The sequence below is a fragment of the Enterococcus sp. 7E2_DIV0204 genome (assembly GCF_002140855.1).
Classification (GTDB): domain Bacteria; phylum Bacillota; class Bacilli; order Lactobacillales; family Enterococcaceae; genus Enterococcus_L; species Enterococcus_L lemimoniae.
On record NZ_NGKY01000002.1, the window covers coordinates 173,014 to 222,001 of the forward strand.

The 48,988-nt window shown below is 36.9% G+C and carries 47 protein-coding genes and 1 tRNA gene (1 of these 48 cut by a window edge); 39 read left to right on the forward strand and 9 right to left on the reverse strand.

Going from position 1 to position 48,988, the window contains the following annotated elements; all coding sequences use genetic code 11:
- From hemW to dnaJ, 5 genes are all read left to right on the forward strand, one after another.
- A protein-coding gene (gene hemW / locus A5819_RS16265; RefSeq protein WP_086281534.1) for a radical SAM family heme chaperone HemW crosses the window boundary here: on the forward strand, positions 1-263 show its 3' portion. Its footprint begins 898 nt before the window's first position; 263 of the gene's 1,161 nt are visible here — the last part of the coding sequence; its start codon lies off the left edge, out of view; its stop codon occupies positions 261-263.
- Positions 264-446: 183 nt separating this feature from the next.
- On the forward strand, positions 447-1,490 hold the full coding sequence (gene hrcA / locus A5819_RS16270) for a heat-inducible transcriptional repressor HrcA (RefSeq protein WP_086281519.1): 1,044 nt from the start codon (positions 447-449) through the stop codon (positions 1,488-1,490).
- Positions 1,491-1,530: 40 nt separating this feature from the next.
- Positions 1,531-2,094, forward strand: a complete 564-nt coding sequence (gene grpE / locus A5819_RS16275) for a nucleotide exchange factor GrpE (RefSeq protein WP_176271480.1) — start codon at positions 1,531-1,533, stop codon at positions 2,092-2,094.
- A 66-nt stretch (positions 2,095-2,160) separates the two neighbouring features.
- Positions 2,161-3,990 carry a molecular chaperone DnaK gene (gene dnaK, locus A5819_RS16280; protein WP_086281515.1) on the forward strand — a complete coding sequence of 610 codons (1,830 nt, stop codon included), beginning with the start codon at positions 2,161-2,163 and terminating at the stop codon, positions 3,988-3,990.
- A gap of 198 nt (positions 3,991-4,188) precedes the next feature.
- A complete protein-coding gene (gene dnaJ, locus A5819_RS16285) occupies positions 4,189-5,355 on the forward strand; it encodes a molecular chaperone DnaJ (RefSeq protein ID WP_086281512.1) in 1,167 nt (388 codons plus the stop codon).
- Positions 5,356-5,407: 52 nt separating this feature from the next.
- Here the strand turns inward: dnaJ and A5819_RS16290 are convergent, their stop codons facing one another.
- On the reverse strand, positions 5,408-6,340 hold the full coding sequence (locus A5819_RS16290; RefSeq protein ID WP_086281510.1) for a YafY family protein: 933 nt from the start codon (positions 6,338-6,340) through the stop codon (positions 5,408-5,410).
- 164 nt (positions 6,341-6,504) lie between these two features.
- On the opposite strand from A5819_RS16290, the gene A5819_RS19345 reads away from it, so the two are divergent.
- The 13 genes from A5819_RS19345 to A5819_RS16350 all read left to right on the forward strand — a co-directional run bounded on the left by A5819_RS19345 (position 6,505) and on the right by A5819_RS16350 (position 17,139).
- Positions 6,505-6,678: a hypothetical protein gene (locus A5819_RS19345; RefSeq protein ID WP_176271481.1), complete on the forward strand. Its 174-nt coding sequence runs from the start codon at positions 6,505-6,507 to the stop codon at positions 6,676-6,678.
- 139 nt (positions 6,679-6,817) lie between these two features.
- Positions 6,818-7,705 carry an energy-coupling factor transporter transmembrane component T gene (locus A5819_RS16295; RefSeq protein ID WP_086281507.1) on the forward strand — a complete coding sequence of 296 codons (888 nt, stop codon included), beginning with the start codon at positions 6,818-6,820 and terminating at the stop codon, positions 7,703-7,705.
- Complete coding sequence (locus tag A5819_RS16300) at positions 7,678-9,360, forward strand: ABC transporter ATP-binding protein (protein WP_086281504.1); 1,683 nt, start codon at positions 7,678-7,680, stop codon at positions 9,358-9,360. The genes A5819_RS16295 and A5819_RS16300 overlap by 28 nt, the downstream gene beginning before the upstream one ends.
- Positions 9,357-10,046, forward strand: a complete 690-nt coding sequence (locus A5819_RS16305; protein ID WP_086281503.1) for an ECF transporter S component — start codon at positions 9,357-9,359, stop codon at positions 10,044-10,046. Before A5819_RS16300 ends, A5819_RS16305 begins: the two co-directional genes overlap by 4 nt.
- Before the next feature lie 21 nt (positions 10,047-10,067).
- Positions 10,068-10,451 (forward strand): DUF4430 domain-containing protein, encoded by a 384-nt coding sequence (locus A5819_RS16310; protein ID WP_086281500.1) that lies wholly within the window; start codon positions 10,068-10,070, stop codon positions 10,449-10,451.
- Between the two features lie 126 nt (positions 10,452-10,577).
- Positions 10,578-10,997, forward strand: coding sequence for a pyridoxamine 5'-phosphate oxidase family protein (locus A5819_RS16315; RefSeq protein ID WP_086281498.1), 420 nt, complete (start codon positions 10,578-10,580; stop codon positions 10,995-10,997).
- Between the two features lie 19 nt (positions 10,998-11,016).
- Positions 11,017-11,427 (forward strand): EVE domain-containing protein, encoded by a 411-nt coding sequence (locus tag A5819_RS16320; RefSeq protein WP_086281496.1) that lies wholly within the window; start codon positions 11,017-11,019, stop codon positions 11,425-11,427.
- 232 nt (positions 11,428-11,659) lie between these two features.
- Positions 11,660-12,394, forward strand: a complete 735-nt coding sequence (locus A5819_RS16325; protein ID WP_086281494.1) for a metallophosphoesterase — start codon at positions 11,660-11,662, stop codon at positions 12,392-12,394.
- Between the two features lie 123 nt (positions 12,395-12,517).
- Positions 12,518-14,710 carry a Tex family protein gene (locus A5819_RS16330; RefSeq protein ID WP_086281492.1) on the forward strand — a complete coding sequence of 731 codons (2,193 nt, stop codon included), beginning with the start codon at positions 12,518-12,520 and terminating at the stop codon, positions 14,708-14,710.
- 2 nt (positions 14,711-14,712) lie between these two features.
- Complete coding sequence (locus A5819_RS16335; protein ID WP_086281490.1) at positions 14,713-15,207, forward strand: SprT family protein; 495 nt, start codon at positions 14,713-14,715, stop codon at positions 15,205-15,207.
- Positions 15,208-15,333: 126 nt separating this feature from the next.
- The gene (locus tag A5819_RS16340; RefSeq protein ID WP_086281487.1) at positions 15,334-16,059 is read left to right on the forward strand and encodes an ElyC/SanA/YdcF family protein; all 726 of its coding nucleotides are present in this window, start codon (positions 15,334-15,336) and stop codon (positions 16,057-16,059) included.
- Positions 16,060-16,156: 97 nt separating this feature from the next.
- A tRNA-Leu gene (locus A5819_RS16345) sits at positions 16,157-16,239 on the forward strand.
- Between the two features lie 144 nt (positions 16,240-16,383).
- Positions 16,384-17,139 carry an SDR family oxidoreductase gene (locus tag A5819_RS16350; protein ID WP_086281726.1) on the forward strand — a complete coding sequence of 252 codons (756 nt, stop codon included), beginning with the start codon at positions 16,384-16,386 and terminating at the stop codon, positions 17,137-17,139.
- Between the two features lie 72 nt (positions 17,140-17,211).
- Here the strand turns inward: A5819_RS16350 and A5819_RS16355 are convergent, their stop codons facing one another.
- On the reverse strand, positions 17,212-17,619 hold the full coding sequence (locus A5819_RS16355; RefSeq protein ID WP_086281485.1) for a DUF2871 domain-containing protein: 408 nt from the start codon (positions 17,617-17,619) through the stop codon (positions 17,212-17,214).
- Positions 17,620-17,788: 169 nt separating this feature from the next.
- On the opposite strand from A5819_RS16355, the gene A5819_RS16360 reads away from it, so the two are divergent.
- Positions 17,789-19,438 (forward strand): alpha-glucosidase, encoded by a 1,650-nt coding sequence (locus tag A5819_RS16360; protein ID WP_086281483.1) that lies wholly within the window; start codon positions 17,789-17,791, stop codon positions 19,436-19,438.
- A gap of 46 nt (positions 19,439-19,484) precedes the next feature.
- On the opposite strand, the gene A5819_RS16365 is transcribed toward A5819_RS16360, so the two are convergent.
- Positions 19,485-20,024: an STM3941 family protein gene (locus tag A5819_RS16365; protein ID WP_086281481.1), complete on the reverse strand. Its 540-nt coding sequence runs from the start codon at positions 20,022-20,024 to the stop codon at positions 19,485-19,487.
- 182 nt (positions 20,025-20,206) lie between these two features.
- Here A5819_RS16365 and A5819_RS16370 point away from each other — a divergent pair, with 182 nt between their 5' ends.
- Positions 20,207-21,424, forward strand: a complete 1,218-nt coding sequence (locus tag A5819_RS16370; RefSeq protein ID WP_086281479.1) for a pyridoxal phosphate-dependent aminotransferase — start codon at positions 20,207-20,209, stop codon at positions 21,422-21,424.
- Positions 21,425-21,505: 81 nt separating this feature from the next.
- Here the strand turns inward: A5819_RS16370 and A5819_RS19350 are convergent, their stop codons facing one another.
- A complete protein-coding gene (locus A5819_RS19350) occupies positions 21,506-21,682 on the reverse strand; it encodes a hypothetical protein (protein WP_086281477.1) in 177 nt (58 codons plus the stop codon).
- Positions 21,683-21,873: 191 nt separating this feature from the next.
- Between A5819_RS19350 and A5819_RS16380 the strand changes: the two genes are divergently transcribed.
- Positions 21,874-22,701, forward strand: coding sequence for a helix-turn-helix domain-containing protein (locus A5819_RS16380; RefSeq protein WP_086281475.1), 828 nt, complete (start codon positions 21,874-21,876; stop codon positions 22,699-22,701).
- 102 nt (positions 22,702-22,803) lie between these two features.
- Positions 22,804-23,952 (forward strand): N-acetylglucosamine-6-phosphate deacetylase, encoded by a 1,149-nt coding sequence (nagA, locus tag A5819_RS16385; protein WP_086281473.1) that lies wholly within the window; start codon positions 22,804-22,806, stop codon positions 23,950-23,952.
- Between the two features lie 50 nt (positions 23,953-24,002).
- On the opposite strand, the gene A5819_RS16390 is transcribed toward nagA, so the two are convergent.
- Together A5819_RS16390 and A5819_RS16395 are read right to left on the reverse strand one after the other, a co-directional pair.
- Positions 24,003-24,389, reverse strand: coding sequence for a hypothetical protein (locus A5819_RS16390; protein ID WP_086281471.1), 387 nt, complete (start codon positions 24,387-24,389; stop codon positions 24,003-24,005).
- Positions 24,390-24,493: 104 nt separating this feature from the next.
- Complete coding sequence (locus tag A5819_RS16395) at positions 24,494-25,171, reverse strand: DNA/RNA non-specific endonuclease (protein ID WP_086281469.1); 678 nt, start codon at positions 25,169-25,171, stop codon at positions 24,494-24,496.
- Between the two features lie 163 nt (positions 25,172-25,334).
- Here A5819_RS16395 and A5819_RS16400 point away from each other — a divergent pair, with 163 nt between their 5' ends.
- The 4 genes from A5819_RS16400 to A5819_RS16415 all read left to right on the forward strand — a co-directional run bounded on the left by A5819_RS16400 (position 25,335) and on the right by A5819_RS16415 (position 31,747).
- Positions 25,335-26,036 (forward strand): ABC transporter ATP-binding protein, encoded by a 702-nt coding sequence (locus A5819_RS16400; RefSeq protein ID WP_086281467.1) that lies wholly within the window; start codon positions 25,335-25,337, stop codon positions 26,034-26,036.
- A gap of 6 nt (positions 26,037-26,042) precedes the next feature.
- Positions 26,043-29,471 (forward strand): ABC transporter permease, encoded by a 3,429-nt coding sequence (locus A5819_RS16405; RefSeq protein ID WP_086281465.1) that lies wholly within the window; start codon positions 26,043-26,045, stop codon positions 29,469-29,471.
- Between the two features lie 252 nt (positions 29,472-29,723).
- A complete protein-coding gene (locus A5819_RS16410) occupies positions 29,724-30,248 on the forward strand; it encodes a hypothetical protein (RefSeq protein ID WP_086281462.1) in 525 nt (174 codons plus the stop codon).
- 20 nt (positions 30,249-30,268) lie between these two features.
- Positions 30,269-31,747: a flotillin family protein gene (locus A5819_RS16415; protein ID WP_086281460.1), complete on the forward strand. Its 1,479-nt coding sequence runs from the start codon at positions 30,269-30,271 to the stop codon at positions 31,745-31,747.
- 42 nt (positions 31,748-31,789) lie between these two features.
- Here A5819_RS16415 and A5819_RS16420 read toward each other — a convergent pair whose 3' ends face one another.
- Positions 31,790-32,392 (reverse strand): aromatic acid exporter family protein, encoded by a 603-nt coding sequence (locus A5819_RS16420; RefSeq protein ID WP_086281458.1) that lies wholly within the window; start codon positions 32,390-32,392, stop codon positions 31,790-31,792.
- Positions 32,393-32,508: 116 nt separating this feature from the next.
- Between A5819_RS16420 and A5819_RS16425 the strand changes: the two genes are divergently transcribed.
- Both A5819_RS16425 and A5819_RS16430 read left to right on the forward strand, forming a co-directional pair.
- A complete protein-coding gene (locus A5819_RS16425) occupies positions 32,509-33,471 on the forward strand; it encodes an aromatic acid exporter family protein (RefSeq protein WP_086281456.1) in 963 nt (320 codons plus the stop codon).
- A gap of 232 nt (positions 33,472-33,703) precedes the next feature.
- Positions 33,704-34,207, forward strand: a complete 504-nt coding sequence (locus A5819_RS16430; protein ID WP_010771925.1) for an HD domain-containing protein — start codon at positions 33,704-33,706, stop codon at positions 34,205-34,207.
- A gap of 69 nt (positions 34,208-34,276) precedes the next feature.
- Here A5819_RS16430 and A5819_RS16435 read toward each other — a convergent pair whose 3' ends face one another.
- Entirely contained in the window at positions 34,277-35,632 is a 1,356-nt protein-coding gene (locus tag A5819_RS16435) for an MATE family efflux transporter (RefSeq protein ID WP_086281455.1), read from the reverse strand.
- A 315-nt stretch (positions 35,633-35,947) separates the two neighbouring features.
- Here A5819_RS16435 and A5819_RS16440 point away from each other — a divergent pair, with 315 nt between their 5' ends.
- From A5819_RS16440 to recQ, 5 genes are all read left to right on the forward strand, one after another.
- Positions 35,948-37,216 carry a voltage-gated chloride channel family protein gene (locus A5819_RS16440; protein WP_086281453.1) on the forward strand — a complete coding sequence of 423 codons (1,269 nt, stop codon included), beginning with the start codon at positions 35,948-35,950 and terminating at the stop codon, positions 37,214-37,216.
- 35 nt (positions 37,217-37,251) lie between these two features.
- Complete coding sequence (locus A5819_RS16445) at positions 37,252-37,530, forward strand: UPF0223 family protein (protein ID WP_086281451.1); 279 nt, start codon at positions 37,252-37,254, stop codon at positions 37,528-37,530.
- A 1-nt stretch (position 37,531) separates the two neighbouring features.
- A complete protein-coding gene (locus A5819_RS16450) occupies positions 37,532-38,305 on the forward strand; it encodes an inositol monophosphatase family protein (RefSeq protein WP_086281450.1) in 774 nt (257 codons plus the stop codon).
- 223 nt (positions 38,306-38,528) lie between these two features.
- A complete protein-coding gene (gene typA, locus A5819_RS16455) occupies positions 38,529-40,364 on the forward strand; it encodes a translational GTPase TypA (RefSeq protein ID WP_086281448.1) in 1,836 nt (611 codons plus the stop codon).
- A 255-nt stretch (positions 40,365-40,619) separates the two neighbouring features.
- Positions 40,620-42,407, forward strand: a complete 1,788-nt coding sequence (gene recQ / locus A5819_RS16460; RefSeq protein ID WP_086281445.1) for a DNA helicase RecQ — start codon at positions 40,620-40,622, stop codon at positions 42,405-42,407.
- Positions 42,408-42,469: 62 nt separating this feature from the next.
- Here the strand turns inward: recQ and A5819_RS16465 are convergent, their stop codons facing one another.
- Complete coding sequence (locus tag A5819_RS16465) at positions 42,470-43,249, reverse strand: ABC transporter ATP-binding protein (protein WP_086281443.1); 780 nt, start codon at positions 43,247-43,249, stop codon at positions 42,470-42,472.
- A 158-nt stretch (positions 43,250-43,407) separates the two neighbouring features.
- On the opposite strand from A5819_RS16465, the gene A5819_RS16470 reads away from it, so the two are divergent.
- From A5819_RS16470 to A5819_RS16495, 6 genes are all read left to right on the forward strand, one after another.
- Complete coding sequence (locus A5819_RS16470) at positions 43,408-43,977, forward strand: DUF177 domain-containing protein (protein WP_086281441.1); 570 nt, start codon at positions 43,408-43,410, stop codon at positions 43,975-43,977.
- Between the two features lie 56 nt (positions 43,978-44,033).
- A complete protein-coding gene (rpmF, locus tag A5819_RS16475; protein ID WP_010763436.1) occupies positions 44,034-44,213 on the forward strand; it encodes a 50S ribosomal protein L32 in 180 nt (59 codons plus the stop codon).
- Between the two features lie 246 nt (positions 44,214-44,459).
- On the forward strand, positions 44,460-45,881 hold the full coding sequence (gndA, locus tag A5819_RS16480) for an NADP-dependent phosphogluconate dehydrogenase (RefSeq protein WP_086281439.1): 1,422 nt from the start codon (positions 44,460-44,462) through the stop codon (positions 45,879-45,881).
- A 148-nt stretch (positions 45,882-46,029) separates the two neighbouring features.
- Complete coding sequence (locus A5819_RS16485) at positions 46,030-46,716, forward strand: response regulator transcription factor (protein ID WP_010765234.1); 687 nt, start codon at positions 46,030-46,032, stop codon at positions 46,714-46,716.
- 11 nt (positions 46,717-46,727) lie between these two features.
- Positions 46,728-48,242 (forward strand): HAMP domain-containing histidine kinase, encoded by a 1,515-nt coding sequence (locus A5819_RS16490; RefSeq protein WP_086281725.1) that lies wholly within the window; start codon positions 46,728-46,730, stop codon positions 48,240-48,242.
- A 112-nt stretch (positions 48,243-48,354) separates the two neighbouring features.
- On the forward strand, positions 48,355-48,988 hold a 634-nt coding region (locus A5819_RS16495), incomplete at its 3' end, for a transposase (protein WP_139843559.1).

Consider the following 48,988-nt stretch of genomic DNA (forward strand, 5'->3'; position numbering starts at 1 on the left):
CTTTGGAAACTGAAGTGTTGACCTTGAATAATCAAATGGAAGAAGAATTATTCTTAGGACTACGAAAAAAAATGGGCGTTTCAAAGACAAGATTTCAGGAGAAGTTTGGGTTGACCTTGAATCAGGTCTACCAAGAAACGATTCCTGATTTAATTCAAAAAGGATTGCTACTAGAGGATAAAGAGTATATCCAATTAACTGAACAAGGACTTTTTGTAGGAAATGACGTGTTTGAAGCTTTTCTAATCGATAAGGAAAAGTGATCATAACGGGAACGAAAGTAGAGATGTATAAACTCTATTTTCGTTCTTTTTTATTGATTTAGCACTCGATGATAAAGAGTGCTAAAAAAGTGTGTTTTTCTCTTGACAATTTTAGCAGAACTTGCTATATTAATAATTGTATTAGCACTTGAATAACATGAGTGCTAATGAAGGGTGGTAACTATGATAACAGAAAGACAAAAGAATATTTTGCGACTTATCATCCAAGAATACACCAACACAGGAACACCTGTAGGATCAAAGAAGCTGATGGAAGAAGGAATCAAGTCAAGCTCCGCAACAATCCGTAACGATATGAAGGCTCTGGAAGAGCATGGGTTGCTGTTAAAAACTCATTCATCTTCAGGGAGAATTCCATCAATGGATGGTTATCGCTATTATGTGGATCATTTACTAAATCCAACGGAAGTTCAGCATGATGAATTGGAAACCATTCGTCACTCCTTTGGAAAAGAGTTTCACGAGATCAATGATATCATTGAACAATCGGCGGAGATCCTTTCCAATTTGACGAGCTATACGGCGTTTTCTTTAGGTCCTGAGGTAAAAGAACGAAGACTAACAGGTTTTCGGATCGTTCCTTTAAATGACCGACAAATCATAGCGGTCATTGTGACAGATAAAGGAAATGTCGAAAGCCAAGTATTCGCAATTCCAGCGTCTGTTTCCAGCCAAGATCTAGAAAAAATGACGCAAATCATCAATGACAAGTTGGTGGGGCAACCATTATTAACGGTTTATCATCGCCTGCGAACTGAGATTCCGATGATTTTACATCGTTATTTTCAAACACCTGACGGTATGATGAGTTTATTCGATGCTATGTTAGGTCATGCATTTGAAGAAAAAGTCTTCGTCAGCGGTCGTATGAATGTGTTAGATTTTGGTATAAAACAAGATATGGATCAATTGAAATCCGTTTATTCATTTATGCAAAATACAGATGCTATCACGCATTTATTAACGAATGAAGACGAAAATAACTCGTCGATCGCTATTCGAATCGGCTCAGAAATCGGCAATGACTTGTTAGCGAATATGAGTATGATCACCGCTACTTATGAAGTAGCAGGTCACGGTAAAGGAACGATCGCATTGCTAGGTCCAACAAGCATGCCATATTCTAAAATGTTTGGTTTAGTGGATGTATTCCGCGATGAACTAGCTTCAAAACTTGGAGCCTATTATCGTTTTCTTGACGAATAGACACTAAGTGAAAATATAGAATTCTACCAATTCTACGGAAATGAGAAGGGAAGTTGCCAGAGTGAGTAATAAAGAAGAAACAAATGAAGAAATTCAAGAAGAACATACGGAAGCAATTGATGATTCTGGAGTTTCTGAAACAGAAGCTGAGATGACAGAATTAGAAACGGCTCAAGCTGACTTATCAGAAATGGAAGACAAGTTTTTAAGAGCACGTGCTGAGATTGCCAATATGAGCAATCGTTTCAAAAACGAGCGTGAATTGCTCGTTCGTTATCGATCACAAGATTTAGGTAAAAAATTATTGCCCTCGCTTGATAATCTAGAGCGTGCGATGGCAATCGGAGTCGATGATGAGCAAGGCGCAAGCTTGAAAAAAGGCATTTCAATGGTTCTTGAAAGCTTACAAGCTGCTTTGAAAGAAGAAGGAATCGAAGAAATCCCAACGATGGGTGAAGTCTTTGACCCTAATTTACATCAAGCAGTTCAAACGATTCCAGCAAGTGATGAAACACCTGCGGACACAATCGTTGAAGTCTTACAAAAAGGCTATAAGTTACATGATCGTGTTTTACGAGCAAGCATGGTTATCGTTGCTCAATAGCAACATAAAACAATGCTTGTATACTATAAATTAAAAAATTAAATTGAAGATAGGAGATCATTAATTATGAGTAAAATTATTGGTATTGACTTAGGAACAACAAACTCTGCAGTTGCAGTATTAGAAGGCGGAGAAGCAAAAATCATTGCAAATCCAGAAGGAAACCGTACAACTCCTTCAGTAGTGTCATTTAAAAATGGCGAAATTCAAGTCGGTGAAGTGGCAAAACGTCAAGCAGTGACAAACCCACACACGATTTCTTCAATTAAACGTCATATGGGTGAAGCAGGCTTCAAAGTAGAAGTAGATGGAAAATCATATACACCACAAGAAATTTCTGCAATGATCTTACAATATCTAAAAGGTTTCGCAGAAGAATATTTAGGTGAAAAAGTGGATAAAGCTGTTATTACAGTTCCAGCTTACTTCAACGATGCACAACGTCAAGCAACAAAAGACGCTGGTAAAATCGCTGGTTTAGAAGTTGAACGTATCGTTAACGAACCAACAGCTGCAGCTTTAGCTTATGGTTTAGATAAAACAGATAAAGATGAAAAAGTATTAGTATTTGACCTTGGTGGTGGTACATTTGACGTATCGATCCTTGAATTAGGCGATGGCGTATTCGACGTATTATCAACTGCTGGTGACAATGAACTAGGTGGAGATGACTTTGATAACAAAATCATCGACTACATGGTAGCAGAATTCAAAAAAGAAAACGGTGTTGATTTATCTAAAGATAAAATGGCTGTACAACGTTTGAAAGATGCTGCTGAAAAAGCGAAAAAAGATTTATCAGGTGTTACTTCAACACAAATCAGCTTACCATTTATCACGGCAGGAGACGCTGGTCCATTACACTTAGAAATGAACTTAACTCGTGCGAAATTTGACGAATTAACAAGTGACTTAGTAGAACGTACGAAAACACCTGTACGTCAAGCCTTGAAAGATGCTGGTTTGAACCCATCTGAAATCGATGAAGTAATCTTGGTTGGTGGATCTACACGTATTCCAGCTGTTGTAGAAGCTGTACGTAAAGAAACGAACAAAGAACCAAATAAATCAGTTAACCCAGATGAAGTCGTTGCAATGGGTGCTGCAATTCAAGGTGGCGTTATCACTGGTGATGTGAAAGATGTCGTGTTATTAGACGTAACACCATTATCATTAGGTATCGAAACAATGGGTGGCGTATTTACTAAATTGATCGATCGTAATACAACGATCCCAACAAGTAAATCACAAGTATTCTCAACTGCCGCTGATAACCAACCAGCCGTAGATATTCACGTATTACAAGGTGAACGTCCAATGTCAGCAGATAACAAAACATTAGGTCGTTTCCAATTAACAGATATTCCAGCTGCTCCTCGTGGTGTACCACAAATCGAAGTAAGTTTTGATATCGATAAAAATGGTATCGTAAATGTGCGTGCGAAAGATTTAGGTACTCAAAAAGAACAAACAATCACAATCAAATCTTCATCAGGTTTATCAGATGATGAAATCGAACGTATGGTGAAAGATGCTGAATCTAATGCTGAAGCAGATAAAGCACGTAAAGAAGAAGTTGACTTACGTAACGATGTGGATGCTTTGTTATTCACTGTTGATAAAACATTGAAAGAATTAGAAGGCAAAGTAGATGCTGATGAAGTGAAAAAAGCAGAAGATGCTCGTGATGAATTAAAATCAGCTGTTGAAGCGAATGACATCGAACAAATGAAAGAAAAACGTGATTCATTAAACGAAATCGTTCAAAGCTTAACAGTAAAACTTTATGAACAAGCAGCGCAACAACAAGCGCAAGAAAACCCTGAAGCTGCACAAGGTGGAGCAGATGATGTTGTAGATGCTGACTTTGAAGAAGTAGAAGGCGACGATAAATAATCGTTAACAAGCTGGCAAAGACCAAAGTCATCGCTTTGGTCTTTGCCTATCTTTATTTGTAGAGAATCTTACCTATAAATGTAGTGAAGCTATTTTGCTTTTGCTGGATTTGTGGTATGATTACAACGATGTTTTTTACAAATAAATTGGCGTCGATCCTATTTTAGAATAAATGGAATAATAGTTGGAGGGGAACTAATGGCTACGAAAAGAGATTATTATGAAGTACTTGGCCTTGCCAAAGGTGCTTCAGATGATGAAATAAAAAAAGCTTACCGTAAGCTTTCCAAACAATATCACCCAGATATCAACAAAGAAGCAGATGCAGAAGACAAATTCAAAGAAGTTTCGGAAGCCTATGAAGTGTTGAGCGATCCTCAGAAAAAGGCGGCTTATGATCAATATGGTCATGCGGGCACTGATCCAAATTATGGTGGAGGCGCTGGTGGTTTCGGCGGCTTTGGCGGAGGAGGATTCTCTAGCAGCGGTTTTGGTGGGTTTGAAGATATTTTTGATTCATTCTTTGGTGGCGGTTCTCGTAGTGTCGATCCGACAGCACCAAGACAAGGGGCTGACTTACAATATACAGTCAACTTGAAGTTTGAAGAAGCGATTTTTGGTGTTGAAAAAGAAATCAAATATAATCGTGAAGATAATTGTGAAACTTGTGGTGGTAATGGAGCGAAACCTGGTACGCATCCTGAAACGTGTCATAAATGTCACGGATCTGGTTCAATCAATGTGGAACGTCAAACACCACTTGGCCGTGTGATGAGTCGTCAAACCTGTGATGTTTGTCGTGGAACAGGAAAAGAAATCAAAGAACCATGCCCAACTTGTCATGGCACTGGTCATGAGAAAAAAGCGCATAAAGTCAAAGTAAATGTACCAGCTGGTGTGGAAGATGGACAACAAATGCGTTTAGCAAATCAAGGAGAAGCCGGCATGAACGGTGGACCGTATGGTGATTTGTATGTTGTCTTTAGTGTTGAGGACAGTAATATTTTTGACCGTGAAGGTTCAGAAATCTATTATGATTTACCATTAAGCTTTGTTCAAGCAGCTCTTGGAGATGAGGTCAAAGTACCAACAGTTCATGGGGATGTAAAATTAAAAATCCCAGCTGGTACCCAAACTGAAACAAACTTCCGTTTAAGAGGTAAAGGTGCACCACGCTTGCGTGGTGGTGCTAATGGCGATCAACATGTAAAAGTCAAAATCATTACACCGAAAAACTTGAATGACGAACAAAAAGAAGCGTTGCGTACCTTTGCAAAAGCTGGCGGTCAAACCGTAAGTGAACAGCAAGAAGAAGGCTTCTTTGATAAAATGAAGGACGCTTTTGGCGGTAAGAAAAAGAAATAATATAAAAAGCATCTCAAACTGGTCGGCGTTTCATCCAGTTCGAGGTGCTTTTTTATTGATATATCGCTAACATATCTGTAAGACGTCGTTTTAACTCAGTTCTCACGTGTTTTGGTTGTATACACTCGCATTGATAGCCAAAACCTAAAAGAAGATTATAGCCAAACTCATCTTCCATAAAAGGAAAGTCAACGATCACCTTTTCAGGATCATCCGTATGGGAAAAGGTAAGTTGTCCAAATTTATCGCGCAACTGTTCCTTGATTTTGTGGGTTACTTTCAATGTGATTGTTGTGAATTCTTTACCATAGAATGGCTCTTTTCCTAGTGGTTTAGCTTTAAATTCTCGAGGATCAAAATGTGATGCTGATAATGTTAATTCACTCATTCTAGAGATTTTAAACGTTCTAAAATCAGCTTTTTCTAAGCAATATGCTTGTAAATACCAGCTGATTTCCTTTAGAACGAGACGATAAGGTTCCACTGTTCTTTGTGTTTTTCTTCCTTGATTGTCCTCATAATCAAAAGAAAGTACACGTTGTTGATCCATTCCAGCTTTTACTACCTCTAAAAAAGGTTGTAAGGTATGGTTATTGGTCCATGGTGTTAAATCAATGACGATTTGGTTGGTTTTAAATTCAATTTCTTCAAGAAATTGGCTAGGAACTAAGGTTTTTATTTTTTCGAAGGTTTGGTTTATTTGAATAGGTGAGATATTGTTGGATAAACTTTCTAAAGCAATCAGCAAAAACGTGATATCCGCCGACGTGAAAAATTGTTTATCTATTTTATAATTTTCCATAATTTGGATTCCACCGTTTACTCCAGGGAAAGAAGTCACTGGGATGCCAGCTTCACTTAGGGAATTAATGTCGCGATAAATTGTTCGAACGGAGACTTCTAACCTTTCAGCTAATTGCGAAGCACTGACTTGTTTTCTTTCTAGCAATATCATGATGATTGCTAGTAATCGTTCTGTTTTCATTTGGCACCTCTTTTTGATCAAGATCTGTTTATTTTATTATAACTAAAAATGCATTAGATTTGGTGGAAAGTAGTAAAAATAGTTAAAACATTATTGAATTTGATTTTGGGTACACTAGATTAGAAAGATTATCGGTTCGTAGCGATCGGTTGAGAGTTGGTATATTGACTTTAGTTATATATATTTATATAATTGCAACAATGGTGTTGCGTGAAGCTGAGCATGATTATGTCAATGATGAAAAAGCAATGAATAGTATGAGAAGTGAGTTGAACATTGATTCCAATCAAGTTCCTCGATTTTTACAGCGCGCTTTTTGTCGCTACATTTTTTTGTAAAGAGAGCTGTTCGCTAAATCTGGCGTAATACGTTTTGTTATAATCGTTAATCCAAACAGCACACTTTCTAAAAGTGACGGCTTTTTTTTTGTTGCTGTAACTAATTTTTATTTATAAAAGCAGAGAAAGGAGACTAGGGATGAATCAGTATTTTTTTAAATCAAGTCATCCATTGGTTTCGTCTAGTTATTATCTATTGATGCTATTGATCATAATGAGCACGACTAATCCAATCATTATTAGTAGTTGCTTTCTGGTAAGCTTGAGTTTACGTCTATTCCAATTATTAAATAAGAAAAAGAAAGGCTTGTTTCATCCGTTGGTACTCGTGTTTCTGCTTACAGTAACAAATCCTTTGTTTGTACATCGAGGCGGAACGATTCTTTTTTTCTTTTTGAATAAACCAATCACCAAAGAAGCATTTACCTATGGATTTTTTATGGGATTGATGATTGCTTCAGTAATTTATCTCTTTCAGGCTTTCCAAGCAACCGTTGATTCAGAGCAATTTTTTTATCTTTTTGGCAAGCGGCTACCAAAAGTAACCATGATTTTGACTATGATTTTTCGTTTTATACCTTTGTTTAAACAATATTATCAGGAACTGAATCAGGTCCAAAAAACAGTACAACGTACACAACATCGGAATTTTAAAGAGAAGGTAGCTTATGGGTTTGATTTGTTCGGAAATCTTTTTTCTTGGGCTCTGGAAAATGGAATGGATACAGCCGATTCAATGAAGGCAAGAGGCTATGGTGTAACGACAAGAAGCAGTCGACTCACCTATCGATGGCGTAAGCTAGATACAATAGCAATAATTTTCTTGATTGGCTGTAGCGGTGTGTTTTTATTGGCTTTGAGTAAAGGGGACTATCACTATAACTTCTATCCTTATAGTGAGTCATTCTTTGTATTCTGGCGTATTCAAGGCTTACAGTATCTACTGATTATAGTAGTCGCATTTATACCTGTGCTTAAGAGAATCAAGGAGGAGATCGTTTGGGCTATCTTGAAATTAAAAATGTAACGTTTCAATACGCTGGCGGGCATAAACCTGTTTTACAGGATCTGTCATTATTGCTTGATAAAGGAGCTTTTATCCTGATCTGTGGTGCATCTGGTAGTGGTAAATCAACGTTGTTAAAACTATTAAAACCGCAAATAACGCCTGCGGGGATTCAATCAGGCGAATTATTTTTTAATAATGAAAAATTATCCGAATTACCTGAGTTATTTTCTACCAGTAAAATCGGATACGTGATGCAACATCCCGAAAATCAAATCGTAACGGATAGTGTTTGGCATGAGCTAGCTTTCGGATTAGAAAACTTGGGAATTCCCCCATTTGAAATCAAAAGTCGGATTGCCGAAATGGTCAGTTTCCTAGGCATCCAAGACTTGATGGAGTACAAAATAAGTGATTTATCCGGCGGGCAAAAACAATTGCTAAATTTGGCAGCGGTGTTGGTGATGCGTCCAGAAATTTTACTATTAGATGAACCGATAACTCAGTTAGATCCAATTGCTGCACAAAATTTTGTCGAAATTTTAGTCCGCTTAAATCGGGAAATGGGCCTCACAATTCTTTTAGCTGAGCACAGTTTAGAAAGTGTTTTTCCATTTGCTGATCAAGTGATTGTCTTAGAGGAAGGACGTTTACTTTTGACTGATACACCTGCTCGAATTTCAACCAAAATCAAAACACAAAAATTCGAGTCCAAACGTTTTCTATTAAGCTTGCCAAGTGCAGTACGTATTTACCACGAGGCTGGTTTTCAAGGGCCATGTCCAATCACAGTCATCGAAGGCAAAAAACTTTTAGCAACCTATTTTCCAGATCAGTTTTCTATTAACGTTACTAAACAAGTCCCTCCATCAAAAAGCTTTCAAAATGCGGTTAAAAATAGTATTCAATTGAAAAATGGCTGGTTTCGCTATGAGAAAAACGGCAAGGATATTTTAGCAGGAGTTGATCTAACTATAGCAGAAGGGGAAATTTTCTCTTTAGTTGGTGGAAATGGAACTGGAAAAACTACCCTTTTAAAAGTGATCGCAGGTCTTCAATCTTGCTATCGAGGGAAATTACAGTTGTTCGCTCAACCCGCCAAAAAAAATCAGCATCTGGTTGGTTATTTACCGCAAGAGCCACAAATGATGTTTATCAAAGACTCTGTTTTAGAAGATTATCAAAGTTATTTGTTTAGTAAGGGAATAGCAGGACAAGAGCAAACGAAACGTATTGAAAGGATCACTTCATTGCTAGCGATCAAAGAAAGCGTCCTTCAGCATCCTTTTGATTTAAGTGGTGGAGAATGTCAGCGAGCTGCGCTAGGCAAGTTACTGTTGACGGATCCTAAAATCTTATTACTAGATGAACCTACCAAAGGCATCGATAATTATGGCAAAAATCAACTGATTGAGTTATTGAAGAAATTGGCAAAGCAAGGAAAAACAATTTTAGTAGTCACTCATGATCTGGATTTTGCTGCAGAATTGTCGGATCGTTGTGGTCTTTTTTTCAAAAATAACTTATTAACAACAGCAGAACCAACCTTATTTTTTAGTAATCATACTTTTTATACAACAGCTGCCAGTAGAATTTCCCGTGATACATTTTCTCGTTTAGTGACAACCCAGCAAGTCATCGAAGCATGTCTGGAAAAGGGTGTAAGAAGCATATGAAGCAAATTGGGTTCAAACGAGCTATAATTGTGATGCTAGTGCTGCTATTCTTAGTTGGATTAACGTTTATCCTATTTGAAGTCGGGCAGTATCAAGTGATTTCAATGCTGTTGGTTATCGGAGCCTGTCTCCCAATTTATTACAGATATGAAAAAAGACAGCTGAATATCAAAGAAGTAGTGTTGATTGCGATTTTAACAACAACTGCTGTTTTGGGACGCTTTCTATTCTACATGATTCCGGCAATTACACCGATGACTGCGATCATCATTATTTCTGGGATTTGTATGGGAGCTGAAATAGGTTTTCTTGTTGGTTCATTATCAGCCGTGACATCCAATATGTTATTCGGGCAAGGACCATGGACACCTTTCCAGATGTTTTCTTGGGGACTGATCGGTTTGATTGCAGGTTTGCCTTGGATTCAGAGCTTCATCGGCAAAAGTTATTGTTTTTTGGTGATTTACGGAATTTTAGCTGGGCTTTTCTTTTCATTTTTTATGGATGTATGGACAGTCCTTTCGATTGACCGCTATTTTTCATGGCAAAGATATTTGGCGTTACTAGTGACAGCTTTACCTTATACAGTTTCTTATTGCGTTTCAAATGCATTTTTCTCGTGTTTGTTATTGCGATCAATTCAAAACAAGCTTCAACGTATTTTAATTAAATACGATATAAAATAGAAAAACAAAGGTGGAAATAAAATGAAAAAATTTGTAAGAGCCATACTATTGATGGGTGCTATCTTTTTACTGGGTGCCTGTGGTCAAAAAGCGGAGCAGAAAGAAACGAAGAAGGATGATGCTGACAAGTTAAGTGTCACGATCATCTTAAAAGAAGATGACAAAGAATTTGATAAAAAAGAATTGAAGGTCAAAAAAGATGAATCTTTACAAACAGTGATGGAAGTCAACTATAAAGTAGACATGGATAAAGATTTTGTCAGTGGTATAGATGGACATCAGCAAGATGCGTCAGCTAGTAAATATTGGTTATATGATGTAAATGGCAAACAACCAGATGTAGGTGCAGTGGAATATTTTCTTAAAGATGGCGATATCGTAACGTGGAAATTGAATAAACTATAAGCAGGTGGAAGAAGATCCACTAAAAAATAAAAGAAGCTATTTAAACCCTGACAATCAGTTGTCAGGGTTTGTTTGTTAGAATGAACTTGTCAGTCAGACAATTAAAAATAAAGGAGCAGAATATTTATGGAAACTGTAGCGGCATTTAAAGAAATAATGGCAGAACAAACAGAAATCGCCTTAGCAACAAGCGTTGAGGAAGTACCAAATGTGAGGATTGTTAGCTTCTTTTATGATAAAAGCAAAAAATGCTTATTTTTCTCCACGTTTAAAGGCAATGAAAAAATTACCGAGTTTCAAAAGAATCCCAACGTAGCCTTTACTACAATCCCAACGAAAAATACGAACCATGTCCGGGTCCATTACGCTAAAGTCCAAAAGAGTGAGAGGAGTGTATATGATGTAGCAGAGCAATGGATTCAAAAGATTCCTAGCTATGAAGAAAATATCAAGAATGCAGGTCAAATGTTAGAATTATACGAAATTCACTTTACAGAAGCCATCGTGATTTTAGGCATGTCTAGTAGAGAAACCATCCAGCTGTAAGGCTGAAAAGAAGGATTGTATGAATTATTGGATCGGAGTTGCTTCTAAAGATCATGTGACACTTGGCGTAGCAGGTGGTTTTTGCCAATTATGTCATGGCAAATCAGCCCCACTAAATAAAATGCAAGCAGGTGACTGGTTGATTTACTATGCGCCAAAGCAGAGTTTAAAGACGAAAGAACCTTGTCAAGAATTCATTGCACTAGGTCAGATTTTACCAGGTGAGACCTATGCATTTGAAATGGCTCCAGGTTTTATCCCTAATAGAAAAAATGTTGACTTCTTGAAAGATATCCAGCCAGTTTCATTACAAGCAGTTGCTGATTTTCCATTATGGCAAGAGTACCGATCTCGCTTGAGATTTGGTCATTTTCAAATTCCGGAAGAGCTATTTGATTTTATCATCTCTGGCATGAAAACAGGTGTATAAATAAAAAACAGGACAGACATGAAAAAAATGCTGCTGTCCTGTTTTTTTCATACCCACTTTTAAACATGCGTTAATGCCCCCCTTGCACAATAAATAGGCTAAAAACTAGTTTAATGTTTAAAATAGTACTAAATTAATACAACTATCGCCTCTTTTTTGATTAATAGTGTCAATCCTATCTTATTTTCTGCGTTATAATAAAATAAAATAGTGCTGAAAAGGAGTTGGAAAGATGAAAGACTATATCTATGCAATCAGTGATATTCATGGAGAGTATGAATTGTTTGAAGAATTGATCCAATACTATGATCCAGCAATGCACCAGTTGGTATTGATCGGTGACTTAAATGATCGTGGACCAAAGACAAAAGAGAGCTTTTTACTAGGGAAAAAATTAGTGGAGCAGCACAACGCAATCTATCTTAGAGGGAATCATGAAGAGTATTTTCTCCAGTTTTTAACTAAACCAGAAGATTGGTTTACTAGCTATGTTCGTAATGGCGGGAAAGAAACGATGGAAAGTTTGCTACACAAAGGGGCGACAGCAGAATATTCTCCTACTGAGATTGCGATGATGATTCGCAGTCGCTATAAGGAATTAATCGATTTTTTAATGGAGCGCCCGTTATATTTTGAGTGGAATGACTATATTTTTGTCCATGCTGGTGTCGACTTAACAAAAAAAGATTGGCATGAAACAAGCACGCATGACTTTATCTGGATCAGAGAAGCCTTTCACACTGGAAAAAATAATACAGGAAAAACGATTGTCTTTGGTCATACGATCACTCCAATGTTGCATGGTGACATGGAAACAACTGATTTATGGTGTTCAGATCATAAAATTGGTATTGATGGTGGAGCTGTTTTCGGCGGTTCGGTTCATGGTGTGATTTTTGATGCCAATGGGATCGTGCAAGATATTGAATATCAAAATCTAAAAGGACCTTGGCAACCTGATTTTTAGCAACAAGTGCTGTTCCTTATAGAAGGAGGATAAAGTCTTTTCTAAGCTTTATCCTCTTTCTATATTTCAAGCAGAAAATATGCTAAAATGAAACAGTATGTTAATGAAAAGAGGTATTTAAATATGGCAGAAACCTATAACCAAGAAGTAGTTGCTTTACTTCAAAAAGAATTGACAGAATATCGTCCGAACCAGCTAACAACTGTCCTGACTTTATTAAGTGAAGGCAACACTGTTCCTTTTATTGCTCGCTATCGTAAGGAGATGACGGGCAGTTTAGATGAAGTTCAAATTCGTGAAATCGAAGAACGTTATACTTATTTAGGAAATTTAGAAAAGCGTAAAGAAGAAGTCTTGCGTCTAATTGAAGAACAAGGCAAACTAACAGAAGAGTTGGCTAAATCAATTCAAAAAGCAACAAAGATGCAGCAAGTAGAAGATCTTTATCGCCCTTATAAACAAAAACGTCGGACTAAAGCGACAATTGCCAAAGAAAAGGGACTAGAACCATTGGCGGATTGGCTACTGAGTTTTCCTGTCCAAGCAGATGTAACAGCAGAAGCTGAACAATATGTTGATAGTGAAAAAGAAGTTGAGTCAGCTGAAATAGCCTTACTTGGGGCACATGAAATCATTGCTGAGCGAGTGAGTGATGAGCCAAAATTTCGGACTTGGATTCGTGACTTCACGTTTAAACACGGGCAATATGTCAGCACGGTCAAAGATAAAGAAAAAGACGAGAAATCCGTTTATGAAATGTACTATGATTTTTCCGAACCCGTTAGTAAAATGGTTTCTCATAGAGTCTTAGCGACAAACCGTGGAGAAAAAGAAGATATCTTGAAAGTAGCTCTTTTCGTAGAAGAAGAAAAGATAGCTGGTTATCTAGAGCGCCAATTGATTGGAAACAACAAACAATCACCAACGGCAACTTATGTTGAAACTGCTTATTTAGACAGTTATAAACGGTTTATTGGTCCAGCGATTGAAAGGGAGATCCGCAATGAGCTAACTGAAAAAGCAGATGAACAAGCAATCAATGTTTTTGGGGAAAATTTGCGTAATTTATTATTGCAGCCACCGTTGAAAGGAAAAGTTGTTTTAGGCTTTGATCCTGCTTATCGAACAGGTTGTAAAATGGCCATTGTAGATGCAACCGGAAAAGTCTTAGCAATTCAAGTAATTTACCCACATAAACCTGCTTCTGGAGAAAAACGTGCCGCAGCTGGTCCTGCGTTTAACAAATTGATCGAAGAATTCCAAGTTGAAATGGTTGCAATCGGTAATGGAACAGCGAGCCGTGAATCAGAATTATTTGTGGCTGAACAGCTAAAACAAATCAAACGCGATGTTTTTTATGTAATCGTCAATGAAGCTGGTGCCTCTGTTTATTCTGCCAGTGATGTGGCACGAGCTGAATTTCCAGATTTACAAGTAGAAGAAAGAAGTGCAATCAGTATTGCCCGCCGTTTGCAAGATCCATTGGCAGAACTTGTTAAAATCGATCCCAAAGCAGTTGGTGTGGGACAATATCAGCATGATGTTTCTCAAAAACGTTTGGCGGAACAATTGGATTTTGTAGTTGAAACAGCTGTTAACCAAGTCGGCGTCAATGTAAATACAGCTAGCCCACAACTTTTACAACATATTTCTGGGTTAAATAAAACAACGGCTCAAAATTTAATGGCCTATCGTGATGAAAATGGCGCATTTACAGCCCGTAATCAAGTCAAAAAAGTGCCACGTTTAGGACCAAAAGCCTATGAACAAGCGATTGGGTTCTTACGGATTCCAAATGGGAAAAATATTTTAGATAATACTGGAATTCACCCTGAAAGTTATGATGTAGCTAAAGCAATTTTAGAAAAAGCCAACGTTAAATTAGCAGAACTTGGTACGACAGAAGCTGCGCAACGTTTGAAAGATTTACCACTAGCACAATTGGAAACCGAATTAGCAGTTGGTAGTGAAACGCTTAAAGATATTATTGCCGCTTTAATTCAACCAGGTCGGGATATGCGTGATGAAATGCCTGCGCCACTTTTAAGAAAAGATGTTTTATCAATGGAAGATCTAAAATCAGGGATGGAATTACAAGGAACAGTTCGTAACGTCATCGATTTTGGAGCATTCGTTGATATTGGTGTCAAACAAGACGGTTTAGTCCATATTTCAAAACTTAGCTCGAAATTTGTTAAACACCCTACTGATATTGTTTCTGTAGGGGATGTTGTAACAGTTTGGGTAGAAGATGTGGACATGAAGAAAGGGCGTATCAGTTTAACGATGCTGCCACAAGCTGAAAGGAAAGAATAGTCTTGAGTAGTTTTTCTAAAGAAGGAAAACCCGCAAAGCAAGTGTTGACAGATGCGCAATTACAAGCGATGGTAGAAGAGATTTCATTGTCTTTTTTTGGGAAAAAGTTTCGGCATAATGCTTTTTTTAACCGTCGTCTAAGAACCACTGGCGGTCGCTACCATTTAAGCTCGCACAATATAGACTTCAATCCAAAAGTTTTTGAACGTTATGGTGAATCAGAATTGATCAATGTGATCAAGCATGAATTGTGTCACTATCATCTGCATATAGAAGGCAAAGGCTATCAACATAAAGATCCTGAATTTAAATCATTATTGAAACGAACCGGCGGCAGCCGATATGTTCGTCCTTTAGTAGAGCAAAAACCACAATCATACCATCAGTATCAGTGTGAAAAGTGTCAAACATTGATTCTGCGTAAACGCAGAATCAATACGGAACGCTATGTTTGTGGGAAATGTCGAGGAAAGTTAGTAGAGTTGCTTCATTCTTGATGACTATAAAGTAAATGAGTTTGGGACAAAAGTGAGTTCTTTTTTGTTAAAATTGCAAATCCCGAATAAGCGCTTCTGTCCCAATCCCATTAGTATACTATTGATTAAGAGGAGAAGAGGAATAGCATGATTCAACATTGGAATACAGTTATCGAATATTTATCTGCAAAAGAAGCAACAGCTAGTCGTTATGATCTTGCAATCTTAGCTGGCAACAGTTTGCCTTATCTTGCGGATGAACTGATTCGGTTATATGAAAACGGCCTAGCAGACAGATTAATGTTAGTTGGTGGTGTTGGTCATGCTACGCCTTTTTTACAGAGTAACTTTAAAAAAATGGGGATGGCTATCACTGGCGCAAGTGAAACAGAAATGTATTTGGATTACTTTAAACAAAAATATGATTTAGATAAAAAATTATTTTTAACGGAGAAAACATCAACCAACTCAGGTGAGAATGCACGTTTTGCATTAGATACAGTGAAGACCACAAACTGGCATCCTGAAAAAGTCTTATTATTGGCAGATCCTTTATTACAAAGAAGGATCAAGGCTACTTTTGAAAAAGAATGGCAAGCAACAGATGCTGTTTTTACAAACTATGTATCGATCGTTCCCTTCGTAAAAGCGGTTGAAAATGCGATTATCTTTGAAAAAGAACAACTTAATGGTTTATGGAGTAAAGACTACTTTCTTTCTTTAGTTTTGGGTGAAATTCCTCGACTTAGAAATAATGCAAATGGTTACGGGCCTAATGGTCATAATTATATTGATGCTGTTGAGATACCAAAAGAAGTAAGTCAGGCCTATGATAAATTGTGCCAAGTATACGCATATGAAATGAAAAGATAAGAACTAGATAGTAGAAAAGTAAACGATTGAAGTGGATGAACGATTGACAAAAGTAAGAGCGTATTTTATCATTGAATAGGTAATAATGACATAGATTGCGGTCATGGCGGAATGGCAGACGCGCCAGCTTGAGGGGCTGGTGGGGGCAACCCCGTGGAAGTTCGAGTCTTCTTGGCCGCATAAGTTTTTTAGCAGAACACTTCTTTCAAAGAGGTGTCTTTTAATTTAGCTTTCAATTATTCTACTCCCCATTTAAAAAATGTTAGAAAGCGCTATAATGAGCGTAAGTGTTTTAAATAACTCTTGTTTTATTATGTTTTAAGAATGGAGAAATTATCAATAAGATTAAAAGGAAAAATTACGTTAGTTACTGGAGCTTCAATGGGCATGGGAAAAGAGCATGCAGCTTTATTTATTAAAGAAGGTGCAATCGTTTATATAGCGGATATTGATGATACATCGGGCAAAGAGACCGCTGCTACTTTAGGAGACAATGCCCAATTTGTTCATTTAGATGTTACCAATGAAGACCAATGGCAAAAAGCTATTGAACAAATCACTAAAGAACAAGGTGTATTAGATATCCTCGTGAATAAAGCTGGGATTAGTGTCTTTAATAGTCTAGAAAATACAACGCAAGAAGAATTTATGCGAACGATTGAAATCAATCAACTATCGGTCTTCTTAGGAATGAAAACATCTATAGCGTTAATGGAAAAGAGTCACTCAGCTTCAATTATTAACATTTCCTCAATTGAAGGTTTTGAAGGTAGTGTCGGTGGATATGGCTACGTCAGCTCAAAATTTGCGGTTAGAGGGTTAACCAAATGTGCTGCTTTAGAATTCGCAGATAAGCATATTCGTGTCAACTCAGTTCATCCAGGTGGTGTCATTACCCCAATGGTAACGCAAGCAACGGGAGAACAAAAAGCTGCAATTGAACAATTCCAACAAACGATTTCTATGAAAAGAATGGCTGATCCAAAAGAAATTTCAAACTTATTCTTATTCTTAGCTTCTGAAGACTCTTCTTATTCTACTGGTAGCGAATTTATTGCTGACGGTGGTATTTTAGCGTGATAATAAAAAACTTGTTTCGTTTTGGAATACAAACGAAACAAGTTTTTTTGTTGAATGCTTTAGTTGAAGCTGCTAAACCTCTTCTTTAACGGCTTTAAACAAAACTTGGAAGAAATAGGCCAAGCCCACAGTAATGATGATATGCCCTAAACCAGCAATCCCTGAAATAGCAGCAGATTCCGGAGAGCCTAATACTTGTAAAGTCCCTCGAATCATCATCATTAATAACGTAACACCCAAGCCGATATTATAAATAATATAGAATTTTTTATAATTTATTTCTTTTGTCAATTGAAAATTCTTTTCTAATAACAAGACAATCAAGAAAAAGAACATTCCTAAAATCAGTGCATGTGTGTGTAATACACTAAGCTGGGTAGTGCCAGTAAAATCATTCCATTTTGTAAATTCACGATAAAAAATACCAGCTATTAATCCAAAAATCATATAAGACATACTAACTCTAACTAATTTTTTCATGGTTCACCTCTATTTTATTTTTTCAAACAAATTAACTGTAACAAATCAATTGATTCATTTCTACGTATTTGCATCCAGCTGTAATCGTAAATTCTATGCATTTCAGATACGCTTTTTGATCATATCTTATATAATAGATGAAAGACATAAACAAATTGGAGTGATCCGTATGGCAATTAGGCGTACTTGGTGGAAAGAAGCAGTGGGCTATCAGATTTATCCAGCTAGTTTTATGGACACAAACAATGATGGTATTGGCGATTTAAATGGAATTCGCTCAAAATTGGATTATCTCAAGTCACTGGGAATTGGTTTTATCTGGATCACGCCAATTTATGAATCACCCAATGTAGATAATGGCTATGATATAAGTGATTATCAAAAAATACTTGGGACCTTTGGCACAATGGAAGAATTTGATTTATTATTGAAAGAAGCTCATGAGCAAGGACTCAAAATAATCATGGATCTAGTGATCAATCATACCTCAAATCAACATTCCTGGTTTGTGGAATCAAGATCATCGCTAAAGGATGATTATCGTGATTACTATATTTGGGCGGATGGAACTATGGATGGGCCACCTAATGATTGGGTTTCAATTTTTGGCGGTTCTGCGTGGGAATATGATGAAAGGACCAACCAGTATTATCTCCATGTTTTTGCTAAAGAACAGCCAGATCTGAATTGGGAAAATCCTCGAGTAAAAAGAGACTTGTTTCAAATGATCGATTGGTGGTTGGACAAGGGGATTGACGGTTTTCGGGTCGACGCAATTTCTCATATAAAAAAAGCACCCTTAGAAACAACTTCAACAAAAGATCCATTTGAAGCATTTAAAAACGTGCCAGGTATTGAAACACATTTAAATGATCTCAGAGATATTTTTAAAAAGCGAGATATTTTAACTGTTGGTGAGGCAAATGGTGTCAGCGCTGCTGAAGCATATCAATGGGTGGGAGAAACTACAGGCTATTTTAATATGTTATTTGAATTTGATCATATTTCTCTTTGGAATAAAGACGAACAAGAAACGGTCGATGTTATCCAGTTTAAAAAGGCACTCACTGCTTGGCAAGAGGCACTAGCCGACGGGCGGGGCTGGAATGCCCTTTATATGGAAAATCATGATATTCCCCGTTCTGTATCTAGCTTTGGTAGTGAAGAGAAGGTATTTTGGCAAGCATCGGCCAAAGCCTTAGCTCTAACATTTTTATTGCTGCAAGGAACTCCCTTCATTTATCAAGGACAAGAAATTGGTATGACGAATCTACCATTTACTTCAATTAATGAAATTGATGCGGTTGATACGAAAAATTTCTATTATGAAATGATCCATTCAGGGGTAGATCCTAAAAACGCACTGAACCTGATTCGCAAAACTGCCAGAGATAATGCAAGAACGCCGATGCAATGGACGGCTGAAGAATATGCTGGTTTTTCTAAAAGAAAGCCATGGATGAGGATCAATCCAAACAAACAAGAGATCAATGTATTAGATGAGTTGAATGATCCAACTTCTGTTTTGAATTTTTATAAAGCAGTGATCCAACTTAGAAAGGAAAACGAAGCCTTGATCTATGGTTGTTATCAACTTTATTTGCCGGATCATCCACAATTATTTGTTTATAGCCGTCGATTAGCAGACGAGCGTTTTGTAGTGATCATCAATTTGTCGAAGGAATTTGCTTCTGCTGATTTACCAGAAAATGTTCAGATTGAAGAATGGGATTTACAACTGTCTAATCTTAACGATCATACAATTCATCAACATACCATTTTCGCTCCTTATGAAGCGAGGGTCTATAAACATAAATAAAAAATCGAGCAATTTTCTTTATTTAAAAAGAAAATTGCTCGATTTTTTATTTCGCTGCGTCGCAATATTCAGCCATATGCATCAATAATTCTTCTAATGAAACATTTTTAGCACTTTGCATTGTAATATTTATTTCGTAAGAACCTAATTTTAAGTTAGCTTGAGCCGCTTTTCTAGTAATCGTACTTAATGAAGCTAGAAATTCTTCTCTATTTTCTAGACGGATGGAGATAAAATTTTGGCCAGACACGTTGAAAACGCCGATATCTGTAACGTCTTTCCAAGGAATCAAGCGATCTTTTGTAGCAAGTGCACTTGAGTAATCGTAAAATCCTTCTTTAGTCAAGATTACGACCGGTTTACCAAGTAAGAGTAGCTTGATCGAATAGCTTAAACAAAAGCCAAAGAAAATAGTTCCAATGATTCCAACTAAAGGAATCAAGAATGACCCACTGCCACCTAAAAAGCCGACGTCAAGATCTTGGGGAAAAATCAAAAATACTGATACACCAGTCATAATAACTGATAAAAAAATCAATAACAATTGTTTTCCTTTACTTTGATACACAACAAATTCTTCTTTCATTATTCGCTCCTTAATTTTTTTTACATATAATAGAATAGCATAAAATTTGACTATTTGGCTGAAAATCAATGAGTTCTAACGGATTCGCGTTTTTTTTTTTGAAAATTTGCAATTTTTCATTGCTTTTTTTTTCTAGGTGGCGTAACTTTAAAGATATAAATTTTGAAAATGAGGGATACAGTATGAGAAATTTTGAAAAATCCAACAAACTTGATGGTGTGAGTTATGATGTACGTGGTCCGGTTTTAGAAGAAGCGGACAGAATGCACGAAGAAGGCATTCGCATTTTGAAACTTAATACTGGTAATCCCGCCCCTTTTGGTTTTGATGCGCCGAATGAAGTCGTTCGCGATATGATCATGAATGTCCGTAATTCAGAAGGATATTCTGATTCAAAAGGGATTTTTTCAGCTCGTAAAGCAATCGAACAATATTGCCAAATCAAAGGCTTTCCTAATGTGACGATCAACGATATCTATACTGGTAATGGTGTGAGTGAATTGATCTCAATGTGTATGCAGGGCTTGTTAAATAATGGCGATGAAGTACTCGTGCCAATGCCAGATTATCCTTTATGGACAGCTTCAATATCGTTAGCTGGCGGAAATCCTGTACATTATATTTGTGACGAGCAAGCCGAATGGTATCCAGACATTGATGATATTAAATCAAAAGTGACAACAAATACCAAAGCTATTGTTTTGATCAATCCAAATAATCCAACAGGAGCTTTGTACCCTAAAGAAATACTGGAACAAATCGTTGAAATAGCGAGACAAAATGATTTGATCATCTTTTCGGATGAAATCTATGATCGTTTAGTGATGGATGGCTTGACTCATATTCCAATTGCGACATTAGCGCCTGATTTATTCGTTGTTACACTAAACGGTTTGTCTAAATCACATCGAGTGGCTGGGTTCCGTTGCGGTTGGATGGTCCTTAGTGGTAATAAAAAACATGTAAAAGGCTACATTGAAGGGTTGAATATGCTGGCGTCAATGCGGCTATGTTCTAATGTATTATCGCAGCAAATTATCCAAACTGCTTTAGGTGGTTATCAAAGTGTGGATGATCTACTCCTTCCTGGTGGTAGAATTTATGAACAACGGGAATATATTTATAATGCGATCAATGATATTCCTGGCCTTTCAGCAGTAAAACCAAAAGCAGCTTTTTATATCTTTCCAAAAATTGATACCGCTCGTTTTAATATTTACGATGATGAAAAGTTTGTCTTGGATTTTCTCCATGAACATCATATTTTATTAGTGCATGGCGGCGGCTTCAATTGGGCACAACCAGATCACTTTAGAATCGTTTATCTACCAAAAATGGAAGACTTGAAATTTACAACCGAAAAAATGCGTGAATTTTTAAGTACCTACAAACAAAAGTAAGCATGTTGCAACATTAAAAAGAGTGACTCAAAACTTTTCAAGTTTTGAGTCACTCTCATTTTAAGAATGCCCTACATAAAATTATTCTGCAGTTTGACAATCTTTTTTACTAATTACCATCCGATTTGTATATTTTTCTTCCATGTCTGGACTGGGATCTGAAACAACAACCAAATAAGCATTTTCATATTCTTTTTCGACATAGCCTGAATAGCTACTTCTATCCCAACTAAAGCTAATTCGTTTCTCCTGTGTCATGAGTAACACTCCTTATTTGCAAAGTAAAATTATTTTAAATCGTCTCGGTTTAGCAGTAGGTAATGTTCTTGCAGTATATTATGCTATAAAGTACAATAAATGCATAATGCGAATTCGCATATTTTGAAATTTTAGATAGACAAGGCTTTTTAATAGTGGTATAGAATTGAAATCGGCGTAGGAGTGAAAGTATGGATTCTTTTGGAGCAGTTATTAAGGAAATTCGTAAGAATAGAAAATTAACACAAAAAATGTTATCAGAAGACATTTGTTCACAAAGTGTATTGAGTAGGATCGAAAATAATGAAGAGTTGCCCAATGTAGTAGTGATGCAACAAATCTGCCAACGCTTAGGTGTAACAATGGATCAGATTATGCAGTTTAAATCAGATGAAGTTCGACTGATCACTCAAATATTTGAAAAAATAGCGGATTATTTTCGCCATAAAGAATATGAAAAAATAATGACGTATATGAAAGCAACGCAAATTGAAGAACGATTACATTTAGATACTGATTGGCAGCGTTACTATTATTATTTAGGCAGTTGTAAATTTTATTTATGTAGCGATTTTGAACATGCGATATTAGATCTAAAAAAAGGGCTTTCTTATACATATCAAGCGAACAAGGACAATTTATCAGATTTTGAAATACAAGTGATCAGTTGTATTGGTAGCACCTATAGTAGTATTGGAAAGTTTATTGAAGCTGAGAAGTACTTAAAGTTAAGCATTCATTATTTTCATAAATTACCCAATGAACGAGTAACAGCTGAATTGACAAAGATATTTTATAATTATTCTAAATTCTTAACCGATCAAAAACGGTTAGAAGAAGCACAAATCTATATCGATCAAGGGATCGTCTGGTCAAGACACCGCAATAGCTATTATTATTTAAGTGAGTTGTTTCAACTAAAAAGCCAATTGATGATCGTAAAGGGGCAATCAGAGAAAGCAACTGAGTATCAAATTTTATCTGAACAAATTCGTCGGATCGAAACCATTAAAATCTAACGAAAGTTAAGTAAAAAAATCTGAAAAGGTCTACACCATTCTTGACTTTAACTGATTTTAAGAGTACCGTTAAAGTAGAAAATTAAAGAAAGAAGGATGAAGATGAGAACGTTTATCTTTGCTGAAAAGTTCTTTTTAAAAAGTGATGTAAAAGGACCGGGATATTTAGAAATCACAGATGGAGTATTTGGTGACTTTTATAAAGAAGTACCAGAAAGTGATGCAACAGTGATTAAAGAAGAAGGAAAATGGATTGCACCAGGTTTAGTAGATACTCATATTCATGGTTACATGAATCATGATGTTATGGATAGTGATGCTGAAGGGTTAAAAGTCATGTCAGAAGGATTATTGTCTTGTGGTGTGACATCATTTTTACCAACAACTTTAACCTCAAGCAAAGAACGCTTGAAAGATGTTGCTAAAACAATTGGTGAGGTATATCAAGATGTTCCTGGTGCAAAAGTTCAAGGAATCTATTTTGAAGGACCATTCTTTACCGAAGAACACAAAGGTGCTCAAAACCCTAGCTACTTTGGCGATCCAGATCTTGCAACGTTCAATGAATGGCAAGAAGCTTCTGGTGGTTTGATCAAAAAAATCGCTTTAGCACCAGAACGCAAAGGGGTTAAAGAATTTGTAAAAGCTGTAACGGATGAAGGTGTCGTTGTTGCCTTGGGACACAGTGATGCAACGTTAGAACAAGCAACAGATGCAGTCGAAGCTGGTGCTAGCGTGTTTGTCCATGCTTATAACGGTATGCGTGGACTGAATCATCGTGAACCTGGGATGGTTGGTGCGTTGATGTCATTAAATCATGTGTTCTCTGAATTGATTTGTGATGGTCATCATGTCCATCCAAATGCAGCAGATATTCTGATGGAAAAAGCTGGACATGATCACGTGGCGTTGATCACTGACTGTATGATGGCTGGCGGCATGCCTGATGGTAACTACAATTTAGGTGAATTTCCTGTTGTCGTGAAAGATGGCACAGCTCGTTTAGAATCTGGTAACCTAGCAGGTAGTATTTTGAAATTAAAAGAAGCTATCAAAAACGTGGTTGATTGGGAAATTGCTACACCAGAACAAGCAATCATGATGGCAACATTAGTACCCGCTGTTAGTTGTAAGATCGATGATCAATGCGGGATGATCGCAAACGGACGCGATGCTGACTTTATCGTGTTAGATCCAACGATGGAATTGGCTGCAACTTATTTAGATGGCGTAGAACGTTATCGTGCTTAATATAAATAAAAAACAGATTTTAGCTATTTGGCTAAAGTCTGTTTTTTTATTTAGTCATTTTTAGGTAAGATAGATGAGGTTAGGCTGTTGTTGAAATACGCAATAAAAAAATCTGATAAAAATAAGTCATACACTTCAATATCCGTTTTATAAAGAGAAACCGGGATCACAAAAGTTTGTTCATTGGTCCCGGCAATATAATCACCGTCAATGGTTTGCGCAACGACTAGAAAGCCATGTTCTTGCCAAAGTGAAAGATCATCTAAGGAAATGGTTTCATCAGAAGCAAGGTATTGAATTGTCTCTTCAAATTGTGCTTCAAGTGTTTGGCTGAAAATGATCGTGCTATCCTCATCTTGTTCATTTTCTAAAACGGTACTTAAAAAAATTTGTGGATCTGTTTTTGTGAGTTCTTCTTTGATTTTTTGAAAATCCATCTCTATGCCTCCTGATTTTAAAATGAAGTAAGCTTATTCAAGCTCTTGCGAAATCAGCTGTTCAATCCGTTTCTACCATAGGTCAATATAAAAAAAGTAATACTCTATCGTTCATTTAAGATCGTGACGCGAAAATCAATAGTGGTATTTTTGTTTAAGCCTTTAGCTTCAAGATCGATTTGCTTACATAATAGTGCAGTTCCTTCATAAACGGGTGTTACTCGATAACGAATCGTTTCGCCATTATCTAGTGCTTGGCGAATTTGATTTTCATATTTAGTCATATAAGGTGTATTGACGGGTGTTTGATAAAGTGTAGTGAGATTTCGCTGGTCATCACCAGAACCACCAAGTTGGCGTCCAATCAAATGTCCTCTAGAATGAAGTGTCGGCTCCAAGCCAGAAATAAAGCCTGGGGGACGAATATCTTTATTAGCAGAGGTTCCAGTATTGACCATAGCTGGTTTTAATAACGCATCGGCACCAGTTGCGCGATCAAGTGAATCTAAAGCGTGATAATCAATCCAGCCTTTTTGACTATCTTTCATTTCAGCGGTTGAAAAAGTTGCAGGACCAAGTTCTTTAGGTCCAGGATTTGTGGAACTGACTGGTTTTGCTGTAGATGGTTTGGTTTGCTGTTGCGGCTGATGTGTGTCGATACCAAACATTTCTTGAATAGTATCTGGAACTTGTACTCCAAATACACCTAAAACTAAAATAATTAGCACTGCCACAAGCATCACTGCTGGATTGAAAGGCGGTTTTTGTTTCTTTCTTGCCATGTTTTCTCTCCTAACTTAAATAAAGCTGACTTTTATCGTAGATTTTGCATAAGTCATCCTTCTATTATACGAAAAAAAATCAAAAAATCAAAAAGCTTTTAAGCTATAAGAGGACTAGTTTGCGTTCTTATGATAAAATTCCCTTGAGAGGGGATTTTAAATCATGGCATATATCGATGTAATAAATGAATATAAAAGATATCATATGGGAGATACCACAATTGCTGCAAATGATGGGATTACTTTTTCGGTAGAAAAAGGAGAAGTCGCAGTTATTTTAGGTCCGAGCGGTGCTGGTAAATCAACTGTATTGAACATTTTAGGTGGTATGGATTCATGTGACGAAGGACAAATCGTCATTGATGGAACGGATATTGCAAAATTCAATGAGAAGCAATTAACAACGTATCGTCGAAATGATGTTGGTTTTGTTTTTCAATTTTACAATCTAGTCCCGAATTTAACAACAAAAGAAAATGTTGAATTAGCGTCGCAAATTGTTTCAGATGCCTTAAATCCAGAAGAAGTGTTAAAATCTGTTGGCTTAGGTGCACGACTGGATAATTTTCCAGCACAATTATCGGGAGGCGAACAACAGCGTGTGACGATTGCCAGAGCGATTGCTAAACGCCCTAAACTATTATTGTGTGATGAGCCAACGGGTGCACTTGATTATGAAACGGGTAAGCAAATTTTAACAATTTTACAAGAAACTGCTCGTAATACTGGCACAACTGTGATCATTATTACCCATAATTCTGCCCTTGCCCCAATGGCAGATCGTGTGATCCGTATCAATGATGCAAAAGTTCGAAACGTGACAATCAATGAAGTACCAAAGCCCGTATCTGAGATAGAATGGTAGGTGGTAGTGTTGAAAAAAACAGCCTTACTTAAAACTAGTTTTCGTGAAATCAAACAATCAAAAACGCGCTTTATTTCGATCATGGGTATTATTTTTCTAGGCGTGATGGTTTTTGTTGGTTTAAAAGCGACAGGACCTGATATGACTCAGACCGCAACTAACTACTATCAAAAACAAAAGTTACCCGATGCTCGGATCGTTTCAACGCTTGGCTTAACGGATAACGATATTAACGCGGTTAAACAGGTGAAAGAGGTCGAAACGGTTTTCCCTAGATACACAAAAGATTTAGCTATCAGTGAACGCAATGTAGCGGTGAAATTTGTTAGCTATGATCTAAAAGAAAAACAACCTTTGATTGATTATAAAGTGGTTAGCGGACGTATGCCTGAAAAAAGTGGAGAAATTGTTTTAGATGACCTGGCGCAATTACGCGGGCACTATAAATTAGGCGAAACATTAACCCTTTCAAAAGAAGACAATCAAGATCAGGCTTTGAGAAAAGATCGATTCAAAATCGTCGGATTTGTCCAATCACCTGAATATATTGAAAATACATCAAGAGGAAATACAACGATCGGTAAAGGTTCTTTAGATTTTTTTGCAGTAATTCCTAAAGAAGATCTGGATCTTTCGACGTATACTGAAATTTTGGTGTCTTTCAAAGGATTAAACAGTATTGACAGTTACTCGTCAGTTTACAAGGATAAACGTGTTGCTGCAGTTACCTCTGTTGAACAAGCAATGGAAAAACGACCTGAACAACGGGTACAGGAAATTCGAGAAGAATCAAAAGCTTCTTTTGACAAAGCGCAAAAAGGAATTACAGAGGGTGAAAATGCTTTAAAAGATGCTGAAGCTAAATTACAATCGAGCGAACAGACCTTATCTGCTGGTAAACAAGAATTAGCCCAAGCTCAAGCTGCTTACACCCAACAAATCACAGCTGCAGAGAATGAACTAGCAACAAATCAATTGACTATTACAGAGGATGAAAATGAGCTTGCTGCGCAAAAAAGTCTACTTGAAACAAAGCAAAATGAATTAGCTCAAGCTACAGCAAAAGTTACTGAAGGACAAAACGCATTACCTGGTTTACAACAACAACGTAATGAACTAGCAACATCCAATGAATCATTGAATCAGTTCGTTAATGGTTATCAAAGTTTAGGTGCATCAGTTGCTCTATTAGATCGAGTGCCTGATGAATTATTAGCAGAAAGTATTGCTGATGCAGCACCCCAACTTCAAGGAGCAGTTCAAAGCTTAGGTGCACCAGCTGAACTAACAACGGCGATCAATCAATTGATCAGTCAACCTGAAAGAAGCAATATTGCAGGTGTTATGGGTGTAATCAACAGTGCTTTAGCAAATTTATCAGGCCAACAAGCTCAGGCAACGGAAGGGTTACAAACACTAGATCAAACGATTGCTACCATCAATCAGTCGATTACACAGTATAACGATGGTCAACAACAACTAGATCAAGCTGCAGCTCAAATTGCTCAAGCACAAGCCCAACTAGAGTCTGGAAAAGCACAATTAGCAGCTGGTCAAGCACAATTAGAACAATCCAAAGTTGAGGGTCAGGCGAAATTAAATGAAGCGCAAGCCAAAATTGATCAAGGTCAAACGGCTTATGATCAAGGCCTTGCTGAATTCGAAAAGAAAAAAACGGAAACGATCCCTAAATTGAATGATGCTAAACAACAATTGGAAGAGAAACAAAAAGAATTAGCTGATTTAAAAGCAGCAGATTATTATTACTTTACAAGAGATGATAATCCAGGTTATTCAGAATATGAAGATAACGCTAAGCGTATTTCTTCTTTATCAACTGTTTTTCCGATTTTCTTTTTCTTGATTGCGGCTTTAGTGAGTTTAACGACAATGACGCGGATGGTCGAAGAAAAACGAATGGAAATCGGTAGCCTGAAAGCGTTAGGCTATCGAAATGGTGAAATTGCCTTTAAGTTTTTAGTGTATGCGGCAATTGCCAGTATCTGTGGCGCTGTTTTAGGATTATTTGTTGGTTACTATTTATTCCCAACGATTATCTTTGATGCATATGGACAATTGTATAATATTCCTGATTTTGTTACTCCTTGGTATTTAAGTTACAGTTTGATTGGGATTTTAGTAGCTGTTCTATGTACGGCAGGTGCTGCGATGGTGGTTCTACGCATTGATTTATTCAGTACGCCAGCTAGTCTGTTGCGCCCTAAGGCACCAAAAGCAGGGCAAAGAATTTGGTTAGAGCGAATCAAACCAATTTGGAATCAATTGAGTTTTATTCAAAAAGTTACGGCACGCAATTTATTCCGTTACAAGCAACGGATGTTGATGACGGTATTAGGTATTGCGGGCTGCATGGCATTGATTATTACAGGTTTTGGATTAAAAGATTCCATTTCTGATATTGTCGAAGTACAATTTAATAAAATTTGGCATTATCAAGCAATCGTAACGTTTAAAGATGAAGCATCTGAGCAAGCAACGCAGCAATATCAAGAGGTATTGGACAAAGTTGAAGGCTTGAAAAAAACCATGCCATTATATGTGGAATCTTTAAAAACAACGAATAATTCGAATGCTAAGCAAGATGTTTCAATCTACGTACCGGAGAATCCTAAAGAAATTGATCAGTTTATTTTATTCAACGATCGACAATCGGGAGATAAGTACCAATTGACCGATGATGGTGTGATCATTAATGAAAAACTAGCTAACCTATTTCATTATAAAACGGGTGATTCTCTTGTTTTGAAAGATAGTGATAATAAAGAATACAAGCTTAAAATCAATGCGATAGCTGAAAATTACACGGGACATTTTGCGTATATGTCACCAGTTTATTATGAAAAAATAATGAAAAAAGCTCCACGCTATAACACAGAATTTTTACTTTTTGATCAGGCGCCAAGTGAGAAAGTTGAGGCAAGCATTGGTAAAGAATTGATGGAGAACCAAAAAGTATTAAATGTTTCCTTCCTATCCATTTCAAGTGATGCTTTAGATGATACGATTCACAGTTTAAATATTGTCGTGTGGGTCTTAATCACGGTATCCGGTTTATTGGCCTTTATCGTGTTATATAATTTGACCAATATTAATATTTCCGAACGAATCCGAGAACTTTCTACTATTAAGGTATTAGGTTTTTATGATAATGAAGTAACGATGTATGTGTATCGTGAAAATATTATTTTAACGTTGATCGGTATTTTCTTCGGTTGCTTCTTTGGAAAATTGGTTCACAGTTATGTCTTGACGACGGTTGAAGTTGATATGCTGATGTTCTCACCAACGATCCACTGGTTGAGTTACTTCTACTCAGCGCTACTCACATTATTCTTTACATTACTAGTTATGGTTTTCATGCATAGAAAGTTGAAAAAAGTTGATATGATTGAAGCATTAAAATCAAATGAATAAATGATATTGATAAATGAAGTGAGAGCAAGATAAAACTGATCTTTAGTTTTGTCCCGCTCTCATTTCATTTTTCTTTTTTTGAAAACACATACATCTTTGGAATGATTTTTCAAGATTAGCTGTCATTTTGTACAAATTATTGGTAAAATATAAGTATCTTCGGTAGAACGATCAAAAAGAATGGGGCTTTACTTAAGCAACAGAACAGTGGTTAAATTGAGATTTTTTAGGTAGGCGAAAGGGTGTGAGAACGTGATACAAGGTATTCCAATTGAAACGATTTATCTTTATGTATTGATTATTTGTGCGGGATTGGCCGTCTTATTGGTGATTTTTGGGGATATTTTTGATTTTGATGGGCCAATCGATCCAATGTTGGCAATTCCCTGGTTGGCTTTTACCTCACTATTTGGTTATTTGGGAGAACGGTTATTGGGGTGGAATCATCTGATGCTGTTTCTACTGAGTGGAGCAATTGCATCAATTCTTGTCTTTTTATTGAATTTCTATGTATTGATGCCGTTGAAAAATGCGGAATCAACTATTTCAATTTCAGAGAAAGACATGGAAGGGAATACCGCAACGGTTGTTACACCGATTCCAATCAGTGGAATGGGCGAAATCCAATTCAAAAGTGTCACTGGATCGATCAGCCGGCCAGCTGCTTTTTATGCTCCGCAGGAACGACCAATTGAACGAGGAGCACAAGTTCTGATCATCGAGATCAAAGACCGCGTATGTTATGTGGTTCCTTATGAAGGTAGTTTACAATTATAAAAAAGAAGGGATAGAAGAAAATGGAATTAGGGATTTTAGGACCAATTGTTTTGGTTGTGTTTATTTTGTTGATGATGTTGATCGTTTTTATTTCAAAATATCAAACAGCTAAACCAGATGAAGCGTTAATCATTAGTGGGAGTTATTTAGGGAGCAAGAATGTCCATGCTGATGAGCGAGGTAATAAAATAAAAATTGTTCGTGGTGGTGGGGCTTTTGTATTACCTGTCTTCCAACGTTCAAACAGAATCAGCTTATTATCTAGTAAGTTAGATGTATCGACGCCAGAAGTATACACAGAGCAAGGGGTTCCTGTTATGTGTGATGGAACATCGATCATCAAGATCGGTTCTTCAGTAGAAGAAATTGCTACAGCCGCAGAACAATTCTTAGGCAAAACTCGTGAAGAACTTGAAAATGAAGCACGAGAAGTACTAGAAGGACATCTACGTTCAATCTTAGGTTCTATGACTGTCGAAGAAATTTATCAAAATCGTGATAAATTCAGCCAAAGTGTACAAGAAGTTGCCAGTGTCGACTTAGCAAAAATGGGGTTGATCATCGTATCATTTACCATCAAAGAAGTTCGAGACAAAAACGGTTATTTAGACTCTTTAGGGAAACCTCGGATCGCCCAAGTAAAACGAGATGCAGATATCGCTGAAGCTGAAGCTTGGAAAGAAACGCGAATCAAAAAAGCCGAAGCGGAAAAAGAATCACAACAAGCTGAATTACAACGTCAGACTGAAATCGCTGAAGCTTCAAAAGAAAAAGAATTAAAATTAGCTACCTACAAAGAAGCACAAGATATTGCAAAAGCTAAGGCTGACCAAGCCTATAACTTAGAGACAGCTAAAGCCCAACAGGAAGTTATTGCTCAAGAGATGGAAGTTAAAGTCATCGAGCGTCAAAAACAAATCGAGTTGGAAGAAAAAGAAATCGTTCGTCGTGAAAAACAATACGATTCAGAAGTGAAGAAAAAAGCGGATGCCGATCGTTATGCTAAAGAACAAGAAGCGTTAGCACAAAAGGCCCGTGAAGTAGCGGAAGCCGAAGCTGAACGTTTCCGAGTGGAATCATTAGCGGAAGCCGAAGCCAATCAAACACGACTTGCAGGTCAAGCAGAAGCTGAGTCAATTTTAGCTCGTGGTGCTGCCGAAGCCGAAGCAAAACAAAAAATCGCCGATGCTTTCAAGGAATACGGCGAAGCAGCTGTTTTAAGTATGGTTATGGAAATGTTACCACAATTAATGAAAGAAGCCGCACAACCACTTAGCAACATTGATAAAATTTCAGTTGTTGATACAGGTGGCGGTGGCGAAAATGCCGGAGCAAACCGTATTACGAACTATGCTACAAACTTATTAGCTGGCACACAAGAAACATTAAAAGAAACAACAGGCTTAGATGTGAAAGAATTGATTGAAAATTTCTCTAAAAAGGGAACGAACAGTAATGTGAATTTCTATGGAGAAGATCCATCTAGCGATAAAGAATAGTAAGAAACTGCCAAAATCTTACCTGATTTTGGCAGTTTTTTATTATTTCCGTTCATTATCTTTTTCTGCTTCAACCCGTGCTTGAACTTTCTGTTTCAGTTCTTCCAACTCTTTTTCTTTCTTGGCCAATTCGGCTAAATCTTCATCGATTTCATGTTTTTCTTCCGTTGGTTTTGGCTTAAAGAAAAAGTTTAGTCCAATCCCGATAAAGGTTCCAATGAAGGTATCGATCACCCTTGATAAAGCAAAATAAAACGACTCTCCTTGAGGAATACTTAACGAAATCAGTAGTAAAGTAGCAATTGCCGAAATGATTCCCGAATTATTGTTCATCCCATCAGAGATGACGATCACGATTATGACTAAGAAGGGTAATAAAAACAGTTCGACCAAAAAGTCATTGGAAAAAAGATCCTTCACTAAAAAATACACGATAGCTAAACCGCCACCTAAGGTATTCCCAAGAATCCTTGATTTTCCAAATGTAAGGCTAGTTGTTAAATCTTGCCGTAATGAAAAAACGGCAGCTAAAGCCGCAATCATCGGTGCGCCCCGATCGAATACTTTAAATAAAATAATACATAGCATAACAGCTAAAGCTGTTTTCAATGTGCGCATACCTAAACGAAAAGGACCGACTTCCATGAGCTTTCTCTCCTATAATCAAGATTTAATCAGTTTTCTATTTAATGATAACCGAAATAGAGGTAAAATTACTAGTATTAAAACAAAAGATTAATCATTTTGTGAGGAGCAATCAAATGAAAATTGGATTACGAACAGTTAAAACCGCCGTGAGTGCAACCTTATCAATGATCGTTGCAGGAAGTTTGGGTCTATTATATCCTGCATCTGCTGGGATCATCTCTGTGTTGAGCGTTACCAATACCAAAAAAACCTCTTTATTGACAGGGCTGTATCGACTACTTTCTTTAGCCTTAGCCACAGCGATTGCGTATCTGTGCTTCTCTATTTTAGGGTTCAACGCCTTTGCGTTTGGTGTCTTTTTACTTTTATTTATTCCAGGAGCCGTTTATTTTAAGCTTTCAGATGGAATCGTAGTAAGTTCCGTTTTAGTGACGCAATATCTAGTTGAGCAAGATTTGTCATGGACGATTATTGGGAATGAATTTTTATTGATGACAATTGGAGTGGGTTTTGCGTTACTGATGAATTTATATATGCCGGATACAGAAAAGCGCTTAAAAGAAGATCAAGAAGTAATCGAAACGATGTTCCGTAAAATTTTGAATAATATGGCAGCTTATCTGAATCAACACGTTAAAGAGCGAGATCTATTTGAAAAGTGTAATGATTTGAAAGCCTTTATCAGAACAGGGGAAAATTGGGCGAAAAATCATGCTGAAAATCAATTAATTTCATCGAATCACTATTACATTGAGTATTTTACCATGAGGCGCCTTCAAAGCAATCATCTCAAAGATATGTTACGAATTCTTGAAAATATCACTGTTGAGCCAGAACAAGTAGGAAATATTCAAGAGTTATTACAATACACTGCCGAAACTTTTGCAGAAAATAATGATGGTCAAGAGATCTTAGATCGAATCGATCAAGTCTATGACGCGTATCGCAAAAAAGAATTGCCAAAAACGAGAGAAGAATTTGAAAATCGCGCACAATTGTTTCAGTTTTTACAAATGTTCCAATCTTTTATCGAAATCAAAGTGGAATTCGCTAAGCAGCAAATCGAAAACAAATGATGTCAACAAGATATATGAAGGGGAAGTTTTATAGATGATTCTGGTTGCTATGGATTGGAAATGTGAGTTTTTTTCGTTATTTATAAAGCAAATATTAAAGTTTAGTTACGGAATTCAAAAATCCTAGTATTTGTAAAATCAAGGTGCTATACTTTCATCAAGTTAAAAAAAGACTTTTTCTTAAATGAAACAATAAAAATAGTAACTCTCTAAAAAGGTGGAACCAGAATTAATGACTGAAAAATGGCGTGAAGATCAAGAATATATGTCTTATGTGGAAGATTTATTGGAAACCGAAGAAGTACAGCGTCTAGGGAACTACACGCAGCATGTTCACTCAACTCGTTTAGATCATTCAATCAGTGTTTCTTATTATAGTTATAAATTAGCTAAAAAATGGAATGGTGATGCCAGAGCTACAGCTCGTGCGGGTCTGTTGCATGATTTGTTCTATTACGATTGGCGTACAACGAAGTTTGATGAGGGCTCTCATGCCTATATGCATCCAAGAATTGCGGTAAAAAATGCTGAGAAGTTAACTGAACTTTCAGACTTAGAACGAGATATTATCATCAAGCATATGTGGGGTGCAACAATTGCTCCGCCAAAATACAAAGAAAGCTACATTGTTACAATGGTAGACAAATATTGCGCTGTCAAAGAAGCATCTGAACCGATGACGAATTCAGTAAAAGCAAAATGGCGTCAATATTTTCCAAGAAAACAATCTGTATAAGAAAAACATCGACTGATTTTCAAAAAGAAGATCGGTCGATGTTTTTTGCTGTCCAATTATAAACAAAATTTATAGCCTTTCGGTCAATTGTTCCTGTTCTAAGTACTTCAATCGCTTGATTGCCTTGAAATAGGAAGCTAACAAAACGATCACAGAACCAGCCCAAGCAAGTGGAGACGCTAAAGCGGCTCCAACAAAGCCTAGAGAGGCAGTTAAAATAATTGCTGCAAATGAACGCATAATCAACTCCATGATACCAGCTATTGTTGGGATAACACTTTGTCCAAGTCCTTGTAAGGTGTAACGAATAATGAATAAGATCGCCAATAACCAATACATACTGCCGTTGACATTGAAGTAAATTTGAGAAAGGTTTAAGACCTCAGTTTCTTTTGCACTAACAAAAAGGGTCACTAAATTTTGACCAAAGAGAACAACGATACCGCCTGCTAAAAGACTAAAGCCAATACTCATAACCAAACATTGATTAACCCCTTGTAAAATACGCTTATATTTTTTCGCACCATAATTTTGTGCAGTAAAAGTTGCCATGGCAATACCAAAGGACATCATCGGTTGGGTAGCAAATTGCTCGATTTTTCCCGCTGCTGCTTGGGCTGCAACAACATCAGTACCTAAACTATTAAGCGCTGCTTGTAAAATAATAGCACCAATCGCAATGATTGATGATTGAAAGGCCATGGGTAACGCAATATTTAAATGTGCTCGAAACTCTTGTTTATCAATAGAAAAATCTTTTTTTCGTAATTGAAGATTAGGGATCTTCCAGCGAATATAAATTACGCAGAGGAGACTTGAAACAATTTGAGCCGTGACAGTAGCAATACCAGCTCCCGCAACACCCATATGGAAATTAAGGATCAAAATCAAATCTAAGACCACATTGATAATACTAGCAACAATCAAAAATAATAAAGGCGTACGACTATCACCTAATGCACGAATTACGTTGGAAAGCAGATTAAAAGCCATTGCCGCAAAAATTCCAGCAAAAATAATGGAAATGAAGATCTGAGCGTCATCAATGATTTCAGTTGGTGTTTGCATTAGTACTAGCATTGGACGAACAAAAATCAAACTTAAGGCAGTCAAAACAATAGTCACGATTCCGCTAATAATGATGCCTGTGGCAAAACTTTTTTTTACGCCACGATAATCTTGTCCACCAAAGCGTTGGGATGTCAAGATAGAAAGGCCAGCCGTCAAACCTTGAGCAAAGCCGATGATTAAAAACGTAATGCTACCAGTTGAGCCAACAGCTGCTAGTGCGTCTTTCCCGAGGGTCTGCCCAACAATAATCATGTCCGCCATATTATAGAATTGCTGGAAAATATTGCCAATCAATAATGGAATCGTAAAGAAAAAAATTAGTTTAGCAGGATTGCCATGTGTTAATTCTTTCAATGAAAACATCCTTTCACATTGAGAAGACCGTTCTAGAACGGTACTCTCGGCAGTTTCAAAAAAATAGCGATATCAATAGAATAAATAGAAAAAAATAAAGAAAATTTCCTATTCATAATAGCACAATATCTATCCTTTGCAAGTGCTTTATTGAGCTAAATCAAATTTTAATTTTAACCGTTTTTTTTGACTAATTCTTAGTAATAAAATGTATGTTTTTCTCGTTTCTTTTAGTAAATATTGATATAATTGACCAGCATGGAATTAAGTAGTGGTATGATAGAATGGTTGATGCCAAAATGAGGAGATGACGAAGTGGAACGCAAATTAAATATGCCGATAAAAATCAGTATTTATATGTTCAAATGGCTACTGATTGCATCCTTGATCGGAGTTGTAATGGGGACGTTATCTGCTTTTTTTCTAAAAAGCTTAGATGCAGTAACACAGATCAGATTAGATAACCCTTGGCTATTATTTTTATTACCGGTTAGTGGGGCCATTTTTGCTTTTTTATATAAAAAGTACGGAGGAAATGCCATACGAGGCAATAATCTTGTCATTGATCAAGCGAATGGTGAACAAGAAAATATCCCGTTGCGTTTGATTCCGTTGACCTTGTTCGGCACCATTACGACACATCTATTTGGTGGGTCTGTTGGGCGTGAAGGGACAGCTGTTCAAATGGGCGGAGCTACAGCAAATGCTATAGGTCGGCTTTTTCGTTTGGAAAAGATTGAACGAGAAATTGTGATCATAAGTGGGATTAGTGCGGGCTTTAGTTCTGTTTTTGGGACGCCTTTAGCAGGAACAATCTTTGGTTTGGAAGTCTTGGTAATCGGTCGTTTAAGGTCAGATGGCCTTTTTCCAAGTTTTTTTGCGGCCTTCTTTGCTAATTTTGTAACGGACTCATTTGGTGTAACACACACCCACTACAACATGGGTCAAATACCAAATTGGTCTTCGCTGTTATTCGTTAAAATAATGGGCGCAGGCGTTTGCTTTGGGGTGGTTGGCTGGTTATTCAGCCGTTCGATTGTTTGGGTCAAAAAGGTCTACGCACACTGGTTTGAAAATGTTGTTTTACGAAACTTTATAGGCGGAGTGATAGTTGTAGCGGCTGTTTTTATATTGCAAACACAACGTTACCTTGGACTAAGTTTGCCGTTATTAAAAGATGCCTTTGAAGGCACTAATCATTGGTTTGACTTTCTTGGAAAGTTATTCTTTACAGTGTTATCATTAGGTGCAGGTTATCAAGGTGGAGAAGTGACGCCGTTGTTTGAAATTGGTGCGACATTAGGAAGTAGTTTAGCGTTCGTGTTACATTTGTCAGTTCCGTTTTTAGCTGGCTTAGGTTTTATTGGTGTTTTTTCTGGAGCGACCAATACGCCGGTTGCCTGTTTTATCATGGGAATCGAGTTATTTGGGAGTGAAGCTGCATTATTCTTTTTTATGATTTGTTTGATTAGTTATATGTGTTCTGGCAATGCTGGAATTTATTCCGCTCAAAAAATCGAAACCGAAAAAGGCAATTTATTTTTACCGATTTTGACCTATTGGCAAGATAGAAAAAAGAAATAACAAACGTGTGATAAACTATATAGTGAGGTGAAGGCATGAAAGATTATCAATACCCTTTAGACTTAGATTGGACAACTGATGAAATGGTGATCGTAACCAATTTGTGGTCAGCGGTCGAACAAGCAAATGAAACTGGGATCGATACAGGCACTTTTTTAAAGACCTATCAACAATTTAAAACGGTTGTTAAAAGTATTGGCGAAGAAAAGCGTTTAGGAAATGAGTTTCAAAAAGCATCAGGATACTCATTATATCGAACCGTTCAACAAGCTAAAAAACAGGAATCAGGTAGATTGAAACTAGGAGCTGATTAAATTGACCTCAGAAAAAATGGTTAGTCAAATCAAAGAATGGCTAAACGAAGCAGCAGGTTATATACAAGTCAGTCTAACAAATAAACTGACAGTTTCTCAAAAATCAAATAGAACGGATTTAGTCACGAATATTGATGAAGAGATACAAGCTTTTTTCATAAAAAAAATCAACCAACATTATCCAAATGATCGGATTTTAGCAGAAGAAAAAGGATTTGATACGATTGATTCTCTAAAAGGACGAGTTTGGATCATCGATCCAATCGACGGTACGATGAATTTTGTAATGGAACAAGAAAATTTTTGTATCATGATTGCGGTATATGAAGAGGAGATTGGACAACTGGGTTTTATTTATGATGTGATGAAAGATGAATTATATTGGGGCGGTAAAAATCAAGGGGTCTTTCTTAATGAGCAAAGACTAACACCGCCAAAAGATGTGGGGCTATCGGAAGGGTTACTCGGTATGAATGCGTATATGTATGGTAAAAACATTTATGCTGCGGGCGAAATCGGTCACGCCAGTATGGGAATCAGGGTTAGTGGATGTGCCGGGGTCGAGTTGATTGCCATGCTTAAAGGAAGTCATATCGGCTATATTTCTAACTTGAGTCCCTGGGATTATGCTGCAGGGTTAGTTTTACTCAATGAGTTTGGCTATCAGTATTCTAATATAGAAGGAAAACCATTGGCGTTTGCAAATCGTGAATATTTCTTAGCGGCAACACCGACAGCTTATACACAGATTTTAGAAAATTTTATTCGGCGATAACACTGTTCAGTGGTTTAAATAGAAGAAAACCAACGAGTGCTTAGCAGAAAAATATTGCATTTTTTCAGTAAATGTGTTATTTTTTCAAAAAAAGGCAATAAAATATGAAGTTTTCACAACTTTTGAAAGCTTTAGACTATATTTCATGAAAAAAGTTTGCTATAATAAAAAGTCGGATTTAATGAACAAGTGACGTAAGGCAAAAGGATAAGGAGCAATTACATTGAAATACAGAGAAGATATTAGAAACGTGGCTATCATCGCCCACGTCGACCATGGTAAAACAACATTAGTAGATGAACTTTTAAAACAATCAGATACTTTAGATGGACACACACAATTACAAGAACGTGCAATGGATTCAAATGCGATTGAAAGCGAACGTGGAATCACGATTTTAGCTAAAAATACAGCAGTTGATTACAAAGGTACTCGTATCAACATCTTAGATACACCTGGACACGCGGACTTCGGTGGTGAAGTTGAGCGTATCATGAAAATGGTAGATGGTGTAGTTTTAGTCGTTGATGCCTACGAAGGAACAATGCCGCAAACTCGTTTTGTATTGAAAAAAGCATTGGAACAAAAAGTAACACCAATCGTAGTTGTAAATAAAATTGATAAACCTTCAGCACGTCCCGAGCACGTTGTTGATGAAGTTTTAGAATTATTTATTGAATTAGGCGCAGATGATGATCAATTGGATTTCCCAGTTATTTATGCATCAGCTTTAAATGGAACTTCAAGTGATTCTGATAATCCTGAAGACCAAGAAGCAACTATGGCACCTATCTTTGATCAAATCATTGCACATGTACCAGCTCCAGTGGATAACTCAGATGAGCCATTACAATTCCAAGTATCATTATTAGATTATAATGACTATGTTGGACGTATCGGTATTGGCCGTGTGTTCCGTGGAACAATGAAAGTTGGCGACCAAGTTGCTTTGATGAAATTAGATGGTAGTGTCAAAAATTTCCGTGTAACTAAAATCTTTGGTTTCTTTGGCTTGCAACGTGTTGAAATCAACGAAGCCAAAGCTGGCGATTTAATTGCCGTTTCTGGTATGGAAGATATCTTTGTTGGTGAAACAGTTGCTGACGTGGCACATCAAGAAGCATTACCAATTTTGCACATTGATGAACCAACATTGCAAATGACATTTTTAGTCAATAATTCACCATTTGCAGGTCGTGAAGGTAAATATGTAACGTCTCGTAAAATCGAAGAACGTTTAATGTCTGAACTACAAACAGATGTATCTTTACGCGTAGAACCAATCGGACCAGATTCTTGGACCGTATCTGGTCGTGGAGAATTACATTTATCAATCTTGATTGAAAATATGCGTCGTGAAGGATACGAATTGCAAGTTTCTCGTCCAGAAGTTATCGAACGTGAAATCGAAGGCGTAAAATGTGAGCCGTTTGAGCGTGTTCAAATTGATACGCCAGAAGAATATATGGGTAGTGTTATCGAGTCATTAAGCTTACGTAAAGGTGAAATGCAAGATATGATCCACACTGGTAATGGGCAAATCCGTTTGATTTTCTTAGCACCAGCTCGTGGTTTGATCGGTTATACAACTGAATTCTTGTCAATGACTCGTGGATACGGCATCATGCACCATACATTCGATCAATACTTACCAATGATTCAAGGTACAATTGGCGGACGCCATCAAGGTGCATTGGTTTCAATCGATACAGGTAAAGCAACAACTTACAGTATCATGAGTATTGAAGAACGTGGAACAGTCTTTGTTGAACCAACTACTGATGTATATGAAGGAATGATCATTGGTGAAAACAACCGTGATAATGACTTGACTGTAAACATCACAAGAGCAAAACAAATGACTAACGTTCGTTCTGCTAATAAAGACCAAACATCAGTTATCAAAAAAGCAAAAATCCTTACATTGGAAGAATCATTAGAATTCTTGAATGATGATGAATATTGTGAAGTAACACCAGAAAACATTCGTTTAAGAAAACAAATTCTTAATAAAAACGAACGTGAAAAAGCTAGTAAAAAGAAAAAAGTAGCTGAATAAATTAAAAAGCTGAATAGATGGAACAAGACTTAAAAAGTTTTGTTCCATCTTTTTTGTGGATAACTTTAATGAATAGCGAAAGAAAAGACGTATCTTAACAATAAGAACCTTGATAAATGTAGGTTTTGCTATTTTTAGAAAATCCAATGGTGTTTCACACGTAGTAAATTGTTTCACAGTGAGTAAATCCTCCCTTGAATTGCCGTATAGCCCATGCTAAAATAACAACCAGACACGAGGAACGGAGAGAATTTCATGATTGACATCAAAGAGCTACTGAAAGAAAAATTTGGATATGACGAATTTCGTCAAGGACAAGAAAAAATCATCAATCATGTTTTACATAAAGAAAATGTTCTTGGGATTATGCCTACAGGCGGAGGGAAATCGATTTGTTATCAGCTACCAGCGCTTATGCTAGAAAACTTAACTTTGGTGATTTCGCCATTAATTTCTTTGATGAAAGACCAAGTCGATGCTTTAAATATGATGGGGATTCCTGCGACATTTATTAATAGTACAATTTCCCAACAAGAAATGAACAAACGGGTTCAAATGGCAGTTAATCGCGAAGTCAAGCTTTTATATGTAGCACCTGAGCGGTTAGAATCCTTTGATTTTCAGCAACTGTTATTACATGTTCCAATTGATTTACTAGCGGTGGATGAAGCGCACTGTATTTCACAATGGGGACATGACTTTCGTCCAAGTTACCTACGTTTAGCTGAGATCATTGAGCAATTTCAGCAGCAACCGGCAGTTATTGCATTAACTGCGACAGCAACGCCTCAAGTAGCAGAAGATATCCTTAAACAATTGCATATTCCAAAAGAGAATCAAGTCCAGACGGGTTTTGCCAGAGAGAACTTATCCTTTCAAGTGGTTAAAGACCAAAATCGTGATGTCTTTCTATTAGAGTATTTGAAATTGAACCAAGGACAATCAGGTATTGTTTATGCAAGCACTAGAAAAGAAGTAGAGCGGATTTATCATTTACTTCAAAGCAAAAAAATCGCTGTAGGGATGTATCATGGTGGGATGAATGAGAAACAACGTAATCATAATCAAGAAGAATTTCTATTTGATAAACTCCAAGTAATGGTTGCAACCAATGCGTTTGGTATGGGGATCAATAAAAGTAATGTCCGTTTTGTTATCCATGCTCAAATTCCAGGCAATATTGAATCTTACTATCAAGAAGCCGGTCGTGCTGGTCGAGACGGACTTCCGAGTGATTCCGTGTTATTATATGCACCGCAAGATCTTCAAATCCAACAGTTTTTTATTGATCAATCCGAAATGACGATCGACTATAAACAAAAAGAATATATGAAATTAAGAGAAATGTCTCAATATGCCAATGCCCAAATGTGCCTTCAAAAGTTTATTTTACGTTACTTTGGCGAGAAAGGGTTTGACTGTGGTCGGTGTTCTAATTGCTTGGATGAGCGGGAATTAGTGGATATCACAGTGGATGTTCAAAAAGTACTTTCTTGTGTGAAGCGAATGGGTGAAAAATTTGGTAAGGGCTTAGTTGGGAAAGTCTTAACTGGCTCCAAAGATCAAAAAATCGATCAGTGGCACTTTAATCGTTTGCCTACTTATGGCTTGATGAAGGATCGGACACAAAAAGAAGTCAATCAACTAATCGACTATCTAACAGCAGAAAGATACTTGAATCCATCAGATGGACAATATCCATTGTTGTCTGTTTCGCCAACAGGAGTCCAAGTTCTGTTAGGACAGCAGACAGTTTTTAGAAAAGAAGATCAGCGCGTTCGCAAGGTCGTAGTCAATGACGGACTATTTGAAATCTTGAGAGAATTAAGAATGGATCTAGCGCAAGAAGCAGGAGTACCGCCATACCTGATTTTTTCAGATAGTACTTTGAAAGAAATGTGCGAAAAACTACCTAAAAATTCAATTCAGTTACTACAGGTAAAAGGTGTAGGTCAGAATAAATTGGATAAATACGGCGAAAAATTTCTGGCGGCAATTGAAACATTCAAACAATCAGAAGAAAAAGATTCAACTGTTCATTGAGTGTATTGAATCAATTAAAAAAAGTTAGAGTTCTGCTCTAACTTTTTTATTATCTGCTGATTTCATCTAGGGTAAACTGCAAAGCGCTGATCTTTTAACGGAATGATTTGGATCGGTTCTGCATAAAAGTCAGCAAAGGTTTCTTCATTAAATAATTCACTTTGAGTGCCTTTGGCGAAAATTTCTCCATCTTTCAAGAGCATTAAGTGATCAAAACAGGGCAAAATCTCTTCTGTGTGGTGAGTAACATAGAGCAATGTCGGATGATTTTCTTGCTGGGCAATCCGTTCAATTTGTGATAACAGTTTTTCTCTTGCAAATAAATCTAGACCGTTGCACGGTTCATCGAGAATCAATAATTCTGGATTTGTCATCAATGCTCTGGAAATCAATACTAATTGGCGTTCACCTTGAGATAATACTTCATATTTTTTACCGATCAGTGATTCACCGCCAGCATTTTTCAAAATTGTTTTTGCTTGTTCTAGCTCATCCTTACTATATTGTTGGTAAAGACCGATACTAGCAAATTTTCCGGAAAGGACGATTCTTTCAGCTGTTTCCCAGTTCTTCATACGATACTGTAAAGCTGTACTGACCCAACCAATTCGTCGTTGCAGCTCGGGGATCGAAGCTTGGCCAAATACTTGATCTAAAACCTCTAAGCGTCCTTTAGATGGCCACAAGTAGCCGCAGATCAATTGTAGTAGTAATGTTTTGCCAGCGCCGTTCAATCCGAGAATAGCCCAGTTATCAGTTGATTCTACTGACCAATTTACGTTATTTAACAACGACTTTTTATCCCGAATAAATGAGACGTTTTTAAATTCAAATGCTTTCATACTAACTCCTCCTTTGCCTTATTTTACCATTAAAAATCAGGATTAAAAGAGACTCGTTTGAAAAAAATTGAAAGAAGAAAACACTGTCAAGAAAATTTCGTTGACAAAGCTTTCATCCCCCTGTATAATTGCTTTTGTTGCGTTATGAGGTGATGAATATGAAATGGTCTTTACTAGAACTAAACAAATACAAAGACAAACCGTGTGATTTTTCAGAGACACTAGATTTGAAAGAGTCCCTGATGAGTAGAGATAATTTGATTCTAGATGTTAGTCCCGTTAAAGCAACCGGGATCTTAACAGTAGGAAAAGAAGAGTATTTGCTTCATTATAGAATTGATGTTATTGTAACAGTTCCATCTTCACGTTCTTTAACACCTGTTCCTCTAACACTTGCGATTGATGTTGATGAGGTCTTTATGACTCCTGAACAATATCAGCAAAGAGATGAACGTTTTGCAGATGAAGAAATCATTTTGTTGGAAAAACCAACAATTGATTTAGATGAGTCAGTCGAAGATAACATTCTTTTGTCTATTCCAATCCAAGTATTATCAGAAGAAGAACAATCAAGTCAGGACATGCCTAAAGGTAATGACTGGGAAGTTCTGTCTGAAGCGGATTATGCACAAAAAAGACAAGAAGAAGCACAACAAACAATGGATCCTCGTCTTGCTAAACTATCTGAATTATTCAGTGATTCCACTGATGAGGATGACAAGCAGTAAGATTGGAATATATCGTGCATTTTATGCACACATCTTTACAAGGAGGTGGAACACCAATGGCAGTACCAGCTAGAAGAACTTCAAAAGCTAAAAAGGGCAAACGCCGTACTCATTACAAATTAACGATTAAAGGTTTGAATGCATGTTCAAACTGTGGTGAAATGAGAAAAAGCCATCACGTATGTCCAGCATGTGGTCATTACGATGGAAAAGACGTAATCTCTAAAGAAGCATAAAACATTTTTTTGAAAATGTTAAAATCCCTTAGGCTAACCATGGAGCCTAGGGGATTTATTTTTTTACTAAAGATAATCGATTTGAGCGACAATTGTCTGTAATTGTCCAAATTAAAAAAAATAAACAAGAATAAATAAAATTAATCGAACTATTTTGTTTTCATATCAAGCATTCTACGTTATAATGATGTAGATTATAAGAAAATTCTAATGAACTTCTTTTCAAAGATAGTGGGAGGATACAAGATGACAAAACAACAATTTGGTGTAGTCGGAATGGCTGTAATGGGAAAAAATTTAGCCTTAAATATCGAAAGTAGAGGCTATTCAGTTGCTCTATTTAATCGTACAGGTTCAAAAACAACGGATGTCGTTGAAGAACATCCAGATAAGAATTTTAAAGCGACTTATACTATTGAAGAGTTTGTAGACTCTATTGAAAAACCTCGCCGTATTATGTTGATGGTTCAAGCTGGTTTTGCAACAGATGCGACGATTCAAGAATTATTGCCTCATTTAGATAAAGGGGATATCTTGATCGATGGCGGGAATACTTTCTTTAAAGATACGATTCGTAGAAATGAAGAATTAGCTAATTCAGGGATCAACTTTATCGGGACTGGTGTTTCCGGTGGTGAAGAAGGTGCGCTAAAAGGTCCTTCAATCATGCCTGGTGGTCAAAAAGAAGCTTATGAATTAGTAGCGCCGATTTTAGAAAAAATTTCGGCTAAAGCAGAAGACGGCGAAGCATGTGTTACCTATATTGGTCCTAATGGTGCTGGTCATTATGTTAAAATGGTGCACAACGGTATCGAATATGGTGATATGCAGCTGATCGCTGAATCGTATGACTTGATGAAAAATATTCTTGGTGTTTCAGTTGATGAAATGGCAGAAATTTTCAAAGAATGGAATCAAGGGGAATTAGATAGTTATCTTGTAGAGATCACAGCAGATATTTTGACACGTATTGACGATGAAGGAACAGGAAAACCAATCGTTGATGTTATTATGGATGCTGCTGGCAATAAAGGAACAGGTAAATGGACAAGTCAAAGTGCTTTGGATTTAGGTGTACCATTACCGTTGATCACTGAGTCAGTTTTTGCGCGTTTCATTTCCGCTTATAAAGATGAACGTGTCAAAGCAAGTAAAGTTTTAGCAAAACCTGAAGCACCTGCATACCAAGGTGATAAGAAGGAACTGATCGAAAAAATTCGTGAAGCTCTTTACTTCAGTAAAATCATGAGTTATGCGCAAGGGTTTGCTCAATTGCGTGTTGCTTCTGAGGATTACAAGTGGGACTTGCCGTTTGGTGATATCGCTAAAATCTGGCGTGCAGGTTGTATCATCCGTGCTCAGTTCTTGCAAAAGATCACCGATGCATACGATAAAAATCCAACAATTGAAAACTTACTGTTAGATGAGTACTTTATTGATATTACCAAACGATATCAACAATCTGTTCGTGACGTCGTATCAATTGCCGTTCAAGCGGGAGTGCCAGTTCCAACGTTTGCATCAGCTATTGCTTATTACGATTCTTACAGATCAGAGCGTTTACCAGCAAATCTGATCCAAGCCCAAAGAGATTACTTTGGTGCACACACGTATCAACGTACGGATAAAGAAGGTACTTACCATTATAGTTGGTATAACGAAGAATAATATGTTGGAAAACCATGGGATACAAAGATTTCTCATGGTTTTCTCTCTTTAATATGTTAAAAATGGGTTGTTACTAGCTTTTTGAGTTAAAAGTGGGTATAATGGGTAAGCTTTAAGATAGCTTTTAAAGAGAAAGGACAAATAACCAATGAGTAATATTCTAATTATTGAAGATGAAAAAAACTTAGCGCGTTTTGTAGAACTGGAGTTGAAACACGAAGGTTACACTACAGAAGTTCACTACAATGGACGTACTGGTTTAGAAGCGGCTTTAAATAATGATTGGGATGCTATCCTTTTAGATTTAATGTTGCCTGAATTGAACGGGCTTGAAGTTTGTCGACGTGTACGCCAAGTGAAAAATACACCAATCATCATGATGACCGCACGTGATTCAGTGATCGATCGTGTATCAGGCTTAGACCATGGAGCAGACGACTATATTGTAAAACCATTTGCCATAGAAGAATTGTTAGCACGCTTACGCGCATTACTTCGTCGAATCGATATCGAAGGAGATAAAAACGTGGCCAAACAAACAACGATTACTTATCGTGATTTAACGATTGAAAAAGAAAATCGTGTTGTTCGCCGTAACTCTGAAATGATTGAACTGACTAAGCGTGAATATGAATTATTATTAACATTGATGGAAAATGTAAATGTTGTATTAGCTCGTGATGTACTATTAAATAAAGTCTGGGGTTACGAAACAGAAGTCGAAACAAACGTTGTCGACGTTTATATTCGTTATTTACGTAATAAAATTGATGTTCCAGGCGAGGAGAGCTACATTCAAACTGTTCGTGGAACAGGTTATGTGATGCGCTCGTGAAAACAGTAAAAATGAAAAAAGCAGTAAAAAAAGAACTGAAGGGGCCCTCGTTAACAATCAAGTGGGCTTCTGCAAGTTCTTTCTTCATATTTGTAGTATTTACTATTTTTGCTGTGATTACTTATAAATCTTCCGTGAATCTAATCGTTGAGAAAGAACGAGAAAATGTTGAAAGAACCGTTGCCGAGGTAGGGAATCGTTTAGCCAATGCCGAAGAAAATCTCACAGTTTCTGATGTTTATGACAGATTAAAAACGCCTAGCGTTGATGAAACGGACTTAGACAATAAAAAGATCTCCGTAGAAGGATCACTGATGGAGATGGATACTATGCTTTCGGAGTTAGGACAACCAGCACTGTTTTTATCTGTGTATGATAAGAACGGAACATTAGTATTCGAAACACAGAAGGTTCAAAGCAAACTGGTGAAAGAAGAAAAGCAAGGTGCTGAAATTAGGACATTAAATGACAAAACCGGTTTTTTGATCATTCAACCTGTATACTCAAAAGACAACAGGGAACAAGTCGGTTATATACAAGCTTTTTATGAACTATCTTCTTTTTATGACATTCGAAATCGTTTATTGCTAACACTAATCGTTTTAGAAATAATCTCATTGATTCTGAGTAGTGTTTTAGGATTCATTTTATCCACTTACTTCTTGAAACCATTAAAGGTTTTGAGGGATACAATGGATACTATCAGAAAGGATCCACAGTCGGATATCCATATGCCAGATATCCACTCTAATGATGAATTAGCTGATCTGGCAGAAATCTTTAATGAAATGTTGGATCGTATGAGACGTTATATTGAGCAGCAAGAGCAGTTTGTGGAAGATGTTTCTCATGAATTACGCACACCAGTTGCGATTATTGAAGGACATCTGAATTTACTTAATCGCTGGGGGAAAGAAGATCCCGAAGTCTTAGATGAATCTTTAGAAGCTAGCTTGCAGGAAATTGTACGTATGAAGAGTTTAGTTCAAGAAATGTTAGATCTTTCTCGTGCTGAACAAGTCGATGTTCAGTATCCAAACCATACATCCAATGCCAAGCAAGTTGTTTATCAAGTGTTTAACAATTTTAAAATTTTATATCCGGATTTTGTTATTACGTTAGACGATGACTTACTGCAGGAAGTAACATTAGGGATTTATCGAAATCACTTTGAACAGCTTTTGGTAATTGTTCTGGATAATGCAATGAAATATTCAACAACTCGCAAAGAAGTTCATATTTCAATTTCAAAAACGTTAAGTGAATTTGAAATTGCTATCCAAGATTTTGGTGAAGGGATTCCAGAAGAAGATCTAGCTAAAATATTTAATCGCTTTTATCGAGTTGATAAAGCCAGAGCACGGAATAAAGGTGGAAATGGTTTAGGGCTCTCGATTGCTAAGCAACTTGTAGAAAATTATAAAGGAAGAATAGATGCTGAAAGTGTTGTTCATCAAGGAACGATTTTTAGGATTTACATTCCAATAGTAGAAAAAAATGAAAATGCAGAGAGTGTGGGACAATAATCAGGAAAAAATCTGATTATTGCCCCACTTTTTTTGATTTTAGGGTACACAAAAAGCACGCCAACCTGTAAGATTAAAGTGACGAAACCCAATCGAAAAAGGAGCGTGCTTTATGTTTAAAAATTATACCATCAACCAAACGATTTTACCACTAGATATGGAACAATATATTCCAGAAACAGATGTCGCTTTTGCGGTTAATGCTCTGATTGAAGCAATCCCACACACACTTTTCAATCAGCTGGAACAACAATTAGGCCGACCGGCCTATCACCCTAAGATGATGTTAAAAATCATTTTATACGCGTATACCCAACGAGTATTTTCTGGTCGAAGAATTGAGTTTCTCTTAGAGGATAGCTATCGTATGCGTTGGTTAGCTAATCATGAACAGGTGAGTTATCGAACCATTAATCGATTCAGAAGTCACAAAACGACTGCCCAGCTCCTAGCTGAAGCTTTTGTTTTGTTTCGGCGTCAACTGATTACCCATCAAATCATCGATAATGAAGCCATTTTTATTGATGGAACCAAAATAGAAGCAGATGCCAACAAGTTCAGCTTTGTTTGGCGTAAAGCAACGACACGTTATGAAAAATTATTAGATGAAAAATCAGAGATATTCTATCAAACGCTTTATCAAGAAGAAGTCCTCCCATGCTTGAAAGAAGAAAACCAATCCGACGGATTGACAAGTGACCAACTGGAAGAAGCTGCGAATCATTTAGAGGCTGAAATTCATGAAG

What these genes read in the sequence shown, in the direction of transcription:
- hrcA (WP_086281519.1), top strand. Translation starts at nt 447, where the DNA reads ATGATAACAGAAAGACAAAAGAATATTTTGCGACTTATCATCCAAGAA.
- grpE (WP_176271480.1), top strand. Translation starts at nt 1,531, where the DNA reads ATGAGAAGGGAAGTTGCCAGAGTGAGTAATAAAGAAGAAACAAATGAA.
- dnaK (WP_086281515.1), top strand. Translation starts at nt 2,161, where the DNA reads ATGAGTAAAATTATTGGTATTGACTTAGGAACAACAAACTCTGCAGTT.
- dnaJ (WP_086281512.1), top strand. Translation starts at nt 4,189, where the DNA reads ATGGCTACGAAAAGAGATTATTATGAAGTACTTGGCCTTGCCAAAGGT.
- A5819_RS16290 (WP_086281510.1), bottom strand. Translation starts at nt 6,340, where the DNA reads ATGAAAACAGAACGATTACTAGCAATCATCATGATATTGCTAGAAAGA.
- A5819_RS16295 (WP_086281507.1), top strand. Translation starts at nt 6,818, where the DNA reads ATGAATCAGTATTTTTTTAAATCAAGTCATCCATTGGTTTCGTCTAGT.
- A5819_RS16305 (WP_086281503.1), top strand. Translation starts at nt 9,357, where the DNA reads ATGAAGCAAATTGGGTTCAAACGAGCTATAATTGTGATGCTAGTGCTG.
- A5819_RS16310 (WP_086281500.1), top strand. Translation starts at nt 10,068, where the DNA reads ATGAAAAAATTTGTAAGAGCCATACTATTGATGGGTGCTATCTTTTTA.
- A5819_RS16315 (WP_086281498.1), top strand. Translation starts at nt 10,578, where the DNA reads ATGGAAACTGTAGCGGCATTTAAAGAAATAATGGCAGAACAAACAGAA.
- A5819_RS16320 (WP_086281496.1), top strand. Translation starts at nt 11,017, where the DNA reads ATGAATTATTGGATCGGAGTTGCTTCTAAAGATCATGTGACACTTGGC.
- A5819_RS16325 (WP_086281494.1), top strand. Translation starts at nt 11,660, where the DNA reads ATGAAAGACTATATCTATGCAATCAGTGATATTCATGGAGAGTATGAA.
- A5819_RS16330 (WP_086281492.1), top strand. Translation starts at nt 12,518, where the DNA reads ATGGCAGAAACCTATAACCAAGAAGTAGTTGCTTTACTTCAAAAAGAA.
- A5819_RS16340 (WP_086281487.1), top strand. Translation starts at nt 15,334, where the DNA reads ATGATTCAACATTGGAATACAGTTATCGAATATTTATCTGCAAAAGAA.
- A5819_RS16350 (WP_086281726.1), top strand. Translation starts at nt 16,384, where the DNA reads ATGGAGAAATTATCAATAAGATTAAAAGGAAAAATTACGTTAGTTACT.
- A5819_RS16355 (WP_086281485.1), bottom strand. Translation starts at nt 17,619, where the DNA reads ATGAAAAAATTAGTTAGAGTTAGTATGTCTTATATGATTTTTGGATTA.
- A5819_RS16360 (WP_086281483.1), top strand. Translation starts at nt 17,789, where the DNA reads ATGGCAATTAGGCGTACTTGGTGGAAAGAAGCAGTGGGCTATCAGATT.
- A5819_RS16365 (WP_086281481.1), bottom strand. Translation starts at nt 20,024, where the DNA reads ATGAAAGAAGAATTTGTTGTGTATCAAAGTAAAGGAAAACAATTGTTA.
- A5819_RS16370 (WP_086281479.1), top strand. Translation starts at nt 20,207, where the DNA reads ATGAGAAATTTTGAAAAATCCAACAAACTTGATGGTGTGAGTTATGAT.
- A5819_RS19350 (WP_086281477.1), bottom strand. Translation starts at nt 21,682, where the DNA reads ATGACACAGGAGAAACGAATTAGCTTTAGTTGGGATAGAAGTAGCTAT.
- A5819_RS16380 (WP_086281475.1), top strand. Translation starts at nt 21,874, where the DNA reads ATGGATTCTTTTGGAGCAGTTATTAAGGAAATTCGTAAGAATAGAAAA.
- nagA (WP_086281473.1), top strand. Translation starts at nt 22,804, where the DNA reads ATGAGAACGTTTATCTTTGCTGAAAAGTTCTTTTTAAAAAGTGATGTA.
- A5819_RS16390 (WP_086281471.1), bottom strand. Translation starts at nt 24,389, where the DNA reads ATGGATTTTCAAAAAATCAAAGAAGAACTCACAAAAACAGATCCACAA.
- A5819_RS16395 (WP_086281469.1), bottom strand. Translation starts at nt 25,171, where the DNA reads ATGGCAAGAAAGAAACAAAAACCGCCTTTCAATCCAGCAGTGATGCTT.
- A5819_RS16400 (WP_086281467.1), top strand. Translation starts at nt 25,335, where the DNA reads ATGGCATATATCGATGTAATAAATGAATATAAAAGATATCATATGGGA.
- A5819_RS16415 (WP_086281460.1), top strand. Translation starts at nt 30,269, where the DNA reads ATGGAATTAGGGATTTTAGGACCAATTGTTTTGGTTGTGTTTATTTTG.
- A5819_RS16420 (WP_086281458.1), bottom strand. Translation starts at nt 32,392, where the DNA reads ATGGAAGTCGGTCCTTTTCGTTTAGGTATGCGCACATTGAAAACAGCT.
- A5819_RS16425 (WP_086281456.1), top strand. Translation starts at nt 32,509, where the DNA reads ATGAAAATTGGATTACGAACAGTTAAAACCGCCGTGAGTGCAACCTTA.
- A5819_RS16430 (WP_010771925.1), top strand. Translation starts at nt 33,704, where the DNA reads ATGACTGAAAAATGGCGTGAAGATCAAGAATATATGTCTTATGTGGAA.
- A5819_RS16445 (WP_086281451.1), top strand. Translation starts at nt 37,252, where the DNA reads ATGAAAGATTATCAATACCCTTTAGACTTAGATTGGACAACTGATGAA.
- recQ (WP_086281445.1), top strand. Translation starts at nt 40,620, where the DNA reads ATGATTGACATCAAAGAGCTACTGAAAGAAAAATTTGGATATGACGAA.
- A5819_RS16465 (WP_086281443.1), bottom strand. Translation starts at nt 43,249, where the DNA reads ATGAAAGCATTTGAATTTAAAAACGTCTCATTTATTCGGGATAAAAAG.
- A5819_RS16470 (WP_086281441.1), top strand. Translation starts at nt 43,408, where the DNA reads ATGAAATGGTCTTTACTAGAACTAAACAAATACAAAGACAAACCGTGT.
- rpmF (WP_010763436.1), top strand. Translation starts at nt 44,034, where the DNA reads ATGGCAGTACCAGCTAGAAGAACTTCAAAAGCTAAAAAGGGCAAACGC.
- gndA (WP_086281439.1), top strand. Translation starts at nt 44,460, where the DNA reads ATGACAAAACAACAATTTGGTGTAGTCGGAATGGCTGTAATGGGAAAA.
- A5819_RS16485 (WP_010765234.1), top strand. Translation starts at nt 46,030, where the DNA reads ATGAGTAATATTCTAATTATTGAAGATGAAAAAAACTTAGCGCGTTTT.
- A5819_RS16490 (WP_086281725.1), top strand. Translation starts at nt 46,728, where the DNA reads ATGAAAAAAGCAGTAAAAAAAGAACTGAAGGGGCCCTCGTTAACAATC.